This is a genomic window from Stutzerimonas marianensis (assembly GCF_022810315.1).
In the GTDB taxonomy this organism is placed as follows: domain Bacteria; phylum Pseudomonadota; class Gammaproteobacteria; order Pseudomonadales; family Pseudomonadaceae; genus Stutzerimonas; species Stutzerimonas marianensis.
The window spans coordinates 1-57671 of the sequence record NZ_JALGRD010000014.1 but is presented as its reverse complement, the minus strand read 5'-3'; the positions used below and the strand labels follow the sequence as shown (position 1 = coordinate 57671).

The following is a 57671-nucleotide window of genomic DNA, read 5'->3' as shown; positions in this document are numbered from 1 at the left end:
GCGAGTCAGGGTCAGCAACCGTCCCTCGATCTCTGGCATCAGCAGGTCGTCATATTTGGCGATCAGCTCGGGCCTACCGCTCCGCAAGGCCGCTAGCATCGGATGGACCGGTTTGAACTCGTCCTCGAAAACCCTGCGCAGCAACAGCGGCTTGATGCACTCGACACCTGTCACTATCGCCCGGATCTGCGCCAGCGCGAACAGCTTGATGACGATGTCCATGACCCCTTGGGTGAGGTCGTACATCGTAGCCTCCAGTTCATCATCCAGCGGCGCCGCATTTCGCAGCCACTGATACTTCCAGAGCCGCTTCAACAGACGCTTCCAATGCTCGTCCCGAGGCAACCTATCCCAGCGGATGCTGCCCAACCCGGAGACCCGCCGAGCAGCCCGGAACGTGCGCTGGAAGAACTTGCTGGCCCGGTGGGTGCCGACCTGAATGATCGGAACACCGATGGTGTTCACCAGCGACACGAAGAAATTGTGCATTTTTTCGGCACCACCGGAGCGTGCCTCGTTGAGGTTCTGAACCTCGTCGATGATCAGCACTCCGAGCGCGTGCAGATTGGCTACCTGGCACATGGATGCCAGCAGACGTTTGGTACCCAGCTTCTTGCGTCCGTGGCTACGGCTGTAGTGGGTACCTAGGATCTTGTCTACTTCGTTGAAGAAGCTCAGGCACAGCTCATCCAAGTCACCATCAATTGGGCAGTCGACCTTCAGATAGACCAGTTGAGTGATGTTGTAATCAGGGTGATGGAGGGCTTGGGGGTACATGCCCAGAATCCGCTCCAGCGTGCGCGTCTTGCCGCAACCGGAGCAGCCGAACAGCGACAGGCTGTTGGCCGTAGAGGAGACACTCTGGTACACCGCCGCATCCAGATCCTCCTCCTCGACACGGCGATAGCCATTCTGCAGGTGCGCATACCAGGCACCACTGGCCGGATTCCGACCGATGTACCCTTGACGGATCATCAGGCTGATCTTGCTCTCCAGCTCCAAGTGATGGCTCAGCGGCTGGAAGAAGCCGTGCAACAGGCGGGCAATTGCATGTGCCCTGAGCCGACCATCCAGAAGCGCCTCCTGCGGCTCGAAACCGGGAAGCTGCTGCAATAGACCGACCACCTCCTGCAGATCAGGAATCGGAGGCAATGCGCTGATGAGCGGATTGTCCTGATACTCAGGAAGCTGCTGCTCCTGGTAACGCGCCAGGGGAATGACTCCGCGCTGGAATTCTTCAGTCATCCTCTTCCTCCTTGAATATCAGGTCACTGAGATCTGGGAAGGCATAATCTTCCTGCTTCTCGCCCCGCAGTGGGATCACCTCGGCTGGCTTTTTCTGCTGTGATTTCTCCAGTTTGAATGCTGTTTTCTGGCGTTCCTGGCGCTTTTCCTGCTGCTTGTTCTCGCGGATCTGGGTTCCCAGATCCTTCGTGGTCATACCCGTTTTGACCGGACTGGCATCCTCTGCCTGGGCAACGATGGACTCGATCTGCTTCAGAAGATTGCCTCTCTCTACCAAAGCTTCCGCCGCCGCGTTGGTATCGCTACGCCGTTCCTCTCTGGACAGCAGCCAGACATCCCAGAAGGTCATCCCCCTGAAGCGTCGACTGCGGTCGGCAAGATCGCAAACCCAGTAGTCCTTGAGACTATTGGATGGCCGCAGGTAGATGTGGTCGGCGCTACGCGGATCGTATGCGACCGTTACCCCTGTCGGCCGGCGCCCCTGACCTCGGTGAAACCAACCCTCCCTGATTGCTTCCTGGCAGGTGTAGAAGCAGCCGAACAGCCTGATTCCCAGCTCCGAAACCGTGGCCGACTCATGGGGCAAAAGATTGATCCGCACCAACTCCTCGGGCGCAGTACGTAATCGGCCGGTCAGGTTGGCCAAGCCCCAGTTCCACAGCATGACAGGGATGGCTGGCAGATCGCCCGGCATACCAGAGGTCCTGTCGTATTTGCTCAAGGTGTGAAAGTTGTTGTGGTAGAGGATGCCGGCAATGATGATCTGGGTGAACTCGGGCAAGGTCAGACTGGCATCAAGTCTGTAGTCGTGGCCACCCCGCTTCCGGCTGGTGGTGTCCTCGACCACACCGCTGGCATAGGGCTTGAAACGCTCTTGCACCGTCCGGAAATAACGCTCGACGATCCCCTTGGCATCTCCTCGCCTGGCCGGTGCATTCTCGATGCGAACGCCGAAGGCTTGGGAAAATGCTTCCACCTTGGTGCCATTCAGTTCGCCCTTATCGGCCAGCACCACATCCGGCAAGCCTTTGACCGGCCAGTCGCTGGCATCGATCTCCACGCCATACTGGCGGCAATACTCAACCTTGTCGGCGACCGTGTTGGCCAATGCCACCATGGCACTGACCCAGGAAGGCCCCTCGAATCCGACGTACATACCAACGACCATGCGGCTGAACACGTCGATCACCATGTAAACAACAGGCCTGCCGACGATAAGGCTGCGATCATGTTCTGAAACCAGATAGATATCGGCGATGGTGGCATCTATCTGGTAGCGGTATCCGGGCCCCAGTGCCTCGGTCGTCGATGTACTGCTGAGAGGTCGGAAATCCTTGGCAAAATCCACTGCGGACACCCTGCGTGGCAAGGTGTCGGTGAAGTGATATTCGCGCCCATAGAAGTAACGGAATTGCCCCAATGTAGGCAGTTCGGAGGTCGTCAGCTCCGGCAGAACAGCACGGAGCAGGTTCAGCCCAGAGGCGTAGGCATCAGGAATGGACGGATGCTTTTCCTTGAGCAAGCGTTCTTCGATGACCCGGCGAAAAATGCGCTCGATGTCCGGCGTGACATTGCTCCCTTTCCCCTCCATCACCACTCTGGGCCTGCCCAGCTTGGCCTGGTTCGGCTTTCTGCGCTTGCCACGGGCGCCCGAGTTGACATAGTCCGGCAAGAGGGCATTCCTGCACATGCCTCGCTGCCAGTAGCGCCTCAGTAACCTGTACACCGTCTGATTGGTGACACCATGGCGCTCCATGATGCCTCTGACAATGAGCCCTCTGGGGCGCCGCACGAAAAGCTGGGGATCGTGCACAAAATCCGCCAGCATGGTCCAAGCTTCATCACGCTTCTGCTGATCAAGAGAACCTTCCTCCACCTCCCGTAGGACTGTCTCCTCGAAGGGATCGGCAATGCTCTCCAGCTCCCGCTCCATGAGCAGACGCTCCAGCTCTGCAACCGATATCGGTTCGGGCAACGCCGTGTCCGAATCGATATCGATCCAGATGGCCTGCTCGATGCCGGACCACAGCAGGCGCTTTCGCAGTTCCCCTATCCGGAACACCTGATTAACGGGAAACACTGCTCAGCTCCTGATGCATTTGATGAGCGTTGGCAACCAGGTCTTTCGGCTTCAGCTCCCGGTAAGGGATTTCCAGATCGAAAAGGAAACAGTGCCGGGCCAGCAACTGGCGTAGCCAATAGAGCGCCAGCCCGGCCTCCAGCTGGCCGGAGGTATCCAGTCCTTGGGCAATAGCGGTCAGCTTCTGGTCTGGGTGACGCTGAAACTCGAGCAGAAACAGCTGCTGGTAATGGGCGAGATCGTCCTGAGCGATGTCGTCTTCAGCATGGGCAGGATAGAGCCATTGGATGTTGGCAAATGCCTCCCTGGATACCTCACGTTCCGTGACGATGGCCCAGGGAATACCTTTTTCCTGCCAGTAGCGCCTTTCAAGCTCAAGCCTCTCGATGACTTCAGGCTTCTGCAGGTCAGCACTGTATTTGGCCTGAATCGCGATGCTCGGGCGCTGAGGATCTTCGAAGTCCACCAGAAAGTCGCTGGTCAGTACCTGCGGGGTGCCCTTGTAACGCCCGTGGGGCAGGCCAAGCTCCTCGGCGATGCGCACCGTATCTTCGACCCTCATCGGAAACTGTTCACGGATATCGGTGACATGAGGAGACCGATCCAAGGTCAGGAAGATGGCCAGTTCAAGATCGGATAGAAGATGGTGTAAACGCCGGGTCTTGCTGCCAGGCAGGCGGTGGGAGCGCCCCAGCGAGGATACGTCCCTGGTGTAGATAAACGGCTTGTAGTCCACCCCCTGGCCTTGGCCACGCCCGTCCTTGAGCCTTCTATCGATCTGGGCCTGGGTCAGCCCCTTGAATGTTCCAGACATGAGAAAGCCTGCCCCCGCTATGTCGATGACTTCAACATAGCGGATGCAGGCTCAGGATGAAACTTTATTTATAAGGATGATACTTTATTTGTACGGATGAATCTTTATTTGCATCCCACAGCCGCTTCCCTGGCCGTCCTTGCGTCATTCGACGGTGACGGACTTGGCCAGGTTGCGGGGCTGGTCAACATCGGTTCCGCGCAGCACGGCGACGTAATACGACAGCAGTTGCAGCGGCACGGTGTAGAGGATCGGCGCCAGGATGTCGTGGATGTGCGGCATGCTCAGGCTGACGATGCCTTCGCCGTCCTCGATGCCGGCCTCGCGATCGGCGAAGACGATCAGCTCGCCGCCCCGCGCGCGCACCTCCTGCAGATTCGACTTGAGCTTTTCCAGCAGCTCGTTGTTCGGCGCCACGGTCACCACGGGCATGTCGGCGTCCACCAGCGCCAGCGGCCCATGCTTGAGCTCGCCCGCCGGATAGGCCTCAGCGTGGATGTAGGAGATTTCCTTGAGCTTGAGCGCGCCCTCCATCGCCACCGGATACTGCGCGCCGCGCCCCAGAAACAAGGTGTGATGCTTTTCGGCGAAATGCTCGGAGATCTTCTCGACCTGGCTATCCATCGCCAGCGCCTCACCCAGGCGGGTCGGCAGACGACGCAGCTCGGAGACCAGCTCGGCCTCGTCGGCGGCCGCCAGCGTGCCGCGCACCTGGCCCAGCGAGAGCGTCAGCAGCAGCAACCCGACCAGCTGGGTGGTGAAGGCCTTTGTCGAGGCGACACCGATCTCCGGCCCGGCCTGGGTGAGCAGCGTCAGGTCGGACTCGCGCACCAGCGAGCTGGTGCCGACGTTACAGATCGCCAGGCTCGCCAGGTAACGACCCTCCTTTTCCGTACGCGCCTTGGCGTTGCGCAGCGCCGCCAGCGAGTCGGCGGTTTCGCCGGACTGGGAAATGGTGACGAACAGGGTGTCCGGCTGCACCACCACCTTGCGGTAGCGAAACTCGCTGGCGACCTCGACCTGGCAGGGAATCCCGGCCAGCTCTTCCAACCAGTAGCGTGCCACCATGCCGGCGTGATAGCTGGTGCCGCAGGCGACGATCTGCACATTGCGCACCTTGGCGAACAGGTCGGCCGCCTGGGGGCCGAATGCCTGCACCAGCACCTGCTGGTCACCCAGCCGTCCTTCGAGAGTGCGCTGCACGACCTTGGGCTGCTCGTGGATCTCCTTGAGCATGAAATGGCGATACTCGCCCTTGTCGGCGGCCTCGGCGCCCTCGTGGTATTGCACGCTTTCGCGCTCGACCGGCTGGCCTTCGACATTCCAGATCTGCACGCTGTCACGGCGGATCTCGGCGATGTCGCCTTCTTCCAGGTACATGAAACGGTCGGTCACCTGGCGCAAGGCCAGCTGGTCCGACGCGAGGAAGTTCTCGCCCATGCCTAGACCGATTACCAGCGGGCTGCCACTACGCGCCGCAAGCAGACGATCCGGTTGCTGAGCGCTGACCACCGCCAGGCCATAGGCACCATGGAGCTCCTTGACCGCGGACTTCAGCGCGACGGCAAGATCGCCGAACTCGCCCAGCTTGTGGTGCAGCAGGTGAACGATGACCTCGGTATCGGTATCGGACAGGAACACATAGCCCATGCCCTTGAGCTGGTGGCGCAGCGCTTCGTGGTTTTCGATGATGCCGTTGTGCACGACGGCCAGGTCGTCACCGGAAAAATGCGGGTGCGCGTTACGTTCACAAGGCGCGCCATGGGTGGCCCAGCGGGTATGGGCAATGCCGAGCCGGCCAGTGATCTGCTCCTGCTGCTGAGCCGTCTCCAGCTCGGCGACCTTGCCCGAACGGCGCAGGCGATGCAGCGTGCCCGAGGCATCGAGGACGGCGATGCCGGCGCTGTCATAGCCTCGGTATTCCAGGCGCTTGAGCCCTTCGAGCAGAATTGCGGTGATGTTGCGTTCGGCGACGGCGCCAACGATGCCACACATGGTCAGGTCTCCTGATGGGTTTCAACGGCCACGCAGATCAGCTTGACGCCGCGGGCCTGAATGCTCGAGCGCGCCTCGTCAGTGAGGCGATCGTCGGTGATGAGGGTGTGAATCCGATTCCAGGGAAGTTCCAGATTGGGGATGCGCCGGCCGATCTTGTCCGACTCGGCCAGTACGATCACTTCGCGCGCCACCTCGGCCATCACACGCGAAAGGCCAAGCAGTTCGTTGAACGTCGTGGTGCCGCGCTGCAGGTCGATGCCGTCGGCACCGATGAACAGCTGGTCGAAATCATAGGAGCGCAGGACCTGTTCGGCCACTTGCCCCTGGAAGGATTCGGAGTGTGGGTCCCAGGTTCCACCGGTCATGAGCAGCGTGGGTTCGTGCTCCAGCTCGCGCAGCGCGTTGGCGACGTTCAGCGAGTTGGTCATGACCAGCAGACCATGCATGCGGCCCAGGTGCGGAATCATCGCCGCGGTGGTGGTGCCGCTGTCGATGATGATGCGGGCATGCTCGCGGATGCGGTCGACAGCCGCACGGGCGATGGCCTGCTTGTATGGCGATACAGGGAGCGCGGTGTCGCCGATCAGTTCCTGCGGCAAGGGCACTGCGCCACCGTAGCGACGCAGCAGCAGGCCGTTCTTTTCCAGCGCGGCGAGGTCCTTGCGGATGGTGACCTCGGACGTCTCGAAACGCCCGGACAATTCATCGACACTCACCTCGCCCTGCGCATTGAGCAGGGCAAGAATGGCGTGACGACGTTGCGGTGTGTTGCGTTTCGACATTGATAAGTTTCGATTCGAAAGAAAGTGCGCGAATCAAAACCTAATCTGCGGCAGCCGTCAACGGCTAGTCGGTGTTACACCCGAAAATAGCTCATCAGGCTCTGCTGATGATTAGCCAACTGGTTGAGCGCCTGGCTGACCCGTGCCGACTCGTCGGCCTGACCGGACAGCGACTCGGTCACGTCGCGGATGCCCGCGACATTTCGGTTGATCTCTTCGGCCACGGCGCTCTGCTGCTCGGCCGCACTGGCGATCTGCAGGTTCATGTCCGAGATCACAGCGACCGCATCACCGATTCGACGCAGCGCAGCGACCGCTTCTCCGACCTGCCCCACGCTGCCCTGGGCCTGGCTGTGGCTGTCCTGCATCGCCGACACCACCTCGCGGGTGCCGTTTTGCAGGCGCTCGATGACCTGGCGAATTTCCTCGATGGATTCCTGGGTCCGCTTGGCCAGGTTTCGAACTTCATCGGCAACCACCGCGAATCCGCGGCCGGCCTCCNTGCGTGCCATCGAAACCGGACGTGACCTACTGCGAGCCACGAACACGGGCATCACAGCAACTGTCAGCTATGAGGGAAAGGTCCTTACACGCGCTCCTCAATTCCGCGTAGCCACCCTCAGCGCCGAAGTGACCCCCCGAACTGGCGCGACCCCTTATGTGCGCTGGCGGGATTGGCCTATCCTTGGCGTGATCGCACTCGGACTCGGTTTGCTCCTGCTTCGTCGAATTCGGCAGTATCATCGGTTGGATACATAACGCTTGCCATTCTCACAGCGAGCAGACTCTGTATCGGGTGAGAAGGAAGGGATTTGTCTACATATGGCATTGGCTCGCAGGAAAAAGCTCCAAAGCCGGGCTGGAGAAACATGAGCTGGCTGCCGGCATCCTGGCTGTGATCAACGGCCACCTGGGTGACCACGGCCTGTCGCTGCGCCAAGGCACTATCGTCGATGCCACACTGATCAACGCGCCGAGTTCAACCAAGAACAAGGACGGCAAGCGCGACCCGGAGATGCACCAGACCAAGAAAGGCCAGCAATACTACTTCGGCATGAAGGCGCACATCGGCGTGGATGACGAATCGNGATCCTCGGCGGCGCGTTGGGCAATGTCGCAGATCGCTTGCGGTTAGGCTACGTAGAGGATTTTCTCGATTTTCACTATGCCCAGTGGCACTGGCCATCGTTCAACCTAGCGGACGTATGGATCTTCCTCGGTGTCGCCCTCTTTATTTGGGCGGAAATACGACATCAACCAGGCAGCCGCCGCCGCTGAATCGCCTAGCGTCTTCGCTATCGCATGCTTGACTTCCGGAATAGGCGCGTCCTGGGCCTTGATAAGGCGGCACGCCTTCATGAGCCAGCTGTAAGTTCCTGATGCACGACTGCTGCCAAGGGCTCTGCTGCATCCTAACCAATCTGGAAGAGCGCACCCTGCTGGACCTGCTACCCGGTCGTCAGCAAGAGAGGGTGACAAGTGCGAATCGATGAGAAAGCAGGTGAAGAAATTGACGGCGCCGGGCGCCTCAGATTAACAATGCAACCCCTGCGTCGCTGCGCTCCGACTGCCTGTCCGAATGATCGTGGAACAGGTGTCCGGATCAGTGTGGGCTGAGTGTCCGAATGGCGTGGAATCCGCACTATACCACCAAGCACAAGAAGAAGGCGCCACAAGTCAAGGAATCCCCGTTTCTGGGCAGAGCCACCATGACCTACAACATGGGACTCCCCGAGCCTGAGAAGAACTTCGGTGTCGATCTATCAACCTTCTGGAAGGACTAAGGGTTGGATGGGGCTGGAAGGCCCATCAACCACTTAATCCGGATACCCCTTTAAATTTAACGCGTCACCAAAAAGGAATGGCTGGTATGGTGGCCATCTAGCCAGACGTAGCACGCTTGGCTATAGCTCCGACCTTTCCAAGCAGTGAACCTTTCTCCTCGTTGGGGACCTGCTCCCCCGATCAGATCACTCTTTCGACAGTGAATAAACTGCTTCGAGTCGAGCGCGATGTTAAAGGCCATAACGCTGTGGACTCAGCAAATTCGATAGCTAAGCCCAGCCACGCCTTACCGCTCCTAGTATGATCACCATACTGGCAGGCGACTCTTCGACTAATCCGGGTCTTCACCTTCTGCGGGAGCCTCATCCTCTTCGCCAATGCTCAGCCAGTCGTGCTGGTTATAGCGAACGAAGTCCTCGGCATCGAGCATTGTGAAGTCTTGGAGGACCGTGACCTCCGCTCCTTCGAAGATTAATCCCTCGCTTACCTGCCTACTCACACCAACCATGTTGGTTAGCTCAGCTTGCAGCTCTGTGGCCTGGCGGGCGTGCTCTCGCTTCGTTAGGAAGCGGAAGAGAACCTCATATGGTTCTGCGGGCTCCTGGATCTCACACTTGGGGTTAAAGGAAACCCAAGCACTAGCGAGCATGTGGTTATTCCTTTTCAAGAATTCGTCCACAAGCATGGCGATACCTTGCATACCATCATGACCGATCTCCGCCTTCAGGCGCTCGACCAAGGTGTCCGGCATAGCAATTCGGTTGTAGGCATGCGACATCCAGAAGGAGAAAGTTCGACGTTGATCCTCGTTCAACGTGACAGCCGCATTTCGATGCTGAGTCGGGAGAACTGCCCGGCTAGTCCACACCCGTCGATGGATTTTCAGCTCGAAGATTTGTTTTGCAGCAATTTCAAGCTGCAACGTTCGAGGGTTAAGAGCATTCAGATATGGTAAATATGACTTTTTCTTGACCTTAATAGCCACCCACTCTACCAACGGTGCGTCATCGAAAATTCGTGCATGCACCGTGCAAGAATGAGACGCAAGCACCCAGAAATCAGGAGCCTTTCCGTCAAATTGGGATGCCAACACATCGGCAGGGATATGCGGCATCAAGCCTTCACCTGAAACGATATCTCCTTGCAGCCAACCAGCAACGCTGATTGCTTTTACAACCTCATCTCCAGGTGTGTCAGTCATGTATCAAACCGAATGAGAACCGCCCGATTTCTCCAACCTGGCTATGGTCTTTAGATCCCTCTCACGCAGTTGCTGAGCTTTACCTATTAGCTCAGCAACCACCCCATTGACTCCGGCGGCACCGTCCTGAGCCCATGCCTTATCAGAGAGAGTGTCCTGAATGAGACGCCCATCTGAGGTAGGGTAAAATAGCACTCGTTGTAGATATGGTACGTCTTCCGACCTGACCTGCCGGAGAGCTTCCGTCAAAGCACCAAGCCGCTCCGGAAAACCAGTCGCAGTCTTTCCTGTCCGCCAATTGTACACTGTCTGCCGAGACACATTGAACATCTCGGCAATGGAGCTATCTGACAACTTGTATTCGCTACGAAGCTCTTCGATGAGGTACGGAGCCACCTCATCGGTAATGTCGGGGCGACTGGTATCAACCTCGGTCCACTCTCCCCCCGTCAAGCTGTAAGGGCTTATTCCTGCAGAGCCGATGAGCCGAGGTGAGATCTCACCTCCGCTGGTTGGGGTAGCTGCAGTCATGACTGCCAGCATGGCTGAAAAAGCCAACGCCATTGCAGGACTAACCGTGCTCGTAGCAACACGAGGAGCGATTTCCGGACTCTCCCATCTCAGTGCAGATGCAGTAGGGGCTCCACCAGCCTGGCCTACCCATTGCCCGGTAATTATGGTAGTCATCTTGACCTCCCCCAAACCTCAAAGGCGTGATCTTTAGCTACGGTCCTGAAAGCAAAATTAGCAGTCTTATGCAGCTTATCGAGCCTGCCACAGATTTCTTCAGTGCCTAGCCTCTCAGTCATAGGAATTGGCCAATAGGCGTCGGTATCTAGAAGCGCACCATTTTCACTAACAGGCACGAACGCACTCTGTTGTTGACCGAAAGGCTTGGAAGGCTGCCGAGTTTGCTTAGCGATCTCGAAGACCATAGCTGGTTCCGCCAAGTCGTCCGGTATCCACATACCAGTCTGACGCCAGCACCTGATGTGTAGGAACTCAGGATCTAGCTGATAGGTAGTGGTGGACACACCCAGTAGAGCTTTTGCCTCCCTCTCCGCGAGCACCTCACACTTGAGAGGTAGCAGCGTATCTGGAAGATAATCTGCGAGAGTCTCTCCATCTAGTGGTTCGATTTTGTCGACATAACGCATCCCTATACCAGCTACGTCGAGGCCGCCAGCCTGCTTTGTCAAGGCCATCAAGCACTCTCGAAAGAGCTCCAGATGGTTGGCAAAATGCAAGTAGTTCGTGCTTTGCAGGATCAGGTGATCCATGCCCAGAACGCAAGCGTACTCAGCATTACGGTCTAGGAAGGCCCACGAATTCGGTTCTGACCCTTGCACGATACCAGGCTGCGTGCTTTTGACCATTTGGAAAAACCCGGGAAGGCGATCCCGAATAGCCTGATGGATGTCTGGAATGAGCTGGGGAAGCTTAAGAATGGGAGAAAATCTCACCACGCTGAACACATAGATTAGTGGTGCCCCTGCTAGTACCCCTTCGCGCTCAGTCATGATCAATTCCTCCGCCACCCCAAATAGGGGCAGGATTCTACATCATTTGACAAGTCCTTTGACAAGAACTGTATAGCACAGCCTTACGCCTTGACAAGCGATCGTCGAGGTTCGATTGATGACGCTCGCCTCCTCAAAAGCAAGCCAACAGCAGCTGCCGGTAGTGCTGAGAAAAACTGACCTGATAGCTCGGCTCGGCAGAAAAATCCCCCAGAGAGTAGCCGCCCGCCGCACCAGCCCTTGGAGGCCGCCCAGCTTCGCCACCACTGCGACCATCGGCCTCGCTGCCAGCCCCCATCCCACCAGCCATCGAGCCAGAAGGGGCGGCGGCCATCTGCACCTGGCTCAGCACCGCCAAGTCATCCGGCAGATCATCCGCAATCCGCTCGGCAAAGCTACGCAATGTGGGCTCCGCCAGCATGAACAACCAGGCCTGGTCATCAGGTGCACCGATGCGCCGCAGCACCCGCCCCAGGACTTGCCGGTAGTGCAGCTCAGTACGGATGCGGCTGAGGTAGCAGCACACCTGCAGGCGGGGGATATCCGTACCCTCGCTGATCATCCCAACAGCGACGATCCAGCGGCAGTCGCTGCGCCTGAACGCATTGATCACCTGTTGGGCATCCGGAGTCCGGTTGGTCACTACGCGGCAACCGTCCCCTCTGGCTTCCAGAGCCTGGGCAATCTGCTGGGCGTGCTCAATATCGGTGGCGACCACCAGGCCGGCTGCATCCGGCTTGATCTGGCGAAGCTCATCCAGCTTGGCGCATCCCAGGCCGAGCAGTTGGTCGATCACCTCGTCATGGCGCAACAGCTCTTCGAAGGTGACGGGGGATTCACCAAGCAGCTTGGCGATGCTGGGGAACAGCCTGACGGTGCTCTCGGTCTCCAGTTCTTCAGTTAGCTTCACCTTCTGGTTATCGAGAAGGACGATGCGGGGCGCGCGGCACACCCCGTCGGCAATGGCCTCCCTCAGGCCATAGCGGTAATCGCAGATCAGGTGTCCCTCGGGGGACGAGTAGCGGGCCAAGGCAATGGCTCGGTCGTCCGAGCGCCATGGCGTGCCGGACAACGCCAAGGTGAAAGCGGCGCGATCCTGTATCCGTTGCAGGATCTGCTGTCCCCAGGCGTTGCTCAGCAGCGGATCATGCCCGGCGCAATGATGAATCTCGTCGAAGACAGCGAATACGCGGTAGTCGTCGAGGAGCCGCCAGAACGCCTCGTCACGGTAATCCATGGCCTGATAGGTATACGCAGCCCCCACAGCACCGAGCAGTCCATCTAGGCGCTTGCCGAGCACCGCCGCGAAGGTCGAGCGGAAGCCGTCGACGACCTGGCACGACGGTGCGAAGCACAGCACCAGATCGATCTTCCTTTGTTCCAGCAGGCAGCGGGCCAGTTCTGCAGCCATGCGCGTCTTGCCTGCGCCCGGAGTTGCTTGGCAGAAAAAGTGTGGCGAGGAAAGGAAGTGCTCCAGCGCCGTATCGATGCAGCGGCGCTGCCAGTCTCGCAGTGATGATGTCATCGCGTAGAGGCAAGCGTCTTGAGCGTCTTCTCGACAGCGCGAAGGTGTCCCAGCAGCCGCGAGCTGCGATCTCTGGCCTCCAAGTACTCGCCTTCGACCTTGTCGCGCAGATGCGGCATGTCATCGAGGAGCTGCTTGTAGCGCTCCGCCTCGCCCATCGCCGACAGGAAGTCCAGCCGGATTTCCTTGAGAAGAACTTCCAGATGCTGCTCCGCATCGGATGAAGGGTTGGATGGCACGCTTCCGTGCTCGGGGACTGACGGCTCCGGCTCGCACACGGCCTTGAGGCTGTTCTCGAACCCACCGTCGACCAGCTCCAGCTGCAGGTTCTCCGGGAACGGTTGCAGGTGGTAGACCTGTCCACGCGAGCGGCGCTCTTCATCAGGCAAGAGCCAACCTGCGCGGAGCATGCGACGGATCTGCTCGTATACATAGCGGCGCACATCGCCAAGACGGAAGGTCAGGCCTCCCAGGCGCTGGGCATAGGCATCCCGCAGCTCTCGGGTCGTGAACTGTGAGCGCCCTTCCTCTTGAAGCAGCTCATACAGGCGCCTGTCGAGGATGAACGTGGCGGGTTTCATACAGGCCCCCAAGGGGTCGTAGCGGAGAAATGCGGATTATAGTCCGTGGTCTATGCGTCCGCAAACGCAGGATAGTGCTGCCTCAAATGCAGTTGAGGCGGTCATGAATCAGTTGGCGAAAGCGTTGGGGGCACGCATCCGGACGCAGAGAAAGGCCTGTCGGCTTTCTCAGGATGCACTGGCGCTGGCCTGCAGCATCGACCGCAGCTACATGGGACGCATCGAGCGTGGCGAGGTGAACATCACCGTCGAGAAGCTGTACCGCATCGCCAGCCTGCTGAGCTGCGATCCAGCTTCCCTCCTGCCTCCAGTGTCGGAGTTACAGGGCTAGTCGATCCTGGAGCTCAGGAAAACCCACGGCAGGCCATCTTCGCGCTGCTCCTCCACCTTCCCGGCAAGCAGCACCTCATCGGCGGTTGGGTAATGACGCAACAGGCGATGCGCCTCCGTGCGCACGGCCTCAGGCAGTGCCTTATCACGAGACAAGTCGACCAGAAACTCGCGAGCTTGGATGATTGCGCGGGTGCGCTCACTCGGCATTGTCATGTTTTCCCCTCATGCAAGGCCCGACGGCCATAACGCCGTCGAGTACGGTCAAGCACCCGGTCAGCCTACTCAACCTCTGGCCGAACTCAACAGCTCCGCCCCCGCATCCTTCTTCAGCAGCTCATACACCACCGTCAGGAACACATCCCTCGTCGCCTCGTCGCTGAGCAGCTTGGTGGCCATGGTCTGGTGGCTGCTCATTGCGCCGGCGATGGCCTGGATCGCCTTGATCGGCAGGTCGGCCTTCATGGCCTGTTCCATGGGGTTGTTCTGCACCTGGGCCATCACCACGCTGTCGGTGCGCAGTTTCTCGGAGACGTGAACGGCGAAGGCCACCTGGTCGGTGTCGGTGATGCCCTGGCCGAAGGCATTGTTGAGCTTCTCGATCAGGTCGGTGAGGTACTGCTTCTCGCGATCGCGGGCCTCACGCAGGCCGTTGTCGGTCATGCCGTAAAGGCCCGGTACCTCGGCCTGCACAGCGACGCCGACCAGCCCTTCGCCCTTCTTGATCTTGTAGTGGCTGAGCTTGAGGTCGCCCAGATCCACCTGCTCGGCGCTGATACCCTTGAGGCGCTTGCGCAGCAGGCGGGCATAGCTGGCGAAGGCCTCCAGCGCCGGGTCACCGAACTCCACCAGCTGGGCGATGTACTCGTAGCTGCGCACGAACTTGGACAGGCTCTCGCTGAAGATCATCAGCTCGTCGCGCTTCTTGCAGTATTCCGCGCGCTGCACGTCGGCGTACTCCATGCCCTGTTCGTCACCGCTGTCGTGGGCCGTCTCCCAGGCCTTCTCCCACTGGTCGATGGCGTCGTTGAGGATCTTCAGCTTGCCGTTGAAGCGGTCGGTAGCCGCCTGGGTCAGGCTGTAGAGCTTCTGGTGGGTGACATTCTTGTCGACGATGGCCTCGCCGAACGCCGCCACTTCGGCCTGCTCGTATATGAACATGCCGTCCAGACGCTGCTTGATGTCGTAGACGATGTTCGGGTCCTGGACATCCGCCACCTGGGCGTCGCGGTAGAAGGTCTTGAACGCCGCGAGGATCTCCTCCGCCTCGTTGGCGAAGTCGATCACGTAGGTCTTGTCCTTGCCGGGGAAGGTGCGGTTCAACCGCGAAAGGGTCTGCACCGCCTCGACGCCAGAGATCTTCTTGTCCAGGTACATGGCCACCAGCTTGGGCTGGTCGAAGCCGGTCTGGTACTTGTTGGCGACGATCATCACCCGGTAGTCGGGCGTGTCGAACACCTTGCGCATGTCGCGCCCGTTCAGGCCGGGGTTGAGGTTAGCCTCGCTGAACTGGTGGTCCGCCGACAGGCTCGGCTCCTTGACCTCGGCATTGGGCACCTCGCCGGAGAACGCCACCATGGCTTGCACGTTGTCGTAGCCCTTGCGCTGGCAGTAGTCCTGCAGCGCCAGGTGGTACTTCACCGCCGCCGCGCGTGAGCCGGTGACCACCATGGCCTTGGCCTGGCCGCCGAGCAGGTGGGCGACGTTCTTGCGGAAGTGCTCGACGATCAGTTCGACCTTCTGGCCGACGTTCACCGGGTTGAGCGACAGCCACTTGGCCAGCGCACGCTTGCCGCTCTTCTCGTCCACGCGCTTGTCGTCGACGAACTCACTGCCAATTTTGAACGCTACCTGGTAGCTGGTGTAGTTCTTCAGCACGTCGAGGATGAAGCCCTCCTCGATGGCCTGCTGCATGGTGTAGAGGTGGAACGGCGCCGGCGGGTTGTCCTGGCTGACCGGCTGCGCCGGATTGCGCGGGCGGCCGAACAGGCTGAGGGTCGAATGCTTGGGCGTGGCGGTGAAGGCGAAGTAGCTGGCATTGCCCGGCCGCTGCCGCGACGACTGCCAGACCGACAGGCGCTGCTCCTTGCTGAGCTTCTCCCACTCCTCCTCGCTCTGTCCGGTGAGGACATAGCGCAGGTCGTCGGCGGTGCTGCCGCCGGTGGAGCTGTGCGCCTCGTCGATGATGATGGCGAAGCGGCGGTCGCGCAGGCTCTTCTCGCCGAGGATGGCCTTCTGCGCGTAGGGGAAGGTCTGCAGGGTGCAGACGATGATCGGCACGCCGTCCAGCATCGCCTTGGCCAGCTGCTGGCTCTTCGGCAGGCTGGACTGCTGGCGGTCGATGGCGCAGACCACCCCGGCCTGATGCTCGATCTGCTGGATGGCGTCCTGCAGCTGCTGGTCGAGCACCTGGCGGTCGGTCACCACGATCACGCTGTGGAAGTACGGCTCGCCGTCCGGGCGACGCACGCGGATCAGCGAGTGCGCGGTCCAGGCGATGGTGTTGGTCTTGCCGGAGCCGGCGCTGTGCTGGATCAGGTACGGCTGGCCGACGCCCTCGACGCGCACCGCATCGATCATCCGCGTTACGCCTTCCCACTGGTGGAAGCGCGGGAAGATCAGCGCCTCCTTGTAGTAGGTCTTGCCGCTGGCGTCCTGGGCCTCCTTGCGCTCCTGCAGCACGAAGCGCTGGAAGATGTGCAGCCAGTTTTCCTTCTGCAGCACGCGCTCCCAGAAGTAGCTGACCGGATAGCCGTCCTCGCAGGGCGGATTGCCGGCCGCCCCATCGTTGCCGCGGTTGAACGGCAGGAAGAAGGTCGAGTCGCCGGCCAGCTTGGTGGTCATGCGGATGTCGCTGTCGCTCATGGCGAAATGCACCACCGCACCGCGCTTGAAGGTCAGCAGCGGCTCGCTGCCGCCGCTCTTGCGCTCGGGACGGCGGTCCATACGGTACTGCTGCATGGCAGCCTGCACCGACTGGGTGAAGTCGGTCTTCAGCTCCACCGTGGCCACCGGGATGCCGTTGATGAACAACGCCAGGTCGATCTCGTCGGCCTTGTCCAGCGAGTAGCGCAGCTGCGGCACCACGCGCAGGCGGTTGGCGGCGTAGCGCTGGATCACCGTGTCGTTGCGCTCGTCCTCGGGCAGGCCCTGGCTCATCGCCAGGGTGCCGCCGCCAGCCACGGCGAAGCCATAGCGCAGCACGTTCACCGTGCCGCCCTCGGCCTTGTTCTCCAGCTGCTTGACCAGCCGGTCGAGGATCACCGCCTCGGTGCCGGCGCCGTTCATGGCGCGCAGCTTGGCCATGGCCTGCGGCTGGGCATCGTCCAGCCAGCCGATCACGTCCTCGGGAAATAGCGCACGCGCGGCGTCGTAGTCGGCAGACTTGCCCACCCGCCACCCTGCAGCCTCCAGCTGCTCGACGATGTGGCGTTCCAGTTCGCATTCGTGGTGGATGTGGCTCATGGGCCTTTCCTTGCTCCAGGTATTGGTTGCCGATTCGGAACGCGGTGCGCTCCGAATCAACGGGTCATACGGCTTCGCGCAAGTCGATCTGGCCGGTGATGGCGGCGGTGACCAGGGCAGCGCGACGCTCCTTCAGAAGGACGATGCTGCGGTTGGTTTTGGCGAGCAAACCATCCAATCTGCTTGCTCTTTCCTGCACTGCCTGAAGAATCTGGCACTGCTCATCATCACCCGGCAGCGGTACAGGCAATTCCATCAGATTACTTGAGGAAATGGATGCCAGATTCGTACTCTGCTTCGAGCGCCCCATGAAATAAAACTGGGCAGCACTGGAGCTGGTGTATGCATTCAACCACTCGGGCCGGACCGAGTGAGGACGAACGGCAAAAACGTGGTTCTGATGAATACAGGGGTCAATCTGCCCATGCCAGACATGCCCTCGGCCGAGCTTGTCAAAGTCACCACCTTCATTCATCAGCACATCACCTGGCTGCAGCAGGTAGCGAGACAGATCAGCACTAGACACTTCTAAGGTTGCAACCTCGTCCAGATCAAGGTAGCCATCCTGCACGTTGGCAACGCGCAGATATGGAATCTCAACAGTATCCTTGTCTGCATTGTCTTTGCCCTTTGCAATGCCGGTCTGCACCGTAGCAACGAACTTCAGACGCTTGACCTCCCAATGCTCCGGCACCTCTCCCAGCCACTCCACGCCGGAGTCCTTCATCTTCACGTTGGGATCGAGGCCCTTGGTGACGGCATGGGTGATCAGCGCCTGGCGCTTTTCGCGCAGCAGCTCGATAAAGCGGGTCTTCTTCGCCACCAGCGCGTCGATGCGGGCGGTTTCGCGATCGAGGTGGTTAGCAATAACCTGTTGCTCTTCGAAGCCTGGGAAAGCAACAAGGTGCGAGCCCAGCACACTTTTAGTCATGCTTGGCAACGCGGTGTTTGTTGAGTACATGTCGAAAGGGATGGTCGTTGCGATGTAGTACGCAAATCGCCCATGTGCTCCAGGCTTTATGATCGACCAGTACATGGTGTCTACCGCCCAGAAAGCACCATTGACGTAGAGCGGCTTATCAATGGTTCCTTTTCTACCTAGAAGGACCGACTCCCCGTCGTACATCCGCTTCGAAGAATATGCGAACGGACCACCAGAGCCGATCACGGGGTAACCGTCATCCGACTCAACCTCTTTGTAATCCGAGCCGTTTTCGATCTGAATAGTTGCCTTGTACGGGCCAATAGTCCAATGCTCCGGCACCTGCCCCAACCACTCCACCCCGGAATCCTTGTAGGCCGGATACGGCTTGTAATGGCTCATGCCGTCACCTCCCCCAGCAGCGCGGCGATCTCGGCTTCCACCGCCTTGAGATCGGCATCGATCTCAGCCAGCGGGCGCGGCGGCTGGTAGACGTAGAAGTAGCGGTTGAAGTTGATCTCGTAGCCGACGATGCCGACCTGACCATCCTTCGCGTCCGTCTTGCCGGTGTCGATCCAGGCGTCCGGCACATGGGGCAGCACCTCGCGCTCGAAGTAGTCCTGGATGGACTGGTTGAGGGGGACGTTCTCGAACTCGCGCAGATCAGAATCCGACTGCACATTGCCCTTGTCGTCCAGCACCGGCTGGGCCTCGGCGTCACGTTCGCCGAAGCAGGCCAGCACAGCCTTCTGCGCGCCCTTGGAGAGCTTCTTGATGCCTGCGGCCTTGAGGAAAGCCGGCAGGTTGTCGAAGCTGCCTTCCACCGTGGCGAAGGCTTCGGCCTGATCGGAGCCCTTGGTGTTCTGGTAGGTGGCGAGCTTGTCCGCGGTGACCGAGAAGCGCAGGCGCAGCGGGCGCTCGACGGTGATGCGCCGGTAGCCGAAGTCGGTGGTGGCGAAGATCTTGCTGTTCGGGCCTTCCTCGAACGCTTCGTGCAGCTTGGCGATCTCGGCGATCTGCTCATCGGACAGGTACTTGCGCTTGCTGCCCAGGCTCTTGCGCATCGGTGCGTGCATGGCGCTGGCATCGATCAGCTGGACCTTGCCCTTGCGCAGCGCGTCCTTGTGGTTGGAGAGAATCCACACGTAGGTGCCGATGCCGGTGTTGTAGAACAGGTCGGTGGGCAGCGCGATGATCGCCTCCAGCCAGTCGTTCTCCAGAATCCAGCGGCGGATCTCCGACTCGCCCGAGCCGGCGCCACCGTTGAACAGCGGCGAGCCGGACAGCACGATGCCGATGCGGCTGCCGCCCAGCTCAACCGGCTTGCGCTTGGACAGTAGGTGCATGAGGAACAGCAGCGAACCATCGCCCACCCGTGGCAGGCCGGGACCGAAGCGGCCGGCGAAGCCCTGCTGGCTGTGCTCGTCCTGCACCTGCTTCTGTACCTTCTCCCACTTCACGCCGAACGGCGGGTTGGCCAGGCAGTAATCGAACTGCTCGTGGGGCAACTGGTCATTGCTCAGGGTGTTACCGAGCTTGATGTTGCGGGTCTCGAAGCCCTGGATCAGCTTGTCCGCCACGGAGATGGCGTAGGTTTCCGGGTTGAGTTCCTGGGCGTAAGGCACCAGGCGGGCATTGGGGTTCCACTCGCCCACCTGCTCGATGGCCGAGGACAGGAAGCCGCCGGTGCCAGCGGCGCAGTCGTACACGGTACGCACCACACCCTCGCCATTGAGCGCCTGATGATCGGGGGCGAATACCAGGGTGGTGGCCAGGCGCACCACGTCGCGCGGGGTGAAGAACTCCCCGGCGGTGTCGTTGGCCGACTCGGCGAACTTGCGGATCAGGTGCTCGAACACCAGGCCCATTTCGTGGTTGCTGATGGCTTCCGGGTGCAGGTCGATGCTGGCGAACTTCTGCGTCACCAGGTACAGCAGGTTGGCGGTTTCCAGCTTGGCCAGCCAGCCGTCGAAGGCGAAGTGCTCGAACACCTGACGGGCGTTGGCAGAGAACTTGGCGATGTAGTCCTCGAGGTTCGCCCGCGTACTGGTGGAGCCGAGGCTGGCCAGGGAGAACTGCGAGACGTTGTAGAAGGTCGCGCCGGCCGTGCCGGGCAGCAGCAGGTCGAGATCAACGCCGCTGGCGTGGAGCGCCTGGTACTGCGTGCGCACCGCCTCGCGGGTCGGTTCCAGCACGCACTCCAGACGACGCAGCACGGTGAACGGCAGGATGATGCGGCCAAACTCGGACTGCTTGAAGTCGCCACGCAGCACGTCGGCCACGTTCCAGATGAAGTCGGCGAGGTTTTGCTGGTTCACAGGCTGATCCTTACGGAAATCGGGAACGCGCCTGAATGCCGCGTCCCTGCAGGGTGTCTAGATAGGTGGAGAACCTTAACCGCTCGGCTGGGCGGGAGCCAGTAGCCGGCCGTGCCTACACCGCCTTGGCACGGCTCCGGGCAGTTTCGGGGAGGCTACCTGGAGCGCACGACAAGATGTGTCGCAGCCGAACTGCGGTGCATTCTGCAATCAGCCTAGGGCCGCGCGTATCCGCTGCTTCCATCCAGATACTCTGGCCTGATAGGCATCAGGCGGACCTTCTTTCGGGTGATGCACAGAGTGCAAAGGCTCACAGTACTTCGCCATGGTGCCTGGCCAGCGCAACGAGCCTTTCACTGTCTCCCTCAAGATTCTGTCTATGCATTTTCCTGCCTCAACACCGGCTTTGAAGCCCATGATCCGCGTTGACATGGTCTTCCGGTTGTCTGAGGTATCTATTTCTAGAAGGTAGCGTTGATCGCCGTTTTGTAGTTTGAACCTTGCCAGCAGATAGCAGCGTGATTTTTCGTGATCGATCATGTGGTAGCTGCAACGTGGAACGGGCGGCAGAGGCCTCACCTCCAGTGCTACCAGCGCAACTCCAGACTCTTGGGTGATTTGTTCAAGAATCTCTCGGAGCAGCGAGAAACGATCTGCAAGCCGTTCATGCTCGTCCCCATCACCCTCTCCCTCACCCAATTGTTGGAATTCTCCTGACGCTATGCTGCCCTCGCTCACAGGATCAGCCACACCGAAGAGTTGGCTTTCTCTGCTCGGGCATTGCTCGTCGTCGACCTTCTTGCCATGAGCGTTGGCACGCTCCCCGTTGTAGGCGATCTTGGTGCGCAGCTGAGCATCAAACGTGACTCCCTCAACGGGCAGGTGAATCAACCTCTGCTCCTTGGCAGCAGTCGGCTCTTCGTCAGTATCCACCTCCAACTCCTTGGCTCCCGATGGCACGGATACACAGCCTGTGCTATCTCCCCTGACGGGTAACTTGAGAGCAGGATGGTGGAAAAAAATATCACCGCGATGGCTAAACCGGAGCCCCTGAAGCTTTTCGATCTCCCAGACCAGCAATTCGTTGCTTTCCGGATCAAAGGGGCCTCGCACATCCATGGTGGTACCCACGAGGGAAGGGGGTGCCATGAAGTCGAACTGCCACCTGGCATACGCCGACTCTTGCGGTACCCGCTCTTGCCTTTGATTGAGGCTTTGCCAGATTGACTCGAAGGATCGCTTCACATCCTGATTCAGCAGCAGCCAACTGAAATGGTCTCTGTATCCCTTGATTTTGAGAAGCTGACTTGGCGCACCTGTCTTCGGGGGCGTATGGATATGAACAACATCGCCTTCTCTGTAGAGCGTGAAGACCATGTCCAAGCCATTCGGTGCGAAGGCTGCACGGACGATGAAGGCAGCGTGGAAGAACAGTTTTCGCGCCAGCTCGAATTTCGGCAACCAGACGGTCAGACCATCGACCTCGAACACAAAGCATCGCTGTCCAGATATCTCAGGATTTGCAGCAAGCCTTCTGGCCAGACGTGGGCACTCACCCAACTGCCGTTCCCGCCAGGTATCTATTGCAGGAAGCACCACCGTCTTCTTGAAACCACTGGGACGATAAGGAGCCCCTTCTTCGCCAAGAAACTCGCGACCAACGGCCAAGACACACGACATCTCCGGTGCGAACCGCTGCAGCTGCAGCTGACCGTTACGCTCAAAGAGAGCCGCCAAGCGCCACTCGGCCGCCGAAGTCGGGGCCCTGAAAAAATTTCCAACGGCCAGCAACCTGGATCCGTTCGGGATCTGACGAAATACTGTCCTATTCAATCCAACTTCCTACCAATCGAATGAACTCAGTGGTCAGAGGTGCCATCTTGCTCTTTTCTAACCCACAACGCTTTTCCAGCTCCCAGCGCCTGGACGTTATGCCAGTCTGTACATCCTCCAGCATTGCTGCAGTCAGGCGACGGATCTGATATTCCCCGACAGACTCGGCATAGCGATCCAGGAAAGTACGGCACAGGGGCAGTTGAGCGAGATGATGCTCGACTGATGCCCGATGGGGTAGCTGCTGCAGGAACCAGTTGCGACTCCTGCGCGGAAGGCTCCGGTCTTCTTCGCTGTCTCTGCCAATTCGGATCAGCAGGCGTACCAGCTTTCTGTCCCGCGCTTGCCAGTCAACATGGCTGTTGTTGCCCTGTCGGCGCGGTCTGGCCTGATTTGCAGCCATCAGCCAGCTTCGGTCATGACGATAGAGCCAGGCGTAACATGCCTCTCCTCCGTTTTGCCTGGCAGCCTTGGCGCCACCGTGATTAGCCAGTGCTTGCAGCCAAACGGCTCGGTATTGCTGCTTTTGTTCAAACTCAGCGGGGAGCAGCTGCACTGACCGGTCGGAGGCAAGGTCGACCTGGCGAGTCTTCGCCTCGCTGATCAGCTCGCCAGCATGCTGGCCGGGGCGCAGACTGGTCCAGACGATCAGATGCTGCAGCGCACTGAATCCCTTGCGATGCTTCCTGAACATCGCCAACAGCCAGGGCGGAGGCTCCCCGGATGTCAGCAGACCGTTCGCAGCAAGCCAATCCCTGCGATGGGATGCCAGGATCTTCTCCCAGATGACTTCAGCCCTGACCTGCCGGCCGCGCCTGGCGCCGCACTCTGTAGCCAGGTACCGGTACAGGTTGGTCCAGCGTCCGTAGCCAGGCGATTGCACCTCTTCGAGCGCCAGCAGCTGCATAGCAGCCTTGGCGAGCCTGATAGCCTCTTCGCCCACGGGACTCACGCGAAGATCACGGGGCAGAAACAGTGGAGAGGCTGGATGAAACTCGTGCCGCTGCGCTCGACGGAACGGGATAGGTGAGTTCAGGAGCTGACAGCCATGCTCGGGACAGGCATCTATCCCTTGAATCTGCCAGCTACGCCGCCAGAAGGGTTCACCGTAGCGCGCAGCCATATCTTCAAAGCAGATCGGGCAGTAACGCAGCCAATCGGGCCACTTGACCAAGGCCGTCGAGGCCCCAGACAGACCAATCGTCGGCCGGTCGGGAGCAAGCATGGCCTGAAAAAGATCGGTACGGCGCTCCGGCGGAATGAAAGGGGCATAGAGCGGGAACAGCGTGTGATTCAGGATTATGCCTTCCGCATCCAAGCCCGTGTTGTTCGCCAACGCAGTCAGGTGTGTGGGCAGATCGGTGATCGCGGCAACCTTGCTGTCACCGAAAAGCATGTGCAGCAAGGTCTTGTGGTTGCCTATCCCCAGATGTACCCGGCACCGGGCAATACCGCTGTAAAGCAGTTCGTCCGGGTAGAGCCTGGGGAAGTACATGTCAGCTCGCTCTCAGCAGAGGCCGCAGATCGAGGATCAAGCCAGCCTGCTTGAATCTGTCATAGGCCTCGCTTTCAGGCCCATCGGCATAACGTCGGCGCAGATCCTCCTCGGATAGGCCCCCCCACTCCGTCCGCTTAACTCTGGAAATGCCGGGCCTCTTGGGAGCGTCCTGCGCGAGGTAGGCCGTGGCCTTGTGAATCAGGGCCGCCAGCGGGATGTCCGGATTCTCCGCCAACAATTCATCGGCCATGGGAATGGCAATGTCCCTCGGGATTTCCATACCTTCGAGCAGGGCGGCCAGCCGCTTTGCCTTGTCATCAGCCGGAGGGGCCGGCGGTTTAGGTTGGGGGACGCTATCCAGAGAGCGAGTCAGGGTCAGCAACCGTCCCTCGATCTCTGGCATCAGCAGGTCGTCATATTTGGCGATCAGCTCGGGCCTACCGCTCCGCAAGGCCGCTAGCATCGGATGGACCGGTTTGAACTCGTCCTCGAAAACCCTGCGCAGCAACAGCGGCTTGATGCACTCGACACCTGTCACTATCGCCCGGATCTGCGCCAGCGCGAACAGCTTGATGACGATGTCCATGACCCCTTGGGTGAGGTCGTACATCGTAGCCTCCAGTTCATCATCCAGCGGCGCCGCATTTCGCAGCCACTGATACTTCCAGAGCCGCTTCAACAGACGCTTCCAATGCTCGTCCCGAGGCAACCTATCCCAGCGGATGCTGCCCAACCCGGAGACCCGCCGAGCAGCCCGGAACGTGCGCTGGAAGAACTTGCTGGCCCGGTGGGTGCCGACCTGAATGATCGGAACACCGATGGTGTTCACCAGCGACACGAAGAAATTGTGCATTTTTTCGGCACCACCGGAGCGTGCCTCGTTGAGGTTCTGAACCTCGTCGATGATCAGCACTCCGAGCGCGTGCAGATTGGCTACCTGGCACATGGATGCCAGCAGACGTTTGGTACCCAGCTTCTTGCGTCCGTGGCTACGGCTGTAGTGGGTACCTAGGATCTTGTCTACTTCGTTGAAGAAGCTCAGGCACAGCTCATCCAAGTCACCATCAATTGGGCAGTCGACCTTCAGATAGACCAGTTGAGTGATGTTGTAATCAGGGTGATGGAGGGCTTGGGGGTACATGCCCAGAATCCGCTCCAGCGTGCGCGTCTTGCCGCAACCGGAGCAGCCGAACAGCGACAGGCTGTTGGCCGTAGAGGAGACACTCTGGTACACCGCCGCATCCAGATCCTCCTCCTCGACACGGCGATAGCCATTCTGCAGGTGCGCATACCAGGCACCACTGGCCGGATTCCGACCGATGTACCCTTGACGGATCATCAGGCTGATCTTGCTCTCCAGCTCCAAGTGATGGCTCAGCGGCTGGAAGAAGCCGTGCAACAGGCGGGCAATTGCATGTGCCCTGAGCCGACCATCCAGAAGCGCCTCCTGCGGCTCGAAACCGGGAAGCTGCTGCAATAGACCGACCACCTCCTGCAGATCAGGAATCGGAGGCAATGCGCTGATGAGCGGATTGTCCTGATACTCAGGAAGCTGCTGCTCCTGGTAACGCGCCAGGGGAATGACTCCGCGCTGGAATTCTTCAGTCATCCTCTTCCTCCTTGAATATCAGGTCACTGAGATCTGGGAAGGCATAATCTTCCTGCTTCTCGCCCCGCAGTGGGATCACCTCGGCTGGCTTTTTCTGCTGTGATTTCTCCAGTTTGAATGCTGTTTTCTGGCGTTCCTGGCGCTTTTCCTGCTGCTTGTTCTCGCGGATCTGGGTTCCCAGATCCTTCGTGGTCATACCCGTTTTGACCGGACTGGCATCCTCTGCCTGGGCAACGATGGACTCGATCTGCTTCAGAAGATTGCCTCTCTCTACCAAAGCTTCCGCCGCCGCGTTGGTATCGCTACGCCGTTCCTCTCTGGACAGCAGCCAGACATCCCAGAAGGTCATCCCCCTGAAGCGTCGACTGCGGTCGGCAAGATCGCAAACCCAGTAGTCCTTGAGACTATTGGATGGCCGCAGGTAGATGTGGTCGGCGCTACGCGGATCGTATGCGACCGTTACCCCTGTCGGCCGGCGCCCCTGACCTCGGTGAAACCAACCCTCCCTGATTGCTTCCTGGCAGGTGTAGAAGCAGCCGAACAGCCTGATTCCCAGCTCCGAAACCGTGGCCGACTCATGGGGCAAAAGATTGATCCGCACCAACTCCTCGGGCGCAGTACGTAATCGGCCGGTCAGGTTGGCCAAGCCCCAGTTCCACAGCATGACAGGGATGGCTGGCAGATCGCCCGGCATACCAGAGGTCCTGTCGTATTTGCTCAAGGTGTGAAAGTTGTTGTGGTAGAGGATGCCGGCAATGATGATCTGGGTGAACTCGGGCAAGGTCAGACTGGCATCAAGTCTGTAGTCGTGGCCACCCCGCTTCCGGCTGGTGGTGTCCTCGACCACACCGCTGGCATAGGGCTTGAAACGCTCTTGCACCGTCCGGAAATAACGCTCGACGATCCCCTTGGCATCTCCTCGCCTGGCCGGTGCATTCTCGATGCGAACGCCGAAGGCTTGGGAAAATGCTTCCACCTTGGTGCCATTCAGTTCGCCCTTATCGGCCAGCACCACATCCGGCAAGCCTTTGACCGGCCAGTCGCTGGCATCGATCTCCACGCCATACTGGCGGCAATACTCAACCTTGTCGGCGACCGTGTTGGCCAATGCCACCATGGCACTGACCCAGGAAGGCCCCTCGAATCCGACGTACATACCAACGACCATGCGGCTGAACACGTCGATCACCATGTAAACAACAGGCCTGCCGACGATAAGGCTGCGATCATGTTCTGAAACCAGATAGATATCGGCGATGGTGGCATCTATCTGGTAGCGGTATCCGGGCCCCAGTGCCTCGGTCGTCGATGTACTGCTGAGAGGTCGGAAATCCTTGGCAAAATCCACTGCGGACACCCTGCGTGGCAAGGTGTCGGTGAAGTGATATTCGCGCCCATAGAAGTAACGGAATTGCCCCAATGTAGGCAGTTCGGAGGTCGTCAGCTCCGGCAGAACAGCACGGAGCAGGTTCAGCCCAGAGGCGTAGGCATCAGGAATGGACGGATGCTTTTCCTTGAGCAAGCGTTCTTCGATGACCCGGCGAAAAATGCGCTCGATGTCCGGCGTGACATTGCTCCCTTTCCCCTCCATCACCACTCTGGGCCTGCCCAGCTTGGCCTGGTTCGGCTTTCTGCGCTTGCCACGGGCGCCCGAGTTGACATAGTCCGGCAAGAGGGCATTCCTGCACATGCCTCGCTGCCAGTAGCGCCTCAGTAACCTGTACACCGTCTGATTGGTGACACCATGGCGCTCCATGATGCCTCTGACAATGAGCCCTCTGGGGCGCCGCACGAAAAGCTGGGGATCGTGCACAAAATCCGCCAGCATGGTCCAAGCTTCATCACGCTTCTGCTGATCAAGAGAACCTTCCTCCACCTCCCGTAGGACTGTCTCCTCGAAGGGATCGGCAATGCTCTCCAGCTCCCGCTCCATGAGCAGACGCTCCAGCTCTGCAACCGATATCGGTTCGGGCAACGCCGTGTCCGAATCGATATCGATCCAGATGGCCTGCTCGATGCCGGACCACAGCAGGCGCTTTCGCAGTTCCCCTATCCGGAACACCTGATTAACGGGAAACACTGCTCAGCTCCTGATGCATTTGATGAGCGTTGGCAACCAGGTCTTTCGGCTTCAGCTCCCGGTAAGGGATTTCCAGATCGAAAAGGAAACAGTGCCGGGCCAGCAACTGGCGTAGCCAATAGAGCGCCAGCCCGGCCTCCAGCTGGCCGGAGGTATCCAGTCCTTGGGCAATAGCGGTCAGCTTCTGGTCTGGGTGACGCTGAAACTCGAGCAGAAACAGCTGCTGGTAATGGGCGAGATCGTCCTGAGCGATGTCGTCTTCAGCATGGGCAGGATAGAGCCATTGGATGTTGGCAAATGCCTCCCTGGATACCTCACGTTCCGTGACGATGGCCCAGGGAATACCTTTTTCCTGCCAGTAGCGCCTTTCAAGCTCAAGCCTCTCGATGACTTCAGGCTTCTGCAGGTCAGCACTGTATTTGGCCTGAATCGCGATGCTCGGGCGCTGAGGATCTTCGAAGTCCACCAGAAAGTCGCTGGTCAGTACCTGCGGGGTGCCCTTGTAACGCCCGTGGGGCAGGCCAAGCTCCTCGGCGATGCGCACCGTATCTTCGACCCTCATCGGAAACTGTTCACGGATATCGGTGACATGAGGAGACCGATCCAAGGTCAGGAAGATGGCCAGTTCAAGATCGGATAGAAGATGGTGTAAACGCCGGGTCTTGCTGCCAGGCAGGCGGTGGGAGCGCCCCAGCGAGGATACGTCCCTGGTGTAGATAAACGGCTTGTAGTCCACCCCCTGGCCTTGGCCACGCCCGTCCTTGAGCCTTCTATCGATCTGGGCCTGGGTCAGCCCCTTGAATGTTCCAGACATGAGAAAGCCTGCCCCCGCTATGTCGATGACTTCAACATAGCGGATGCAGGCTCAGGATGAAACTTTATTTATAAGGATGATACTTTATTTGTACGGATGAATCTTTATTTGCATCCCACAGCCGCTTCCCTGGCCGTCCTTGCGTCATTCGACGGTGACGGACTTGGCCAGGTTGCGGGGCTGGTCAACATCGGTTCCGCGCAGCACGGCGACGTAATACGACAGCAGTTGCAGCGGCACGGTGTAGAGGATCGGCGCCAGGATGTCGTGGATGTGCGGCATGCTCAGGCTGACGATGCCTTCGCCGTCCTCGATGCCGGCCTCGCGATCGGCGAAGACGATCAGCTCGCCGCCCCGCGCGCGCACCTCCTGCAGATTCGACTTGAGCTTTTCCAGCAGCTCGTTGTTCGGCGCCACGGTCACCACGGGCATGTCGGCGTCCACCAGCGCCAGCGGCCCATGCTTGAGCTCGCCCGCCGGATAGGCCTCAGCGTGGATGTAGGAGATTTCCTTGAGCTTGAGCGCGCCCTCCATCGCCACCGGATACTGCGCGCCGCGCCCCAGAAACAAGGTGTGATGCTTTTCGGCGAAATGCTCGGAGATCTTCTCGACCTGGCTATCCATCGCCAGCGCCTCACCCAGGCGGGTCGGCAGACGACGCAGCTCGGAGACCAGCTCGGCCTCGTCGGCGGCCGCCAGCGTGCCGCGCACCTGGCCCAGCGAGAGCGTCAGCAGCAGCAACCCGACCAGCTGGGTGGTGAAGGCCTTTGTCGAGGCGACACCGATCTCCGGCCCGGCCTGGGTGAGCAGCGTCAGGTCGGACTCGCGCACCAGCGAGCTGGTGCCGACGTTACAGATCGCCAGGCTCGCCAGGTAACGACCCTCCTTTTCCGTACGCGCCTTGGCGTTGCGCAGCGCCGCCAGCGAGTCGGCGGTTTCGCCGGACTGGGAAATGGTGACGAACAGGGTGTCCGGCTGCACCACCACCTTGCGGTAGCGAAACTCGCTGGCGACCTCGACCTGGCAGGGAATCCCGGCCAGCTCTTCCAACCAGTAGCGTGCCACCATGCCGGCGTGATAGCTGGTGCCGCAGGCGACGATCTGCACATTGCGCACCTTGGCGAACAGGTCGGCCGCCTGGGGGCCGAATGCCTGCACCAGCACCTGCTGGTCACCCAGCCGTCCTTCGAGAGTGCGCTGCACGACCTTGGGCTGCTCGTGGATCTCCTTGAGCATGAAATGGCGATACTCGCCCTTGTCGGCGGCCTCGGCGCCCTCGTGGTATTGCACGCTTTCGCGCTCGACCGGCTGGCCTTCGACATTCCAGATCTGCACGCTGTCACGGCGGATCTCGGCGATGTCGCCTTCTTCCAGGTACATGAAACGGTCGGTCACCTGGCGCAAGGCCAGCTGGTCCGACGCGAGGAAGTTCTCGCCCATGCCTAGACCGATTACCAGCGGGCTGCCACTACGCGCCGCAAGCAGACGATCCGGTTGCTGAGCGCTGACCACCGCCAGGCCATAGGCACCATGGAGCTCCTTGACCGCGGACTTCAGCGCGACGGCAAGATCGCCGAACTCGCCCAGCTTGTGGTGCAGCAGGTGAACGATGACCTCGGTATCGGTATCGGACAGGAACACATAGCCCATGCCCTTGAGCTGGTGGCGCAGCGCTTCGTGGTTTTCGATGATGCCGTTGTGCACGACGGCCAGGTCGTCACCGGAAAAATGCGGGTGCGCGTTACGTTCACAAGGCGCGCCATGGGTGGCCCAGCGGGTATGGGCAATGCCGAGCCGGCCAGTGATCTGCTCCTGCTGCTGAGCCGTCTCCAGCTCGGCGACCTTGCCCGAACGGCGCAGGCGATGCAGCGTGCCCGAGGCATCGAGGACGGCGATGCCGGCGCTGTCATAGCCTCGGTATTCCAGGCGCTTGAGCCCTTCGAGCAGAATTGCGGTGATGTTGCGTTCGGCGACGGCGCCAACGATGCCACACATGGTCAGGTCTCCTGATGGGTTTCAACGGCCACGCAGATCAGCTTGACGCCGCGGGCCTGAATGCTCGAGCGCGCCTCGTCAGTGAGGCGATCGTCGGTGATGAGGGTGTGAATCCGATTCCAGGGAAGTTCCAGATTGGGGATGCGCCGGCCGATCTTGTCCGACTCGGCCAGTACGATCACTTCGCGCGCCACCTCGGCCATCACACGCGAAAGGCCAAGCAGTTCGTTGAACGTCGTGGTGCCGCGCTGCAGGTCGATGCCGTCGGCACCGATGAACAGCTGGTCGAAATCATAGGAGCGCAGGACCTGTTCGGCCACTTGCCCCTGGAAGGATTCGGAGTGTGGGTCCCAGGTTCCACCGGTCATGAGCAGCGTGGGTTCGTGCTCCAGCTCGCGCAGCGCGTTGGCGACGTTCAGCGAGTTGGTCATGACCAGCAGACCATGCATGCGGCCCAGGTGCGGAATCATCGCCGCGGTGGTGGTGCCGCTGTCGATGATGATGCGGGCATGCTCGCGGATGCGGTCGACAGCCGCACGGGCGATGGCCTGCTTGTATGGCGATACAGGGAGCGCGGTGTCGCCGATCAGTTCCTGCGGCAAGGGCACTGCGCCACCGTAGCGACGCAGCAGCAGGCCGTTCTTTTCCAGCGCGGCGAGGTCCTTGCGGATGGTGACCTCGGACGTCTCGAAACGCCCGGACAATTCATCGACACTCACCTCGCCCTGCGCATTGAGCAGGGCAAGAATGGCGTGACGACGTTGCGGTGTGTTGCGTTTCGACATTGATAAGTTTCGATTCGAAAGAAAGTGCGCGAATCAAAACCTAATCTGCGGCAGCCGTCAACGGCTAGTCGGTGTTACACCCGAAAATAGCTCATCAGGCTCTGCTGATGATTAGCCAACTGGTTGAGCGCCTGGCTGACCCGTGCCGACTCGTCGGCCTGACCGGACAGCGACTCGGTCACGTCGCGGATGCCCGCGACATTTCGGTTGATCTCTTCGGCCACGGCGCTCTGCTGCTCGGCCGCACTGGCGATCTGCAGGTTCATGTCCGAGATCACAGCGACCGCATCACCGATTCGACGCAGCGCAGCGACCGCTTCTCCGACCTGCCCCACGCTGCCCTGGGCCTGGCTGTGGCTGTCCTGCATCGCCGACACCACCTCGCGGGTGCCGTTTTGCAGGCGCTCGATGACCTGGCGAATTTCCTCGATGGATTCCTGGGTCCGCTTGGCCAGGTTTCGAACTTCATCGGCAACCACCGCGAATCCGCGGCCGGCCTCCCCGGCACGCGCCGCTTCGATGGCCGCGTTGAGCGCCAGCAGATTGGTTTGCTCGGCGATCGCGCGGATGACCTCGAGCACTGATCCAATCTGCTCGCTGCTGGCGGCGAGGCCCTGGACCTGGGTCATGGCGTGAGTGAGTTCGCCGGCCAGGCTGTCGATGCTCTGCGTCGTGGCGTCGATCACGCTGAGTCCATCGTGGGTCGCCTGGTCGGCACCTCGCGCCGCTTCGGCGGCCTGGGCCGCATTGCGCGCCACGTCCTGCGCCGTGGCGCTCATTTCCTGCGAAGCCGTGGCCACCTGGTCGACCTCGCGGAACTGCTGCTGCATCCCGGCGCTGGTCTGGCTGGCAATCACAGCGGACTGATCCGCACTGCTGCGTGCATCCTGCACCGAGCGCTTGACGTCGGCGATGGTCGGCTGGAGCTTGTCGAGAAAGCGGTTGAACCAGCCCGCCAGCGCACCCAGTTCATCTTCACGGGCATAACTGAGCCGTCGGGTCAGATCGCCCTCACCGCTGGCAATGTCCTTGAGCATGGCCGCCACACCCTCGATCGGGCGTGTCACGCCGCGCGCGGTCATCCACATCAGCCCCAGGCCCAACAACACCGCAGCCAGGCCGATGACCAGCGCGGATACGCTGTCGTCCCGGCTCTGCTCTTGCAGCTGCTGTTCCAGCCGCAATGCCGGGCCGAGGAGCACCTGCCGCGGCACTTCCAGCAGCACCGCCCAGGCAGGCAGACCCGGGATTGGCGCGACCGGCTGCAGCACGCGCAACATGTCACCGTTCTCCAACAAGGCGTTCTGCCCTGCCGCCACGGCCGCGCCGATGGCCTGGGCATCGTCGGAAAACGCCTTGTCCATGGGCTGGCCGAGCTGTTGAGGGTCACGGCTGTGTCCGGCCAGCAGCTTGGCCGGGCTTATGACGCTCAGATGGCCCTGCCCCTGATAAAGCTGCTGGTGCGCCTGCTGGCTGAATTGCTGTAGCGAAGCGAGGCTGATGTCGACGCCGACCACCCCGATGACCTTACCCTCCTCGATCATCGGCAACGCAACACTGGTCATCAACAGCTTTTGGCCTTCGACCTCGTCGAAATAGGGGTCGAGCAGACAGACTTTGGCGGTATCGCGCGGGCAGCTGTACCAGGCGTTGTAGGGCGCACCGCTAAGGCCCGGGGTGGTATCGGCGAGCGTCTGCTCGTCCATGGTTTCGTAGCTGAGCTCACCGGGCTTGCGCTGAGACCAGTACAGAGAGAACCGCCCGGTGTCGTTGCCGCCCATTTCCCCGTTGCCAATGAACATGCCGTCCTTGTCATCCAGTGCATCGGTTTCAAAAATCACATACAGACCGATCAACTCGGGATTGGCCTGCAGAGCCTTCTTGATCTGGTAATGGAGATCTTCACGGACCTCGAAGGCATTGGCCATGCGCTCGATGGATTGCTCGCGCAGGGACAGCACCTGACGAACGAAACCCTGCCCGTACTGGTAGGCCGCGTTGAACTGGCGCTCGATACGCAAGGCCTGCGCCTGGCCACGGGCCTGCAGATTGTTGCGCGCCGACTCCTCCAACATGCTCCCGCTGGCCGCACTGACCAGCGCCACGGCCTGACGCGACTGGTAGAGCGAGGCACTGACCAGCAGACCGACGATAAGCAGCAGGCAAAGGCCCGCCAGCAGCGTGATTTTCCACTGAATGGAGAGGCGGTTGAGGGAGGGCATGGACGTATCCTTTATGGTTATGCCCCATTGCATCGGCCAGACGTACGATCTCTTGAGCCGATTCCCTCATCCAAAGGCCAGGTTTCGTATCAGCGCCCCGAACAGGCTACTTGCGTATTTTTTGCGGACGCGTCCAGCCTTGAATCAGCGCCTGACGCGCTCGCCCGAGGGCAAGCGTGCCAGGCGGTACGTCTGCCGTGATGACCGATCCGGCGCCAGTGGTCGCGCCGTCACCCAGCGTCACCGGTGCGACCAACGAGCTGTTGGACCCAATGAAGACGTCCTCGCCCATGACCGTGCGGGACTTGTTGGCGCCGTCGTAATTGCAGGTAATGGTGCCCGCGCCGATGTTGCTCCGCGCACCGATCTCGGCGTCTCCCAGATAGGCCAGGTGTCCGGCCTTGGCGCCCTCGCCCAGGCGCGCATTCTTGACCTCGACGAAGTTGCCAACATGCGCATGCGCGGCAAGCACCGCCCCAGGTCGCAGGCGGGCAAAGGGCCCACAATCAGCCCCCGCACCGAGTTCGGCGCCTTCGAGATGGCTGTTGGCCTTCACGTGCGCGCCGCGGCGCAGCACACTGTCGCGGATCACGCAGTTCGGGCCGATCTGGACGCCGTCCTCGATAACCACCTCACCCTCGAGAATGACGTTGACGTCAATCGTCACATCGCGGCCGACCGTCACCCTGCCGCGCAGGTCGAAGCGCGCCGGATCGCGCAAGGTCACGCCCTGCGCCATCAACCGACGGGCCGCACGCTGCTGGTAGTGACGCTCGAGCTCGGCGAGCTGGATGCGGTCGTTGGCCCCCTGGACCTCCATGGCATCGAGCGGCTGCTCCGTGGCCACGGCCAGGCCGTCGGCCACGGCCATGGCGATCACGTCGGTCAGGTAGTACTCGCCCTGGGCATTGCTGTTGGACAGACGCCCCAGCCAGTCCCCCAGACGCTCGCCCGGCACCGCGAGAATGCCGGTATTACCCTCCCGGATGAGCTTCTGCTGTGTGGAGGCGTCCTTGTGTTCAACGATGGCCTGAACCCGACCGTCTTCACCCCGCACGATACGGCCGTAGCCGGTCGGATCAGCCAACTCGACCGTCAGCAGGGCCAACTGCTCGGGACCAACCTGCTGCAGCAAACGTTCGAGTGTATGGGTTTCGATCAACGGCACATCACCGTAAAGGATCAGCACCCGCTCGGCCGACAGGGCTGGCAGGGCCTGAGCCACGGCATGCCCGGTGCCCAGCTGCTCGGTTTGCATCACGAAACTCACATCCTCCGCCGACAGGCGCTCCCTGACCTGCTCGGCGCCATGCCCGATCACCACATGGATGGCGGTCGGCGACAGCGCGCGTGCGGTGTCGATGACATGACCGAGCATGGATTGACCAGCCACTGGATGCAGCACCTTGGGCATGGCCGAACGCATGCGAGTGCCCTGGCCGGCGGCGAGAATGACGATATCGAGAGACATGGAAGATCCTGAGCAATCGTGACCCGGGGGTCGAACCTGTTGGCTGGAAAAGAAAAAGGGTAGCCAAGGCTACCCTTTTACTCACGCGCGATGAAGCGAACGAACGATCAGCCGCGGCCGTACTTCTTGCGCAGCTGCTCGATGGTACGCAGCTGAGCCGCTGCCTCGGCGAGACGCGCAGACGCCGAACCGTAGTCGAAATCGGCGCCCTTCTCGTGCAGCGCCTTCTCGGCCGCCTTGACCGCCTCCTGCGCGGCCGCCTCGTCGATGTCCTTGGCCCGCGTAGCGGTATCGGCCAGGACCTTCACCATGTTCGGCTGAACCTCGATGAAGCCGCCGGAAATATAGAAGATGTCTTCCTCACCGCCCTGCTTGATCACACGCACCGGACCGGGCTTGAGATCAGTCAACAAGGGGGCATGGCCCGGCAGGATGCCCAGATCACCCAGGTGACCGTGAGCGACGACCATCTCCACCAGCCCCGAGAACAGCTCTTCTTCCGCGCTGACGATGTCACAGTGGACTGTCATAGCCATACTTATGCCTCGGTAATCAGCCTGCCCTTCGACATGGGCCGAAGGACGGGCTTATTGGCGCCCGCGAACGGGCGCGCCAGTTACAGTTTCTTGGCTTTCTCGATGGCTTCGTCGATGCCGCCAACCATGTAGAACGCCTGCTCCGGCAGGTGATCGTAGTCGCCAGCGAGAATGCCGGCGAAGCCACGGATGGTTTCCTTCAGCGGCACATACTTGCCCGGCGAGCCGGTGAAGACTTCGGCCACGAAGAACGGCTGGGACAGGAAGCGCTGGATCTTACGTGCACGGGATACCAGTTGCTTGTCCGACTCGGACAGTTCGTCCATGCCGAGAATCGCGATGATGTCCTTCAGCTCCTTGTAGCGCTGCAGCACGTACTGAACACCACGGGCGGTGTCGTAGTGCTCCTGACCGATCACGTTCGCATCCAGCTGGCGCGATGTGGAATCGAGCGGATCGACCGCCGGGTAGATACCCAGGGAAGCGATGTCACGCGACAGAACCACGGTGGCGTCCAGGTGGGCGAAGGTGGTCGCCGGGGACGGGTCGGTCAGGTCGTCCGCAGGAACGTATACGGCCTGAACGGAGGTGATCGAACCGCTCTTGGTCGAAGTGATGCGCTCCTGCAGAACGCCCATTTCCTCGGCCAGGGTCGGCTGATAACCCACCGCGGACGGCATACGCCCCAGCAGTGCCGATACTTCGGTACCGGCCAGGGTGTAACGGTAGATGTTGTCGACGAACAGCAGAACGTCCTTACCTTCATCGCGGAACTTCTCGGCCATGGTCAGGCCGGTCAGTGCAACGCGCAGGCGGTTTCCTGGCGGCTCGTTCATCTGGCCGTAGACCAGGGCGACCTTGTCCAGGACGTTGGAGTCCTTCATCTCGTGATAGAAGTCGTTACCTTCACGAGTACGCTCACCCACACCGGCGAACACGGAGTAACCACTGTGCTCCATCGCGATGTTACGGATCAGCTCCATCATGTTTACGGTCTTGCCGACACCAGCACCACCGAACAGACCGACCTTACCGCCTTTGGCGAACGGGCAGACCAGGTCGATAACCTTGATGCCGGTTTCCAGCAGCTCGTTGCCACCAGCCTGCTCGGCATAGCTCGGCGCCGCGCGGTGGATGCCCCAGCGCTCTTCTTCACCGATCGGGCCGGCTTCGTCGATGGGGTTACCCAGGACGTCCATAATGCGGCCCAGAGTGGCAGTGCCCACCGGTACCGAAATGGCCGCGCCAGTGTTGCTGACATCCAGGCCACGCTTGAGGCCTTCGGTCGAACCCATGGCAATGGTACGGACGATGCCGTCGCCCAGCTGCTGCTGGACTTCCAGGGTGGTTTCGGCGCCAGTGACCTTCAGCGCGTCATAGATGTTCGGTACCAGATCGCGCGGAAATTCCACGTCGATAACGGCGCCGATGATTTGAACGATACGTCCGCTACTCATGTTTGGTTCCTCTGAATATTTGAACCGTTCTTAAACCGCGGCAGCGCCGCCGACGATTTCCGAAATTTCCTGCGTGATCGCAGCCTGACGGGCCTTGTTGTAGACCAGTTGCAGGTCGCTGATCAGCTCACCGGCATTGTCGGTCGCGTTCTTCATGGCGATCATCCGGGCGGCCTGTTCGGCAGCACCGTTCTCGACCACGGCCTGGTAGACCTGGGACTCGACGTAGCGTACCAGCAGCGCATCGAGCAGCAGCCGTGCGTCAGGTTCGTACAAGTAGTCCCACTGTCCTTTTGGCGCGGCCTGATCGTCACTGGCCGCCAACGGTAGCAGCTGCGCTACGGTCGGCTTCTGCGTCATGGTGTTGATGAACTTGTTCGACACCAGATAGAGACGGTCCAGACGGCCTTGATCGAAAGCATCCAGCATGACTTTGACGCTGCCAATCAGATCGTTGATCGACGGCTCTTCGCCAAGCCCGTTCACGGCGGCGACGACGTTGCCACCAAAGCTGCGGAAGAAGCTCGCACCCTTGTTACCGATCACGCACAGGTCGGCCTCGACATTACTGTCGTGCCACTCCTTCATGTTCTTGATGAGCGCCTTGAACAGGTTGGTGTTCAAGCCACCGCACAGGCCACGATCGGACGACACGACGATGTAACCGACACGCTTGACCGGTCGCTCGACCATGAACGGATGGCGGTATTCCGGGTTGGTATTGGCCAGGTGGCCAATTACCTGCTGGATCCGCTCCGCATAAGGACGGCTGGCAGCCATGCGCATCTGTGCCTTGCGCATCTTGCTGACCGCCACCTTTTCCATGGCGCTGGTGATCTTCTGCGTGCTTTTGATGCTCGCAATCTTGCTGCGAATCTCTTTTGCGCCTGCCATTTGACACCTATCGCGTTAGCAGGCGGGAGCCTCGCGGCTCCCGCTGCGGCTTACCAGGACTGGGTGGCCTTGAACGACTCGATGCCGGCCTTGATGCCCGCGTCGATCTCGTCGTTGAAGTCGCCCTTCACGTTGATCTTGTCCAGCAGAGCGGAATGCTCGTGGCGGAAGTAGGCGATCAACGCCTGTTCGAAGGCACCCACCTTGGCGACCTCGATGTCCTGCAGGTAGCCACGCTCGGCGGCATACAGCGACACCGCCATCTCGGCGATCGACATCGGCGCATATTGCTTCTGCTTCATCAGCTCGGTGACGCGCTGACCATGCTCGAGCTGCTTACGGGTCGCTTCGTCCAGGTCAGACGCGAACTGCGCGAACGCCGCCAGTTCACGGTACTGAGCCAGGGCGGTACGGATGCCACCGGAGAGCTTCTTGATGATCTTGGTCTGCGCGGCGCCACCAACACGGGATACCGAGATACCGGCGTTGACCGCCGGACGGATGCCTGCGTTGAACATGGACGACTCGAGGAAGATCTGACCGTCGGTGATGGAAATCACGTTGGTCGGAACGAACGCGGAGACGTCGCCGGCCTGGGTCTCGATGATCGGCAGAGCGGTCAGCGAGCCGGTCTTGCCGGTCACAGCGCCATTGGTGAATTTCTCGACATACTCTTCGGAAACGCGCGATGCACGCTCCAGCAGGCGGCTGTGGAGATAGAACACGTCACCCGGGTAGGCTTCACGTCCCGGCGGACGGCGCAGCAGCAACGAAATCTGGCGATAGGCCACGGCTTGCTTGGACAGATCGTCATAAACGATCAGCGCGTCCTCACCACGGTCACGGAAGTACTCGCCCATGGTGCAGCCGGCATAGGGTGCCAGGAACTGCAGCGCAGCCGATTCGGAAGCCGAAGCAGCGACGATGATGGTGTTCTCCAGGGCACCGTGCTGTTCCAGCTTGCGCACCACGTTGGCGATGGTCGATTGCTTCTGGCCGATCGCGACGTAAACGCACTTGATGCCGCTGTTGCGCTGGTTGATGATCGCGTCGATCGCCAGCGCGGTCTTGCCGATCTGGCGGTCGCCGATGATCAGCTCGCGCTGACCACGACCGACCGGGATCATGGCGTCGACCGACTTGTAGCCCGTCTGTACCGGCTGGTCGACCGACTTACGCCAGATCACGCCCGGCGCGACCTTCTCGACCGCGTCGGTGGCCTGAGCGTTAACCGGGCCCTTGCCGTCCACCGGGTTGCCCAGCGCGTCGACGACGCGGCCCAGCAGCTCCGGACCGACCGGTACTTCCAGTACCCGGCCAGTGCATTTGGCACTCATGCCTTCGGTCAGACTCTGGTAGTTGCCGAGCACGACGGCACCGACGGAGTCCTGCTCCAGGTTCAGGGCCATGCCGTAGACGCCGCCAGGGAACTCGATCATCTCCCCGTACATCACGTCGGCCAGGCCGTAAATGCGCACGATACCGTCGGATACGCTGACGACGGTGCCTTCGTTGCGCGCTTGAGCGGCTACATCGGTACTGCCGATGCGCTGCTTTATGATTTCACTTATTTCGGAAGGATTCAGTTGCTGCATGCCACGACCCTCAAATCAGGATTTCAACGATTCGGCCAACTGGCTCAGTTTGCCGCGGACCGAACCATCGACAACCACATCGCCAGCGCGGATGACAACGCCGCCGATCAGTGCAGGGTTCACGACCTGCTGGGGGTTGACGGTACGATCTAGCCGCTTCGACAAGGCGGCAGCCAAGGTTTGGAGTTGCGCAGGGGTGAGCTCGAAAGCGGTCTGCACTTCAACGTCGATTGTCTTTTCGGCTTCTGCCTTGAGTTCCTCGAAGAGCTCCCGAATCGTCGGCAGCACGTCCAGGCGATCATTGTCACCGAGCGTGGAGACGAAATTGCGGAAGGCTTCATCGACATCGCTGCCAAGCAGCTGAACCAGTGTCTTGACCTTGCTTTCGCTGGTCAGCCGCGGGTTCTTCAGCAAGTCGGCAACCTGGGGAACTTCAACGGCAACCGCAGCCAGGCTCAACATGCCCGACCAGGCGTCGATCCGACCGGCTGAACCGGCGAACTCGAAAGCGGCCTTTGCATAGGGCCGAGCAAGCGTCTGGGTATTGATCATCGCTTGCCTCGCTTAGAGTTGGGAGGCCAGTTTTTCGACCAGATCGTTGTGTGCCTTGGCGTCCACCTGGGACTCCAGGATTTTCTCCGCACCCAACACGGCTAATGCCGCTACCTGGTTGCGCAGTTGCTCCTTGGCACGATTCACTTCCTGCTCGATTTCGGCGCGGGCACCGGCGACCAGTCGCTCACCTTCGATGCGCGCCTGCTCTTTGGCTTCCTCGACGATCGCATTGGCCTGCTTGTTGGCCTGCTCGATGATCTGGGCAGCCTGTCCCTTGGTCTCACGGAGGGTGTTGGTCACCTTCTCCTGAGCCAGTTTCAGGTCTTGCTGCGCACGGCCTGCAGCGTCCAGACCTTCGGCGATTTTCTTCTGGCGTTCCTGCATGGCCTTGGTAATGGGCGGCCATACGTACTTCATGCAGAACCAGACGAAAATAGCGAAGGCGAACGTTTGACCGAACAGCGTCAAGTTAATGTTCACAGCGATATACCTCGTGCTATTTCGTTCGACGCGGTTGTCAATTCCTCGGCAACGGGGCTCGCCGGGCGAACCCCATCAGGAACCGGAAAAGTCTTAGGCAGCGACAACGAAGATGAGGTACATCGCGATACCAACACCGATCATCGGTACGGCATCGAGCAGACCTGCCATCAGGAAGGTCTTGGTTTGCAGCTGAGGAGCCAGCTCGGGTTGACGAGCGGTGGATTCCAGCAGCTTGCCGCCCAGCAGGGCGAAGCCGATACCAGTGCCCAGGGCACCCAGACCGATCATGATGGAGGCGGCGATGTAGACGAGTTCCATGTAAAGCTCCTGAAGCTAAGGGTTAAGGTTTTCTTGGGTAACGCGAAACTGAGTCGAACCGGTTCAGCTGTTACGGTGTGAGTTCGGCATGGCCATGATCTTCATGCGCCGAACTCAGGTACACCACGGTCAGAACCATGAAAATGAACGCCTGCAGCGGGATCACCAGGATATGGAAGATCGCCCAGGGCACATTCAGGGTCCACTGCACGTAGAACGGCAGCAGCGCGATGAGAATGAAGACCACCTCACCGGCATACATGTTGCCGAACAGTCGCAGAGCCAGGCTCAGCGGCTTGGTCAGCAGACCGAGGATTTCGAGGAACAGGTTGAACGGGATGAGCGACCAGTGATTGAACGGCGTAAACGCCAGTTCCTTGGTGAAGCCGCCAACACCCTTGACCTTGAAGCTGTAGAACAGGATGAGCAGGAACACGCCGAGCGACAGCCCGAATGTACCGTTCGGGTCGGCGGTCGGCACGATCTTGAAGTAAGGCACGCCCAGGGCATGCGCGAGACCAGGAATATAGTCCACCGGGATCCACTTCAGGCTGTTCATCAGGAACACCCAGACGAAGATGGTCAGCGCGAGCGGGGCGATGAGCGGGTTGCGGCCGTGGAAGGTGTCCTTGACCACGCCCTCGACGAACTCCACGCACATTTCCACGAGATTCTGCAGGCGGCCCGGCGTACCAGCGGTCGCGGCCTTGGCGGCCATGCGGAACAGCACGACGAAGATCAGGCCCATGAACAACGACCAACCCAGGGTATCCAGGTGAACAGCCATGAACCCCATGTCGCGGGCTTCGGCACCACTCTGGGCGATGGTCCAGGTGGCCTGGTCAACGACTGAGCCATCGGCGCGCACGTAGCCTTCAGGCAGCTTTCCGTAAGTCAGATTCTGCAGGTGATGCTGGATATATTCCGCCGGGGTACTCGCCATAAATGCCTCAGTGCTCAATGCTTCGGATTATTTTTCATCAGCAGGAGGGCGCTCGCTCCGGCGCCTAGAACCAGCAGATAGCCAACGAACAATGCCGCCGGCTGTAGCGGTTTCACTCCTACAAACACCAGCGCAAACAACGCTGCTGCCAGAATTTGTTTACCCATCTCACCCGCCCAGAAGGACTGGACGATTGCTCTGGCCGAACGTGCGCCGAAGTAGCGAAACGCCTTGAACGCAAAATAGACGTTGGCCAGAAAAGCTATAAGTCCGCCAAGCAGCGCGGAATAGCCCGCGACCATACCAAAAACAGCAGTACAGATAACAGTTGCGATCAAAACAACCAATGCCTGCGCTATCAGGACCCGGGCGACGGGCTGCCGATGGAGAGGTGTCTTGTTGCGAATATTCACCGTTAACCCATCGTTGATCGTCATCGTCAGGAGCCAATGACCGCAGTCAAAAAAGCGCCGCGAGTATAGGAGCAGCCCTGCTCGCGTTCAACCTTCAGGTAGTTATTTCCGACTGCCACTACATTTTTTTTGTATCAACGAATGTGTGCGAGTACGCCTTGCAATTCGTCGAGCGAGTTGTAGCGGATGACGAGCTGCCCTTTGCCCTTCTGACCGTGCTTGATTTGGACCGGGGAGCCTAGCCGCTCGGCCAGTTTCTGCTCCAGCCGAACGATATCGGGATCGTCGCGCGTCTCGGTTTTCGCCGGTGTCTTGTCGTTCAGCCACTGGCGTACCAGCGCCTCGGTTTGTCGCACTGTGAGGCCTCGTGCGACAACGTGCCGCGCACCTTCAACCTGTTGTTCAGCCGGCAGTCCGAGCAACGCGCGGGCGTGTCCCATTTCCAGGTCGCCATGGGACAGCAGCGTCTTGATCTCGTCCGGCAGGCTGATCAGACGAAGAAGATTACTGATGGTGACGCGTGATTTACCGACGGCATCAGCGACCTGCTGCTGGGTCAGCTGGAATTCCTGTTGCAAGCGCTGCAGAGCGACAGCTTCCTCGATTGGATTGAGATCCTCTCGCTGGATGTTCTCGATCAGCGCCATGGCAATGGCCGCCTCGTCGGTCACTTCGCGTACGATCGCGGGAATGCGGTCAAGCCCCGCCAGCTGGCTGGCGCGCCAGCGCCGTTCGCCGGCGATGATTTCGTAACGGCCGCCGCCGATCGAACGGACGACGATAGGCTGCATCACGCCCTGGGTTCGAATCGAATGAGCCAGCTCTTCCAGCGTCACGGGGTCGATGTCGCGACGTGGCTGGTATTTGCCTCGCTGGATGAGGTCGACAGGAAGCTGATGCAGCTCGCGCTCGTCAACAACTGCTGTGTCCGAAGCCGTCGCTGCGATGTTGGCGCCGCCGAGCAGGGCGTCCAATCCCCGTCCCAGGCCTCTTTTCTTGGTCGCCATGAAATGTTCCTTATGCGGTTACGCTACGGGCAGCCCGACGTTGCCTGCGGGACAGCTCGCCCGCTAATGCGAGATAGGCCAGGGCGCCCTTGGATTGCTTGTCATAGACCAACGCCGGCATGCCATGGCTGGGGGCCTCGGCCAGGCGTACGTTTCGGGGAATGACGGTGTCGTAGAGCTTGTCGCCAAAGTGCGCCTTGAGCTGTTCGGTGACGTCGTTGGTCAGGCTGCTGCGCGGGTCGTACATCGTGCGCAGCAGCCCCTCGATCTTCAGGGAAGGGTTCAGGGCCTGGGCGATGCGCTGGATCGAGTTGACCAGGTCGGTCAAGCCCTCGAGGGCGTAGTACTCGCACTGCATCGGGATAATCACGCCGTCCGATGCGGTCAGTGCGTTGATGGTCAACATCGAAAGCGAGGGCGGGCAGTCGATGAGGATGTAGTCATAGTTCTCCCGAACGGGAGCCAGGGCATCACGCAAGCGATGCTCCTTGGTCGGCAACTTCAGCAGTGCGACCTCGGCCGCCGTCAGGTCACGATTGGCAGGCAGCAACTGGTAGCCGCCATGTTCGGAAAACTGCATGGCATCCACAAGGCTGCATTCGCCGATCAGCACATCGTAGATGGAGTAATCCAGGCCAAGCTTGTCCACGCCGCTGCCAGTGGTGGCGTTGCCCTGAGGATCAAGATCGATCAGCAGTACCCGTCGGCGCGTGGCGACCAGCGACGCCGCAAGATTGATGCACGTGGTCGTCTTGGCTACACCGCCCTTCTGGTTGGCGATGGCGAATACTTTAGCCATGGTCAGCGTCTGTCCGGATCATGAGGTGCGGCGCAGTATCAGCAGATGGCGTTGCCCTTGGCAACCGGGAACCTTGAGAACCAGGCAGCGCACCAGTTCGAAATCGGCGGGCAGCGCTTGCAGCTCATCGTCGGGCTGAATGCCTTTCATGGCCAGCCAGCGCGTATCGATGCTGCCCAGGTGACGAGTCCAGTCTGCAAAATCCGCGAGCGAACTGAACGCACGCGAGGTAATACCGGAAAAGGGTACCTGAGGCCTGAAGGCTTCGACGCGGCTGTGGACAACCTCGACATTGGCAAGTTTCAGCTCAAGCTTCACCTGGGTGAGAAAACGGGTCTTCTTACCGTTCGAGTCGAGCAACGTGAACTGCCGGTCAGGAAACAGGATGGCCAGCGGGATGCCAGGCATACCGCCGCCGCTGCCGACATCCAACCAGCGCGACCCACAAGGCTCGACCTGCGCGACGATACTCAGGCTGTCGAGCAGGTGTCGCGACACCATTTCAGCCGGGTCGCGCACAGCCGTCAGGTTGTAAGCCTTGTTCCACTTGGCCAGCAAGGCCATGTAGGCGAGCAATGCATGTTGCTGATCCTCAGCAAGCTCCAGGCCAAGCTCGCGGGCGCCTTGCTTCAGCTCGTCCGCGTACGTCGAGACGGTTGACATCAGGCGCTTTGCTCCAGCTTCTGCCCGGCACTGCGCTTTTTCAGATGGATCATCAGCAAGGAGACTGCAGCAGGCGTGACACCCGGGATACGCGAGGCCTGGCCGAGCGTTTCCGGGCGGGCAAGCGCGAGCTTGTGCTGGATCTCCTTGGACAACCCGGCAATACCGGCATAATCCAGGTCGACCGGTAGGGCCACGCTCTCGCTGGCGCGCAGGCGGACGATCTCTTCCTGCTGCCGATCGATGTAGCCGGCGTACTTGGTCTTGATTTCGACCTGCTCGGCAACCTGCACATCCGCAACGCCTTCGCCCGTCACTTCAATCAGGCTGCGATAGTCGATTTCGGGTCGGGCGAGCAGATTGAGCAGGTTGTATTCGTGTGCCAGCGGAGTGCCGAAGCGAGCGGCGACCGCGTCGCCCTCGGCTGTACCTGGGCGCACCCAGGTGGTTCTGAGTCGCTGCTCCTCACGCAGGATGCTCTCCCGCTTGCGTTCGAACGCCTCCCAGCGCCGGTCATCGACCAGCCCCAGGTCCCGCCCCTTTTCGGTCAGGCGCAGGTCGGCATTGTCCTCACGCAGGATCAGCCGATATTCGGCGCGAGAGGTGAACATACGGTAGGGCTCTTGGGTACCGAGGGTGATCAGGTCATCGACCAGCACGCCCAGGTAGGCTTCGTCACGCCGAGGGCACCAGCTCTCACGTCCCTGGGCACGCAAGGCGGCGTTGGCGCCGGCGAGAAGCCCCTGGGCGCCGGCCTCCTCGTAACCGGTGGTGCCATTGATCTGGCCGGCAAAGAACAGGCCGCCGATGACCTTGGTTTCCAGGCTGTATTTGAGATCGCGAGGGTCGAAGTAGTCGTATTCGATGGCGTAGCCGGGGCGAATGATATGCGCCTGTTCCATGCCCCGAATGCTGCGCACGATCTGCAGCTGGACGTCGAACGGCAACGAGGTGGAAATGCCGTTGGGATACAGCTCGTGGGTGGTCAGACCTTCAGGCTCGAGAAAGACCTGGTGGCTATCCTTGTCGGCGAACCGGTGAATCTTGTCCTCGATCGAGGGGCAATAGCGCGGACCGACACCTTCGATGACCCCCGAGTACATCGGCGAGCGGTCAAGGTTGCTGGCGATGATCTCGTGCGTTCGAGCGTTGGTGTGGGTAATCCAGCAGCTGACCTGACGTGGATGCTCATGGGGCTGGCCCAGAAACGACATGGTCGGGATCGGGGTATCGCCCGGTTGCTCGGTCATCACCGTGAAATCGACGCTGCGACCGTCAATGCGCGGTGGCGTACCTGTTTTCAACCGGCCGACGCGTAGTGGCAATTCCCGCAAGCGACGGGCAAGAGCGATGGACGGCGGATCGCCGGCACGGCCACCGGAATAGTTTTCAAGCCCGATGTGGATAAGTCCACCCAGAAAGGTGCCCGTTGTCAAAACCACCGATTCAGCCAGGAAACGCAATCCCATCTGGGTCACGACGCCTTTGACCTGATCGGCTTCGACGATCAGGTCATCCACTGCCTGCTGAAATATCCACAGATTCGGTTGGTTCTCGAGGGTTTCGCGAACAGCTGCTTTGTATAGAACCCGATCGGCTTGCGCTCGAGTCGCACGTACGGCAGGTCCCTTGCGGCTGTTGAGAACGCGGAATTGGATGCCACTCAGGTCGGTGGCGTGGGCCATCGTTCCACCAAGCGCGTCGATTTCCTTGACCAGATGGCTCTTGCCAATCCCGCCAATCGCCGGATTGCAGCTCATCTGTCCCAAGGTTTCCACGTTATGAGTAAGCAGCAGCGTCTTCACGCCGATCCGTGCGGCTGCCAATGCAGCCTCGGTACCGGCATGGCCACCGCCGATCACGATGACGTCAAAACGGGAAGGGAAATCCACCACGCACCTCGTGCCTGTTCAGATGGGTTCAGGGAAGCGCGCCAGTATAGGGACTCGACGCGCTCGAAAGAAGAGCTTTGCACAAAAAATGACCAGGTCATCGAGGCGCAGGCAAAAGATAAAAAAGATAGAGAAAAGAGTTAAAGCTTGTTTATGTTGTTAATGAATAGGACGGCATTTTCTGTGGATAACCATCTGGAAGGCGCATCAGTCGGGCTTCTGCTCGAACGGTAACCCTGTGATGAAAGGGCAATCAACCCGTGCACTGGCCGTTCATTGCCTGTTGATAAAAGAGTTAGTTATCAACAGCACGTGTTATCCAGAGCACTACTGCCCAGTTATCGACCGAGTCCAGGCCAGCTTATCCACAGAGCTCACCGGCGTGAATGGAAGGTACACAAGGGGTGAGCAAGTCATGCCGCAGCGGACCCGAACGGCAAGACGTCGCTATTTACCGATGCAGAAGCTGGAAAAGATACGGCCAAGCAAATCGTCAGAACTGAACGCCCCGGTGATCTCACCCAATGCCTGCTGCGCTTGACGCAGGTCCTCGGCAAGCAGCTCACCAGCGCCTGCTTGCGTGAGTTGTGCGTAGCCGTGTGCAAGGCTGTCGGAGGCCTGGCGTAACGCATCCAGGTGACGTCGCCGGGCGCTGAAGCCGCTTTCGGCAGTCTGATCGAAGCCCATGCACGCCTTGAGGTGCTCACGAAGCAGCTCGATCCCTTCGCCTGAGCGTGCCGATAGGCTCAGCGTCACCAGGCCTTGAGCCGAGGCCGCCAGGGTCGCCGCTTCGCCAGTCAGGTCAGCTTTGTTACGGATCAGCGTGGTTCTGGCTGGGTCAGGCTGACGTTGCAGCAGCGTCGGCCAAAGCTGCTCGTCGGTCGGCTCAGTCGCGCTGGCATCGACGACGAGCAGGATGCGGTCCGCCTCTTCGATTGCACGAATTGCCCGCTCGACACCGATTCGCTCGACCTGATCGGTGGTGTCGCGCAAACCGGCAGTGTCGACCACGTGCAGGGGCATGCCATCGATGTGAATGTGTTCACGAAGAACGTCGCGCGTGGTTCCGGCAATGTCCGTCACGATGGCAGCTTCCCTGCCGGCCAGTGCATTTAGCAAGCTGGACTTGCCCGCGTTGGGCCGCCCGGCAATGACGACATTCATCCCCTCGCGAAGCAAGGCGCCTTGTCCGGCTTCCCTGAGCACAGCCGACAGTTCGTCGCGCACGCCCTCGAGCAGCGCCAGCACATGCCCGTCGGCCAGAAAATCGATTTCTTCTTCTGGGAAGTCGATTGCCGCTTCGACGTAGATGCGCAGCTGAATCAGTTTCTCGGTCAGCTGGTCTACCCGCCGCGAGAACTCGCCCTGCAACGAGCGCACAGCATTGCGTGCGGCTTGTGTGGAGCTCGCTTCGATCAGGTCGGCGATGGCTTCGGCCTGCGCGAGGTCCAGCTTGTCGTTGAGGAAAGCACGCTCGCTGAACTCCCCCGGCCTGGCTAACCGCGCGCCCAGCTCGACGCAGCGCTGCAGGAGCATGTCCAGCACCACGGGCCCGCCATGGCCCTGTAGTTCGAGCACGTCCTCACCGGTGAATGAATGCGGGCCCGGGAAGAACAGCAGGAGGCCTTCGTCGATGACCTCACCGTCGTCCGCATGGAAGGGCCCGAAGTGCGCGTGCCGCGGTGTCGGCTCCTTGCCGCTCAACGTGATGGCGATGGCTCGGGCCCGCACGCCGGATACACGGACCACGCCGATGCCTCCACGGCCAGGAGCGGTGGCGACTGCGGCGATCGTATCGGGTACTTGGGACATGGTTCCTCCCGCGGTGCTGGAAAAGCAAAACGCCCCAATCAAGGGGCGTTCTGTTAGAGGCGGCGGATCAGTTCGCTGGCGCGGTCTGTCCGGCAACCTTGCGCGTAATGTACCACTGCTGCGCAATGGACAAGACGTTGTTGACCACCCAGTACAGCACCAGGCCGGCCGGGAACCAGAGGAAGAAGAAGGTGAAGATGATCGGCAACAGCTTCATGACCTTCGCCTGCATCGGGTCGGGTGGCGTTGGGTTCAGCTGCTGCTGGATGAACATGGTCGCGCCCATGATGATCGGCAGGATGAAATACGGATCCTTGATCGACAGGTCGGTGATCCAGAACATCCAGGGTGCTTGACGCATTTCCACGCTTTCCAGCAGCACCCAGTAGAGCGCGAGGAAGACCGGCATCTGCACCAGGATCGGCAGACAGCCGCCAAGCGGATTGATCTTTTCCTTCTTGTACAGCTCCATCATCGCCTGGGACATCTTCTGGCGATCATCACCGTACTGCTCCTTGAGCGCCTGCATCTTCGGCGACACGGCGCGCATGCGTGCCATCGAACGATAGCTGGCGGCCGAGAGAGGGAAGAACGCCAGCTTGATCACGATCGTCAGCGCGATGATGGACCAGCCCCAATTGCCGAGCAGCGCATGGATATTCTGCAGCAACCAGAAGATGGGTTGGGCGATGAACCAGAGGATGCCGTAGTCGACCGTCAGCCGCAGACCAGGTGACAGCTCTTCAAGCTTGTCCTGGATCTTGGGACCGGCATAGAGCCTGGCCGAGGTTTCGCCTTGGGCGCCCGGTGCAACCGTCACCGCCGGTCCGGTGAAACCGATGATGTAATTTCCCTGGCTGTCCTTGCGGGTCTGGACCTGATTGGTCTGGTCCGGCTGCGGGATCCAGGCGGTGACGAAGTAGTGTTGCAGCCAGGCGATCCAGCCGCCTTCGACGCTTTTCTTCAGACTCTTGTCGTCCATGTCGCTCATGGACACCTTGGTGTAAGGCTCGTCCTTGGTCCACAGCGCGGCGCCCAGGTAGGTAGCGGTGCCGGTGGCCGTGCTGGAGGACGGGTCGCCGCTGCTGTCGCGCTTGAGCTGACCGAACATGTAGCCGGTCCAGGGCGCACTGCCCTGGTTGTCGACCAGATAACGAACGCCCAGGTCGTAGTTGCCGCGCTCGAAGGTGAAGCGCTTGGTATAACTGACGCCATCGGCACTGTAGGTGAGGTCGACGACAAGCTCGTCCTGGCCTTCGGCCAGCTGATAACTCTGCTGCTCGCTCGCATAGAGCGGGCGGCCGCTGGCCTTGTCCGGGCCGTCACCAATCAGCCCGCTCTGGGCCTCGTAGGTACGTTCTGCGCTGCGTTCGAAGAGCTGGAACGGCACATCGGGCCGATCCTGGCGACGCGGGTACTGGGGCAGACGCAAATCGACGATGTCGCCACCGCGTGGGTCGATCGCCAGATCCAGAACGTCGGTGCGCACGCGGATCAATTGCGAACCGGCCTGCGATGAGGCGATGCCATTGGCCTGTGGTGCGCCGTCTACCGCTGGCAGGTCACCGGCTTGCTGATCTGGCGTGCGGGTGGTCGGCGTATCTGGGAGAGAGGCGGCCTGGCTTTGTTCCTGGCTGGTTTCAGGTGGCAGTTCCGCCTGTCCATAGTCCTGGTTCCACTGCAGAACCAGCAGGTAGGCAACGATTGCCAAGGCAACGAGCAGGATCGAGCGTTTGATATCCATGGTTACTCGGTCATCGAGGATGAATTGGAGGTGTTGTTGGAAGGCACGGGATCATAGCCGCCCGGATTCCATGGATGGCAACGGCCGAGCCGACGCAGACTCAGCCAGCCACCGCGCAGCAGACCATGGGTCTCGATGGCCTCCTGTGCGTAGCAGGAGCAGGTGGGATAGAAACGACAATGGCTGGCCATCATGGGGCTGATGGCATACCGATAGATGCGTATGGGAACGAGAGCCAGGTTGCGCATGGCTAGACCTGGCTTCGGGGATCGCTGGGTGCTATGGACGGAGTACGCGACAGCCGCTTCCAGAGCTTGGAGAAATGCCTGGCCAGTTCAGCACTTTCCTGATCGGCCAGGCCCTTTCGAGCGATTACCACGATGTCCCATCCCGTCAGATCCAACTGGTGGAGACGAAAGGTTTCGCGCAATTGCCGCTTGATGCGGTTGCGCTCGACCGCGAGCTTGACGCTCTTCTTGCCAATCACCAGCCCGAGGCGGGGGTGTGGCAATCCATTTTCGCGTACCAGCAGCAGGACGTTCCTGCCCGGTAATTTGCCGGAGGGGGAGTCGAAGACCGCTTTGAACTGGCTTGGGGTCAGCAGTCGCTTATCCCGGCCGAAGTCCCGACTCACTACCTGTTCCGACGTGTTCAGACTGCCAGACGCTTACGACCCTTGGCGCGACGACGCGACAGGACGGCACGGCCGTTCTTGGTGGCCATGCGAGCGCGGAAACCATGGGTACGGGCGCGCTTGAGAGTGCTCGGTTGGAAAGTGCGTTTCATGATGCGTTACCTGGTGATCGGTTGCGAGCCGGAATGGCCCCCTTTTAAGAGACCGGCGATTGTAGAGAAGCTGTAGGGTCAGGTCAATTTCCAACCAGCAGGGTTCAAGCAAAAGAAATAGAAAAGAAGAAATTTAAAGCTCTTCTTTTTTAAAGCTTATGTATGGTGAGGTATGAATCTGTGGATAACCAACTGTACACCAGGCCATCCGGGCGCTTGAGACGTTGGGAACCTTGGGGAGCAACGGTAGGCAACCGGTTCAGATGCGGTGACTGACCTGTGTATTAAAGCCTAATTTATCCACAGGCCGCGTTGGTCCCATGTTTTGCACCGACTTATTCCGAGGGTTCAGCCCCACTTATCTACAGGGCTCCGTAGGCTTGCTCGCCAATAGCGTATCGTCGTTATTTCGAACGATTGCGGTCGTCGCTGTGGATAAGAGGCGGAGGGCGACGCTACAATGACGTCCGTTTTTCGAGCTCGACAGCGTCTAGGAGATTCCGTGTCGGTGGAACTTTGGCAGCAGTGCATTGACCTCCTCAGGGATGAACTGCCAGCCCAGCAATTCAACACATGGATACGACCACTTCAGGTGGAGGCCGAGGGGGATGAGCTCCGGGTCTACGCCCCGAACCGCTTTGTACTCGACTGGGTGAACGAAAAATACCTGTCACGTTTGATGGAGTTACTCGCCGAGCGCGCCACGGGTTTGGCACCGGTGCTTTCTCTGCTTATTGGCAGCAAGCGAACGGCGGCCGCCGCGTTGCCACCTGCTTCGGCTGCACGTGCCGCGGAGGCACCATCGAAACCCCTGTCCGCGATGACGTCGGAGATGCTTCAGGCTGGGTCCCCTGCTGAACCAGCTCCGCCAGCCGCAGCGGAATCGGTCGCCACGCCAGCGAGAACCGAGCGTAACGTTCAGGTGGAAGGCGGGCTTAAGCACACCAGCTACCTCAATCGAACCTTCACATTCGAAAACTTCGTGGAAGGCAAGTCCAACCAGTTGGCGCGCGCGGCGGCCTGGCAGGTCGCCGACAACCCCAAGCATGGCTATAACCCGCTGTTTCTTTATGGAGGCGTCGGTCTTGGCAAGACGCACCTGATGCATGCGGTGGGCAACCATCTGTTGAAGAAGAACCCGAACGCCAAGGTGGTTTACCTGCATTCCGAGCGATTCGTGGCTGACATGGTAAAAGCGCTCCAGCTCAATGCGATCAATGAGTTCAAGCGGTTTTATCGATCTGTCGACGCGTTGCTGATCGATGACATTCAGTTCTTCGCCAAGAAGGAGCGCTCGCAGGAGGAGTTCTTCCACACCTTCAATGCGTTGCTCGAGGGCGGCCAGCAAGTCATCCTGACCAGCGATCGGTATCCAAAGGAAATCGACGGCCTCGAAGAACGCCTCAAATCACGTTTCGGTTGGGGGTTGACCGTGGCGGTCGAGCCGCCTGAGTTGGAAACCCGCGTGGCGATTCTCATGAAGAAGGCCGACCAGGCCAATGTCGAGCTTCCACACGACGCAGCCTTTTTCATCGCGCAGCGCATCCGGTCGAATGTTCGCGAGCTTGAGGGCGCTTTGAAACGCGTCATCGCGCACGCGCATTTCATGGGACGCGACATCACCATCGAGCTGATCCGCGAGTCGCTCAAAGACCTGCTTGCGCTTCAAGACAAGCTGGTGAGTGTGGATAACATCCAGCGCACCGTGGCCGAGTACTACAAGATCAAGATCGCTGATCTCCTGTCGAAACGTCGGTCGCGCTCAGTGGCGCGTCCACGGCAGGTCGCGATGGCGCTATCGAAGGAGCTGACCAACCACAGCTTGCCCGAAATTGGTGACGCCTTTGGTGGTCGCGATCACACGACGGTGCTCCATGCTTGTCGTAAAATTGCTGAACTGCGCGAATTGGACGCCGATATTCGCGAAGATTACAAGAATTTGCTGCGTACTTTAACAACCTGAACAGATTGCCGACCTCCACCAGGTAAGGGACCAGACCATGCATTTCACTATTCAGCGCGAAGCCCTGTTGAAACCTCTGCAGCTGGTTGCGGGCGTCGTCGAACGCCGTCAAACCTTGCCTGTGCTGTCCAACGTCCTGCTGGTGGTGGAAAACCACCAGTTGTCGTTGACCGGTACCGACCTGGAGGTCGAACTGGTTGGCCGCGTGACGCTGGAAGACGCCTCTGAGCCAGGCGAGATCACCGTGCCGGCACGCAAACTGATGGACATCTGCAAGAGCCTTCAGCCGGACGCATTGATAGACATCCGTCTCGACGATAGCAAAGTCGTCATCAAGTCCGGGCGTAGCCGGTTTACGCTGTCCACCCTGCCGGCCAATGACTTCCCCGCCGTCGAGGAGGGTCCCGGTTCGCTGAGCTTCACCGTGAACCAGGGCAAGATGCGCCGCCTCATCGAGCGTAGCGGCTTTGCCATGGCGCAGCAGGACGTACGGTACTACCTCAACGGCATGCTCATCGAAGTCTCTAACGGCATGCTCAGGGCGGTCGCCACCGATGGTCACCGCCTGGCCATGTGTTCCATGCAGGCCGGCATCGAGCAGCCAGATCGTCATCAGGTGATCGTTCCGCGCAAAGGCATTCTTGAACTGGCGCGTTTGCTGACGGAACAGGACGGTGACGTCAGCATCGTACTGGGGCAGCACCATATTCGCGCCACTACGGGCGAGTTCACCTTTACCTCCAAGCTTGTGGACGGGAAATTCCCGGACTACGAACGGGTTTTGCCTCGTGGCGGCGACAAGCTGGTGGTGGGCGAACGCCAGACGCTGCGAGAAGCCTTCAGTCGTACTGCGATTCTGTCCAACGAAAAATATCGGGGTATCCGCCTGCAACTGGAAAGCGGCTTGCTCAAGATCCAGGCCAACAACCCGGAACAGGAAGAAGCTGAGGAAGAAGTGGCTGTTGATTACAATGGCGGCCCGTTGGAAATCGGTTTCAACGTCAGCTACCTGCTGGATGTGCTTGGAGTAATGACGGCCGACCAGGTGCGCCTGATCCTGTCCGACGCCAATAGCAGTGCGTTGGTGCAGGAGTTCGACAACGACGATTCGGCTTATGTCGTCATGCCGATGCGCCTGTAACCGTCTTGAATGTCGCTTAGCCGCATCTCCGTCACCGGCGTTCGCAATCTGCAGCCGGTGACGCTTACCCCCTCTCCTCGGATCAACATCCTTCAAGGCGACAACGGCAGCGGGAAGACCAGCTTCCTGGAAGCCATTCATCTGCTCGGGATGGCCCGTTCGTTTCGTAGTACGCGCCTCAATCCGGTCATTGCGCACGAGCAGGCCAATTGCACTGTTTTTGGTCAGGTCCAGCTAGTTGGCGATCAGACAACCGCGCTGGGTATCGCGCGGGATCGGTCCGGAGAGGTGCGGATTCGAATCAACGGGCAGAGCGTAAAGAGCGCGGCGGAACTCGCGGATTCATTGCCGCTACAACTAATCAATCCGGACAGTTTTCGCCTGCTTGAAGGCGCGCCAAAGTTGCGTCGGCAATTCATGGACTGGGGCGTGTTCCACGTGGAACCTCGTTTCCTCCCTGCCTGGCAGCGCCTGCAGCAAGCGCTCCGTCAACGGAACTCGCTGCTGCGGCATGGTACACTTGACGCCGCTTCCAACGCGGCGTGGAGCCGTGAGCTGACCCTGGCGAGCGACGAGATAGATGGCTTCCGAAGAGCGTATATTCAGGACCTCAAGCCTGTTTTCGAACGCACCTTGGGCGAGCTTCTGGATTTGAGCGATTTCCAACTGAGCTACTACCGCGGCTGGGATAAGGATCGTGATCTGACCGACGTGCTGGCTACGTCGCTCGAGCGGGACAGAGCCATGGGTCACACCCAAGCCGGACCACAGCGAGCCGACCTGCGCTTGCGTGTAGGGGGCCATAACGCGGCGGAAACCTTGTCCAGAGGGCAGCAGAAGCTGGTGGTATGCGCACTTCGCATTGCTCAGGGGCATCTGCTAAGCGAAGCAAAACGAGGCCAGTGCATTTATCTGGTGGATGATCTTCCGTCCGAATTGGATGAGCAGCATCGGCGATCTCTTTGCCGCATGCTGGAACAACTGAATTGCCAGGTATTCATCACCTGCGTCGATTCGAACCTATTGCAAGTAGGCTGGCGTGACGACACGCCCGTCTCAATGTTTCACGTGGAACACGGGGCTATCAGCCCTATCCACGGCCCCTCGGGAGTGAAGGCATGAGCGAGAACCACACGTACGATTCTTCCAGCATCAAGGTACTCAAGGGGCTTGATGCCGTTCGCAAGCGCCCCGGCATGTACATTGGGGACACCGATGATGGAACCGGCTTGCACCACATGGTCTTTGAGGTTGTCGATAATTCGATCGACGAAGCCTTGGCCGGTCACTGCAGCGATATCTGCATCACCATCCATGTGGACGAATCGATCAGCGTTCGTGACAACGGCCGCGGCATCCCTGTGGATATCCACGAGGAAGGGGTCTCGGCTGCCGAAGTCATCATGACCGTGCTCCACGCGGGGGGTAAGTTCGACGACAACTCCTACAAGGTCTCGGGTGGCCTGCATGGCGTGGGTGTCTCCGTGGTCAACGCACTGTCGGAGCAACTGGTGCTGACGGTTCGTCGTGATGGCAAGGTGTGGGAGCAGACCTATCAGCATGGTGTGCCTCAGGCTCCCCTTGCCGCCGTGGGTGAGACCCAGGAATCGGGGACCGAAATCCATTTCAAGCCGTCCGCTGAAACGTTCCAGAACATCCACTTCAGCTGGGACATCCTGGCGAAGCGCCTGCGTGAACTCTCTTTCCTGAACTCCGGCGTCGGCATCGTTTTGCGTGATGAGCGCAGTGCGAAAGAAGAGCTGTTCAAGTATGAGGGTGGTCTCAGCGCTTTTGTCAGCTACCTCAACACCAACAAGACTGCGGTCAATGAGGTGTTCCATTTCAGCGTCCAGCGTGACGACGGCGTCGGTGTCGAAGTGGCCCTGCAGTGGAACGACAGTTTCAACGAGAACATCCTCTGCTTCACCAACAACATTCCGCAGCGCGATGGGGGCACCCACCTGGCTGGTTTTCGCTCGGCGCTGACCCGCAACCTGAACAACTACATCGAGCAAGAAGGGCTGGCCAAGAAGCACAAGGTGTCCACTACCGGCGACGATGCGCGCGAAGGTTTGACGGCGATTATCTCGGTCAAGGTGCCGGACCCGAAGTTCAGTTCGCAGACCAAGGACAAGCTGGTGTCTTCCGAGGTCAAGACGGCGGTCGAGCAGGAAATGGGCAAGCACTTCGCTGACTTCCTGCTTGAGCACCCGAACGAAGCCAAGGCAGTCGTTGGCAAGATGATCGATGCAGCCCGTGCGCGCGAAGCCGCACGCAAGGCACGGGAAATGACCCGTCGCAAAGGTGCCCTGGACATCGCTGGGCTGCCCGGAAAACTGGCCGACTGCCAGGAAAAGGATCCTGCGCTGTCTGAACTCTACATTGTGGAGGGTGACTCCGCGGGCGGCTCCGCCAAGCAGGGCCGCAACCGCAGGACTCAGGCGATCCTGCCACTTAAAGGCAAGATTCTGAACGTCGAGAAGGCGCGCTTCGACAAGATGATTTCCTCGCAGGAAGTCGGCACCCTGATTACCGCGCTCGGCTGCGGTATCGGCCGCGAAGAGTACAACATCGACAAGCTGCGTTATCACAACATCATCATCATGACCGACGCTGACGTCGATGGGTCGCACATCCGCACGTTGCTCTTGACGTTTTTCTTCCGTCAGTTGCCCGAGCTGATCGAGCGTGGTTACGTCTATATCGCGCAGCCGCCGCTCTACAAGGTCAAGCGCGGCAAGCAGGAGCAATACATCAAGGATGACGAGGCGATGGACGAGTACTTGACTCAGTCTGCGCTTGAAGACGCCAGCCTTCATGTCAACGAGCATGCGCCCGGCCTGTCAGGCGAAGCGCTTGAGCGGCTGGTCAACGACTACCGCACGGTCATGAAAACGTTGCAGCGTTTGTCTCGCCTCTACCCGCAGGAACTTACCGAGCACTTCATTTACTTGCCTCGAGTCACCCTGGAACAACTTGCCGATCACGCAGCGATGCAGGCGTGGCTCGAGCCGTACGCCGCCCTACTCAAGGGCATCGAGCGCTCAGGTCTGACATACAAGGTCAGCTTGCGCGAAGACAAAGAGCGCAATCTCTGGCTGCCAGAAGTGGAGATCATCTCTCACGGTTTGGCGAACTATGTGACCTTTAATCGTGATTTCTTCGGAAGCAACGATTACAAGACGGTGACTACGTTGGGCGACAAGCTCAATAGCCTGCTAGAAGAAGGCGCGTATGTTCAGCGCGGCGAACGCAAGAAGCCGGTCAGCACCTTCAAACAGGCCTTGGACTGGCTGATGACCGAGGGTACGCGTCGGCATAGCGTCCAGCGCTACAAGGGGCTTGGCGAAATGAACCCGGATCAGCTTTGGGAAACAACCATGGATCCAGCCGTACGTCGAATGCTGCGTGTGTCCATCGAAGACGCGATCGCCGCCGATCAGATCTTCAATACGCTGATGGGAGACGCTGTCGAACCACGGCGAGATTTCATCGAGTCCAACGCACTGGCAGTGTCGAACCTCGACTTCTAATCGTCGTTGCCCTCGGCTTAGCGGAGCATTGATCTCACCCCGCTTATCCTCTGCATTGTGGCAGTCGATATGCGGGGTTTCTTTTGGACACGTGTTCCACGTGGAACCATTACTGATAGTCAAAGCGCATCAAGACGCTTTGCTTAATCAATTTTCGAGCTACGCACGGTCGACCTAAGATGGCTCATCGAATCAGATCGGCTCACTTGGGGAATCACCATGCTCGACAACAACCTGAAAGCGCAACTCAAAACCTACCTGGAA

46 protein-coding genes and 2 pseudogenes (1 of these 48 running past the window's edge) are annotated in these 57671 nt (G+C 60.0%); 7 read left to right on the top strand and 41 right to left on the bottom strand.

Annotation, left to right across the window (positions count from 1 at the left end):
- The 6 genes and pseudogenes from MST27_RS20665 to MST27_RS20640 form a co-directional block, all read right to left on the bottom strand.
- Positions 1–1245 carry the 5' portion of an ATP-binding protein gene (locus MST27_RS20665; protein ID WP_046622200.1) on the bottom strand. 366 nt of this gene lie to the left of the window's left edge, so only the first 1245 of its 1611 coding nucleotides appear in the window; it begins with the start codon at positions 1243–1245; its stop codon lies off the left edge, out of view.
- A complete protein-coding gene (locus MST27_RS20660; RefSeq protein WP_052742232.1) occupies positions 1238–3298 on the bottom strand; it encodes a Mu transposase C-terminal domain-containing protein in 2061 nt (686 codons plus the stop codon). The genes MST27_RS20665 and MST27_RS20660 overlap by 8 nt, the downstream gene beginning before the upstream one ends.
- Before the next feature lie 13 nt (positions 3299–3311).
- On the bottom strand, positions 3312–4139 hold the full coding sequence (locus tag MST27_RS20655) for a heteromeric transposase endonuclease subunit TnsA (protein WP_046622206.1): 828 nt from the start codon (positions 4137–4139) through the stop codon (positions 3312–3314).
- A 144-nt stretch (positions 4140–4283) separates the two neighbouring features.
- Positions 4284–6134, bottom strand: coding sequence for a glutamine--fructose-6-phosphate transaminase (isomerizing) (gene glmS / locus MST27_RS20650; protein ID WP_243607787.1), 1851 nt, complete (start codon positions 6132–6134; stop codon positions 4284–4286).
- 2 nt (positions 6135–6136) lie between these two features.
- Positions 6137–6919, bottom strand: a complete 783-nt coding sequence (locus MST27_RS20645; protein ID WP_243607786.1) for a DeoR/GlpR family DNA-binding transcription regulator — start codon at positions 6917–6919, stop codon at positions 6137–6139.
- A 74-nt stretch (positions 6920–6993) separates the two neighbouring features.
- A pseudogene (locus MST27_RS20640) lies at positions 6994–7419 on the bottom strand (methyl-accepting chemotaxis protein); the annotation flags it as partial.
- A gap of 359 nt (positions 7420–7778) precedes the next feature.
- On the opposite strand from MST27_RS20640, the pseudogene MST27_RS20635 reads away from it, so the two are divergent.
- Together MST27_RS20635 and MST27_RS20630 are read left to right on the top strand one after the other, a co-directional pair.
- A pseudogene (locus MST27_RS20635) lies at positions 7779–8006 on the top strand (transposase); the annotation flags it as partial.
- 17 nt (positions 8007–8023) lie between these two features.
- Complete coding sequence (locus MST27_RS20630; protein ID WP_420864259.1) at positions 8024–8197, top strand: signal peptidase II; 174 nt, start codon at positions 8024–8026, stop codon at positions 8195–8197.
- Positions 8198–9035: 838 nt separating this feature from the next.
- On the opposite strand, the gene MST27_RS20620 is transcribed toward MST27_RS20630, so the two are convergent.
- The 4 genes from MST27_RS20620 to MST27_RS20605 form a co-directional block, all read right to left on the bottom strand.
- On the bottom strand, positions 9036–9905 hold the full coding sequence (locus tag MST27_RS20620; RefSeq protein WP_031693806.1) for a hypothetical protein: 870 nt from the start codon (positions 9903–9905) through the stop codon (positions 9036–9038).
- A 683-nt stretch (positions 9906–10588) separates the two neighbouring features.
- Entirely contained in the window at positions 10589–11425 is an 837-nt protein-coding gene (locus tag MST27_RS20615) for a TIGR04255 family protein (protein ID WP_031693807.1), read from the bottom strand.
- A 133-nt stretch (positions 11426–11558) separates the two neighbouring features.
- A complete protein-coding gene (locus tag MST27_RS20610; protein WP_243607793.1) occupies positions 11559–12950 on the bottom strand; it encodes a DEAD/DEAH box helicase in 1392 nt (463 codons plus the stop codon).
- Complete coding sequence (locus MST27_RS20605; protein ID WP_126624708.1) at positions 12947–13531, bottom strand: hypothetical protein; 585 nt, start codon at positions 13529–13531, stop codon at positions 12947–12949. Before MST27_RS20605 ends, MST27_RS20610 begins: the two co-directional genes overlap by 4 nt.
- Before the next feature lie 103 nt (positions 13532–13634).
- On the opposite strand from MST27_RS20605, the gene MST27_RS20600 reads away from it, so the two are divergent.
- Entirely contained in the window at positions 13635–13862 is a 228-nt protein-coding gene (locus MST27_RS20600) for a helix-turn-helix domain-containing protein (RefSeq protein ID WP_126624709.1), read from the top strand.
- Here MST27_RS20600 and MST27_RS20595 read toward each other — a convergent pair.
- The 31 genes from MST27_RS20595 to rpmH form a co-directional block, all read right to left on the bottom strand.
- Entirely contained in the window at positions 13859–14077 is a 219-nt protein-coding gene (locus tag MST27_RS20595) for a BPSL0761 family protein (RefSeq protein ID WP_126624710.1), read from the bottom strand. The two genes, MST27_RS20600 and MST27_RS20595, sit on opposite strands and share 4 nt — an antisense overlap.
- Before the next feature lie 69 nt (positions 14078–14146).
- Complete coding sequence (locus MST27_RS20590; protein WP_243607792.1) at positions 14147–17326, bottom strand: type I restriction endonuclease subunit R; 3180 nt, start codon at positions 17324–17326, stop codon at positions 14147–14149.
- Between the two features lie 64 nt (positions 17327–17390).
- Positions 17391–18650, bottom strand: coding sequence for a restriction endonuclease subunit S (locus MST27_RS20585; RefSeq protein WP_243607791.1), 1260 nt, complete (start codon positions 18648–18650; stop codon positions 17391–17393).
- Entirely contained in the window at positions 18647–20566 is a 1920-nt protein-coding gene (locus tag MST27_RS20580; RefSeq protein WP_243607790.1) for a type I restriction-modification system subunit M, read from the bottom strand. Before MST27_RS20580 ends, MST27_RS20585 begins: the two co-directional genes overlap by 4 nt.
- Positions 20567–20776: 210 nt before the next feature.
- A complete protein-coding gene (locus tag MST27_RS20575; protein WP_032174388.1) occupies positions 20777–22399 on the bottom strand; it encodes a Tn7-like element transposition protein TnsE in 1623 nt (540 codons plus the stop codon).
- Positions 22392–23894 (bottom strand): TnsD family Tn7-like transposition protein, encoded by a 1503-nt coding sequence (locus tag MST27_RS20570; RefSeq protein ID WP_243607788.1) that lies wholly within the window; start codon positions 23892–23894, stop codon positions 22392–22394. Before MST27_RS20570 ends, MST27_RS20575 begins: the two co-directional genes overlap by 8 nt.
- 1 nt (position 23895) lies before the next feature.
- Positions 23896–25506 (bottom strand): ATP-binding protein, encoded by a 1611-nt coding sequence (locus MST27_RS20565; RefSeq protein WP_046622200.1) that lies wholly within the window; start codon positions 25504–25506, stop codon positions 23896–23898.
- A complete protein-coding gene (locus MST27_RS20560; protein WP_052742232.1) occupies positions 25499–27559 on the bottom strand; it encodes a Mu transposase C-terminal domain-containing protein in 2061 nt (686 codons plus the stop codon). The genes MST27_RS20565 and MST27_RS20560 overlap by 8 nt, the downstream gene beginning before the upstream one ends.
- 13 nt (positions 27560–27572) lie before the next feature.
- On the bottom strand, positions 27573–28400 hold the full coding sequence (locus tag MST27_RS20555) for a heteromeric transposase endonuclease subunit TnsA (protein ID WP_046622206.1): 828 nt from the start codon (positions 28398–28400) through the stop codon (positions 27573–27575).
- 144 nt (positions 28401–28544) lie between these two features.
- Positions 28545–30395: a glutamine--fructose-6-phosphate transaminase (isomerizing) gene (gene glmS, locus MST27_RS20550; protein ID WP_243607787.1), complete on the bottom strand. Its 1851-nt coding sequence runs from the start codon at positions 30393–30395 to the stop codon at positions 28545–28547.
- A 2-nt stretch (positions 30396–30397) separates the two neighbouring features.
- On the bottom strand, positions 30398–31180 hold the full coding sequence (locus tag MST27_RS20545; protein WP_243607786.1) for a DeoR/GlpR family DNA-binding transcription regulator: 783 nt from the start codon (positions 31178–31180) through the stop codon (positions 30398–30400).
- Between the two features lie 74 nt (positions 31181–31254).
- Positions 31255–33402 carry a methyl-accepting chemotaxis protein gene (locus tag MST27_RS22820; protein ID WP_243607785.1) on the bottom strand — a complete coding sequence of 716 codons (2148 nt, stop codon included), beginning with the start codon at positions 33400–33402 and terminating at the stop codon, positions 31255–31257.
- Between the two features lie 106 nt (positions 33403–33508).
- Positions 33509–34873 (bottom strand): bifunctional UDP-N-acetylglucosamine diphosphorylase/glucosamine-1-phosphate N-acetyltransferase GlmU, encoded by a 1365-nt coding sequence (glmU, locus tag MST27_RS20535; protein ID WP_243607784.1) that lies wholly within the window; start codon positions 34871–34873, stop codon positions 33509–33511.
- A 107-nt stretch (positions 34874–34980) separates the two neighbouring features.
- Entirely contained in the window at positions 34981–35409 is a 429-nt protein-coding gene (locus MST27_RS20530) for a F0F1 ATP synthase subunit epsilon (protein ID WP_243607783.1), read from the bottom strand.
- Between the two features lie 80 nt (positions 35410–35489).
- A complete protein-coding gene (atpD, locus tag MST27_RS20525; RefSeq protein WP_243607782.1) occupies positions 35490–36866 on the bottom strand; it encodes a F0F1 ATP synthase subunit beta in 1377 nt (458 codons plus the stop codon).
- A 30-nt stretch (positions 36867–36896) separates the two neighbouring features.
- Positions 36897–37760, bottom strand: coding sequence for a F0F1 ATP synthase subunit gamma (atpG, locus tag MST27_RS20520; RefSeq protein ID WP_243607781.1), 864 nt, complete (start codon positions 37758–37760; stop codon positions 36897–36899).
- A 50-nt stretch (positions 37761–37810) separates the two neighbouring features.
- Positions 37811–39355, bottom strand: coding sequence for a F0F1 ATP synthase subunit alpha (gene atpA, locus MST27_RS20515; RefSeq protein ID WP_243607780.1), 1545 nt, complete (start codon positions 39353–39355; stop codon positions 37811–37813).
- Positions 39356–39370: 15 nt separating this feature from the next.
- Entirely contained in the window at positions 39371–39907 is a 537-nt protein-coding gene (locus tag MST27_RS20510; RefSeq protein ID WP_243607779.1) for a F0F1 ATP synthase subunit delta, read from the bottom strand.
- Between the two features lie 12 nt (positions 39908–39919).
- Positions 39920–40390: a F0F1 ATP synthase subunit B gene (locus MST27_RS20505; protein WP_243607778.1), complete on the bottom strand. Its 471-nt coding sequence runs from the start codon at positions 40388–40390 to the stop codon at positions 39920–39922.
- Positions 40391–40483: 93 nt separating this feature from the next.
- Positions 40484–40711 carry a F0F1 ATP synthase subunit C gene (atpE, locus tag MST27_RS20500; RefSeq protein ID WP_019340921.1) on the bottom strand — a complete coding sequence of 76 codons (228 nt, stop codon included), beginning with the start codon at positions 40709–40711 and terminating at the stop codon, positions 40484–40486.
- A gap of 70 nt (positions 40712–40781) precedes the next feature.
- A complete protein-coding gene (gene atpB, locus MST27_RS20495) occupies positions 40782–41654 on the bottom strand; it encodes a F0F1 ATP synthase subunit A (RefSeq protein WP_243607777.1) in 873 nt (290 codons plus the stop codon).
- A 14-nt stretch (positions 41655–41668) separates the two neighbouring features.
- Positions 41669–42091 carry a F0F1 ATP synthase subunit I gene (locus tag MST27_RS20490; RefSeq protein ID WP_243607776.1) on the bottom strand — a complete coding sequence of 141 codons (423 nt, stop codon included), beginning with the start codon at positions 42089–42091 and terminating at the stop codon, positions 41669–41671.
- Positions 42092–42201: 110 nt separating this feature from the next.
- Positions 42202–43074 carry a ParB/RepB/Spo0J family partition protein gene (locus MST27_RS20485; RefSeq protein ID WP_243607775.1) on the bottom strand — a complete coding sequence of 291 codons (873 nt, stop codon included), beginning with the start codon at positions 43072–43074 and terminating at the stop codon, positions 42202–42204.
- A gap of 10 nt (positions 43075–43084) precedes the next feature.
- Entirely contained in the window at positions 43085–43873 is a 789-nt protein-coding gene (locus MST27_RS20480) for a ParA family protein (protein WP_243607774.1), read from the bottom strand.
- An 18-nt stretch (positions 43874–43891) separates the two neighbouring features.
- The gene (gene rsmG / locus MST27_RS20475; RefSeq protein ID WP_243607773.1) at positions 43892–44536 is read right to left on the bottom strand and encodes a 16S rRNA (guanine(527)-N(7))-methyltransferase RsmG; all 645 of its coding nucleotides are present in this window, start codon (positions 44534–44536) and stop codon (positions 43892–43894) included.
- Complete coding sequence (mnmG, locus tag MST27_RS20470) at positions 44536–46428, bottom strand: tRNA uridine-5-carboxymethylaminomethyl(34) synthesis enzyme MnmG (RefSeq protein WP_243607772.1); 1893 nt, start codon at positions 46426–46428, stop codon at positions 44536–44538. Before mnmG ends, rsmG begins: the two co-directional genes overlap by 1 nt.
- 447 nt (positions 46429–46875) lie before the next feature.
- A complete protein-coding gene (gene mnmE, locus MST27_RS20465) occupies positions 46876–48240 on the bottom strand; it encodes a tRNA uridine-5-carboxymethylaminomethyl(34) synthesis GTPase MnmE (RefSeq protein ID WP_243607771.1) in 1365 nt (454 codons plus the stop codon).
- A gap of 67 nt (positions 48241–48307) precedes the next feature.
- Entirely contained in the window at positions 48308–49984 is a 1677-nt protein-coding gene (gene yidC, locus MST27_RS20460) for a membrane protein insertase YidC (protein WP_243607770.1), read from the bottom strand.
- A 2-nt stretch (positions 49985–49986) separates the two neighbouring features.
- On the bottom strand, positions 49987–50232 hold the full coding sequence (gene yidD / locus MST27_RS20455) for a membrane protein insertion efficiency factor YidD (protein ID WP_243607769.1): 246 nt from the start codon (positions 50230–50232) through the stop codon (positions 49987–49989).
- Positions 50233–50234: 2 nt separating this feature from the next.
- Complete coding sequence (gene rnpA, locus MST27_RS20450) at positions 50235–50618, bottom strand: ribonuclease P protein component (RefSeq protein ID WP_243607768.1); 384 nt, start codon at positions 50616–50618, stop codon at positions 50235–50237.
- Positions 50619–50635: 17 nt separating this feature from the next.
- Positions 50636–50770 (bottom strand): 50S ribosomal protein L34, encoded by a 135-nt coding sequence (gene rpmH / locus MST27_RS20445; protein ID WP_019340723.1) that lies wholly within the window; start codon positions 50768–50770, stop codon positions 50636–50638.
- 502 nt (positions 50771–51272) lie between these two features.
- On the opposite strand from rpmH, the gene dnaA reads away from it, so the two are divergent.
- From dnaA to gyrB, 4 genes are read left to right on the top strand one after another with little or no spacing between them, the layout of a single operon-like run.
- Positions 51273–52733, top strand: a complete 1461-nt coding sequence (dnaA, locus tag MST27_RS20440) for a chromosomal replication initiator protein DnaA (RefSeq protein WP_243607767.1) — start codon at positions 51273–51275, stop codon at positions 52731–52733.
- Positions 52734–52770: 37 nt separating this feature from the next.
- The gene (gene dnaN, locus MST27_RS20435; protein WP_243607766.1) at positions 52771–53874 is read left to right on the top strand and encodes a DNA polymerase III subunit beta; all 1104 of its coding nucleotides are present in this window, start codon (positions 52771–52773) and stop codon (positions 53872–53874) included.
- Positions 53875–53883: 9 nt separating this feature from the next.
- Positions 53884–54996, top strand: a complete 1113-nt coding sequence (gene recF, locus MST27_RS20430; protein ID WP_243607765.1) for a DNA replication/repair protein RecF — start codon at positions 53884–53886, stop codon at positions 54994–54996.
- Entirely contained in the window at positions 54993–57407 is a 2415-nt protein-coding gene (gene gyrB, locus MST27_RS20425) for a DNA topoisomerase (ATP-hydrolyzing) subunit B (RefSeq protein ID WP_243607764.1), read from the top strand. Before recF ends, gyrB begins: the two co-directional genes overlap by 4 nt.
- Positions 57408–57671: the final 264 nt, after the last annotated feature.

Excerpts from the sequence above, each read along its gene's own strand:
- MST27_RS20655 (WP_046622206.1), bottom strand. The coding sequence starts at position 4,139 with ATGTCTGGAACATTCAAGGGGCTGACCCAGGCCCAGATCGATAGAAGG.
- glmS (WP_243607787.1), bottom strand. The coding sequence starts at position 6,134 with ATGTGTGGCATCGTTGGCGCCGTCGCCGAACGCAACATCACCGCAATT.
- MST27_RS20645 (WP_243607786.1), bottom strand. The coding sequence starts at position 6,919 with ATGTCGAAACGCAACACACCGCAACGTCGTCACGCCATTCTTGCCCTG.
- MST27_RS20620 (WP_031693806.1), bottom strand. The coding sequence starts at position 9,905 with ATGACTGACACACCTGGAGATGAGGTTGTAAAAGCAATCAGCGTTGCT.
- MST27_RS20615 (WP_031693807.1), bottom strand. The coding sequence starts at position 11,425 with ATGACTGAGCGCGAAGGGGTACTAGCAGGGGCACCACTAATCTATGTG.
- MST27_RS20610 (WP_243607793.1), bottom strand. The coding sequence starts at position 12,950 with ATGACATCATCACTGCGAGACTGGCAGCGCCGCTGCATCGATACGGCG.
- MST27_RS20605 (WP_126624708.1), bottom strand. The coding sequence starts at position 13,531 with ATGAAACCCGCCACGTTCATCCTCGACAGGCGCCTGTATGAGCTGCTT.
- MST27_RS20600 (WP_126624709.1), top strand. The coding sequence starts at position 13,635 with ATGAATCAGTTGGCGAAAGCGTTGGGGGCACGCATCCGGACGCAGAGA.
- MST27_RS20595 (WP_126624710.1), bottom strand. The coding sequence starts at position 14,077 with ATGACAATGCCGAGTGAGCGCACCCGCGCAATCATCCAAGCTCGCGAG.
- MST27_RS20590 (WP_243607792.1), bottom strand. The coding sequence starts at position 17,326 with ATGAGCCACATCCACCACGAATGCGAACTGGAACGCCACATCGTCGAG.
- MST27_RS20585 (WP_243607791.1), bottom strand. The coding sequence starts at position 18,650 with ATGAGCCATTACAAGCCGTATCCGGCCTACAAGGATTCCGGGGTGGAG.
- MST27_RS20570 (WP_243607788.1), bottom strand. The coding sequence starts at position 23,894 with ATGTACTTCCCCAGGCTCTACCCGGACGAACTGCTTTACAGCGGTATT.
- MST27_RS20565 (WP_046622200.1), bottom strand. The coding sequence starts at position 25,506 with ATGACTGAAGAATTCCAGCGCGGAGTCATTCCCCTGGCGCGTTACCAG.
- MST27_RS20555 (WP_046622206.1), bottom strand. The coding sequence starts at position 28,400 with ATGTCTGGAACATTCAAGGGGCTGACCCAGGCCCAGATCGATAGAAGG.
- glmS (WP_243607787.1), bottom strand. The coding sequence starts at position 30,395 with ATGTGTGGCATCGTTGGCGCCGTCGCCGAACGCAACATCACCGCAATT.
- MST27_RS20545 (WP_243607786.1), bottom strand. The coding sequence starts at position 31,180 with ATGTCGAAACGCAACACACCGCAACGTCGTCACGCCATTCTTGCCCTG.
- MST27_RS22820 (WP_243607785.1), bottom strand. The coding sequence starts at position 33,402 with ATGCCCTCCCTCAACCGCCTCTCCATTCAGTGGAAAATCACGCTGCTG.
- glmU (WP_243607784.1), bottom strand. The coding sequence starts at position 34,873 with ATGTCTCTCGATATCGTCATTCTCGCCGCCGGCCAGGGCACTCGCATG.
- MST27_RS20530 (WP_243607783.1), bottom strand. The coding sequence starts at position 35,409 with ATGGCTATGACAGTCCACTGTGACATCGTCAGCGCGGAAGAAGAGCTG.
- atpD (WP_243607782.1), bottom strand. The coding sequence starts at position 36,866 with ATGAGTAGCGGACGTATCGTTCAAATCATCGGCGCCGTTATCGACGTG.
- atpG (WP_243607781.1), bottom strand. The coding sequence starts at position 37,760 with ATGGCAGGCGCAAAAGAGATTCGCAGCAAGATTGCGAGCATCAAAAGC.
- atpA (WP_243607780.1), bottom strand. The coding sequence starts at position 39,355 with ATGCAGCAACTGAATCCTTCCGAAATAAGTGAAATCATAAAGCAGCGC.
- MST27_RS20510 (WP_243607779.1), bottom strand. The coding sequence starts at position 39,907 with ATGATCAATACCCAGACGCTTGCTCGGCCCTATGCAAAGGCCGCTTTC.
- atpE (WP_019340921.1), bottom strand. The coding sequence starts at position 40,711 with ATGGAACTCGTCTACATCGCCGCCTCCATCATGATCGGTCTGGGTGCC.
- atpB (WP_243607777.1), bottom strand. The coding sequence starts at position 41,654 with ATGGCGAGTACCCCGGCGGAATATATCCAGCATCACCTGCAGAATCTG.
- MST27_RS20490 (WP_243607776.1), bottom strand. The coding sequence starts at position 42,091 with ATGACGATCAACGATGGGTTAACGGTGAATATTCGCAACAAGACACCT.
- MST27_RS20485 (WP_243607775.1), bottom strand. The coding sequence starts at position 43,074 with ATGGCGACCAAGAAAAGAGGCCTGGGACGGGGATTGGACGCCCTGCTC.
- MST27_RS20480 (WP_243607774.1), bottom strand. The coding sequence starts at position 43,873 with ATGGCTAAAGTATTCGCCATCGCCAACCAGAAGGGCGGTGTAGCCAAG.
- rsmG (WP_243607773.1), bottom strand. The coding sequence starts at position 44,536 with ATGTCAACCGTCTCGACGTACGCGGACGAGCTGAAGCAAGGCGCCCGC.
- mnmE (WP_243607771.1), bottom strand. The coding sequence starts at position 48,240 with ATGTCCCAAGTACCCGATACGATCGCCGCAGTCGCCACCGCTCCTGGC.
- yidC (WP_243607770.1), bottom strand. The coding sequence starts at position 49,984 with ATGGATATCAAACGCTCGATCCTGCTCGTTGCCTTGGCAATCGTTGCC.
- yidD (WP_243607769.1), bottom strand. The coding sequence starts at position 50,232 with ATGCGCAACCTGGCTCTCGTTCCCATACGCATCTATCGGTATGCCATC.
- rpmH (WP_019340723.1), bottom strand. The coding sequence starts at position 50,770 with ATGAAACGCACTTTCCAACCGAGCACTCTCAAGCGCGCCCGTACCCAT.
- dnaN (WP_243607766.1), top strand. The coding sequence starts at position 52,771 with ATGCATTTCACTATTCAGCGCGAAGCCCTGTTGAAACCTCTGCAGCTG.
- recF (WP_243607765.1), top strand. The coding sequence starts at position 53,884 with ATGTCGCTTAGCCGCATCTCCGTCACCGGCGTTCGCAATCTGCAGCCG.
- gyrB (WP_243607764.1), top strand. The coding sequence starts at position 54,993 with ATGAGCGAGAACCACACGTACGATTCTTCCAGCATCAAGGTACTCAAG.